The sequence below is a fragment of the Pseudomonas sp. PI1 genome, assembly GCF_000812405.1.
Lineage (GTDB): Bacteria > Pseudomonadota > Gammaproteobacteria > Pseudomonadales > Pseudomonadaceae > Pseudomonas > Pseudomonas citronellolis.
In genome coordinates, this window is record NZ_JWMC01000078.1 from 112,640 (window position 1) to 167,625 (window position 54,986).

56 protein-coding genes and 2 tRNA genes (2 of these 58 running past the window's edge) are annotated in these 54,986 nt (G+C 64.6%); 11 read left to right on the forward strand and 47 right to left on the reverse strand.

The genetic code is table 11. The annotated features are described in order from the left end of the window. The 37 genes from RN02_RS24545 to RN02_RS24720 all read right to left on the reverse strand — a co-directional run. Positions 1–243, reverse strand: the start of a protein-coding gene (locus tag RN02_RS24545) for a sigma-54-dependent transcriptional regulator (protein ID WP_043317538.1). 1,140 nt of this gene lie to the left of the window's left edge; 243 of the gene's 1,383 nt are visible here — the first part of the coding sequence; the start codon lies at positions 241–243; its stop codon lies beyond the left edge, outside the window. Beyond that, positions 240–2,036, reverse strand: coding sequence for a sensor histidine kinase (locus RN02_RS24550; RefSeq protein ID WP_043317540.1), 1,797 nt, complete (start codon positions 2,034–2,036; stop codon positions 240–242). Before RN02_RS24550 ends, RN02_RS24545 begins: the two co-directional genes overlap by 4 nt. 199 nt (positions 2,037–2,235) lie before the next feature. Next, on the reverse strand, positions 2,236–3,750 hold the full coding sequence (locus RN02_RS33500) for a hypothetical protein (RefSeq protein WP_152623812.1): 1,515 nt from the start codon (positions 3,748–3,750) through the stop codon (positions 2,236–2,238). Between the two features lie 148 nt (positions 3,751–3,898). Then, positions 3,899–5,632, reverse strand: a complete 1,734-nt coding sequence (locus RN02_RS31775; protein ID WP_152623813.1) for a rhamnan synthesis F family protein — start codon at positions 5,630–5,632, stop codon at positions 3,899–3,901. Further along, complete coding sequence (locus RN02_RS24565) at positions 5,598–6,983, reverse strand: glycosyltransferase WbsX family protein (RefSeq protein ID WP_052267842.1); 1,386 nt, start codon at positions 6,981–6,983, stop codon at positions 5,598–5,600. The genes RN02_RS31775 and RN02_RS24565 overlap by 35 nt, the downstream gene beginning before the upstream one ends. A 31-nt stretch (positions 6,984–7,014) precedes the next feature. Then, the gene (locus RN02_RS24570; RefSeq protein ID WP_052267843.1) at positions 7,015–9,342 is read right to left on the reverse strand and encodes a methyltransferase; all 2,328 of its coding nucleotides are present in this window, start codon (positions 9,340–9,342) and stop codon (positions 7,015–7,017) included. After that, a complete protein-coding gene (locus tag RN02_RS24575; RefSeq protein WP_009613875.1) occupies positions 9,329–10,696 on the reverse strand; it encodes an ABC transporter ATP-binding protein in 1,368 nt (455 codons plus the stop codon). Before RN02_RS24575 ends, RN02_RS24570 begins: the two co-directional genes overlap by 14 nt. Continuing rightward, positions 10,686–11,516 (reverse strand): ABC transporter permease, encoded by an 831-nt coding sequence (locus RN02_RS24580; RefSeq protein ID WP_009613874.1) that lies wholly within the window; start codon positions 11,514–11,516, stop codon positions 10,686–10,688. Before RN02_RS24580 ends, RN02_RS24575 begins: the two co-directional genes overlap by 11 nt. Continuing rightward, positions 11,513–12,070: a dTDP-4-dehydrorhamnose 3,5-epimerase gene (rfbC, locus tag RN02_RS24585; RefSeq protein ID WP_043317544.1), complete on the reverse strand. Its 558-nt coding sequence runs from the start codon at positions 12,068–12,070 to the stop codon at positions 11,513–11,515. Before rfbC ends, RN02_RS24580 begins: the two co-directional genes overlap by 4 nt. Then, complete coding sequence (gene rfbA, locus RN02_RS24590) at positions 12,070–12,951, reverse strand: glucose-1-phosphate thymidylyltransferase RfbA (RefSeq protein ID WP_043317546.1); 882 nt, start codon at positions 12,949–12,951, stop codon at positions 12,070–12,072. Before rfbA ends, rfbC begins: the two co-directional genes overlap by 1 nt. Next, positions 12,948–13,856: a dTDP-4-dehydrorhamnose reductase gene (gene rfbD / locus RN02_RS24595; RefSeq protein WP_043317548.1), complete on the reverse strand. Its 909-nt coding sequence runs from the start codon at positions 13,854–13,856 to the stop codon at positions 12,948–12,950. The genes rfbA and rfbD overlap by 4 nt, the downstream gene beginning before the upstream one ends. Next, positions 13,853–14,911: a dTDP-glucose 4,6-dehydratase gene (gene rfbB, locus RN02_RS24600; RefSeq protein WP_043317551.1), complete on the reverse strand. Its 1,059-nt coding sequence runs from the start codon at positions 14,909–14,911 to the stop codon at positions 13,853–13,855. The genes rfbD and rfbB overlap by 4 nt, the downstream gene beginning before the upstream one ends. Positions 14,912–14,915: 4 nt before the next feature. Beyond that, entirely contained in the window at positions 14,916–15,827 is a 912-nt protein-coding gene (locus tag RN02_RS24605; RefSeq protein ID WP_236695224.1) for a glycosyltransferase family 2 protein, read from the reverse strand. A gap of 408 nt (positions 15,828–16,235) precedes the next feature. Further along, positions 16,236–16,311, reverse strand: a tRNA-Thr gene (locus RN02_RS24610). A gap of 71 nt (positions 16,312–16,382) precedes the next feature. Then, positions 16,383–17,921: a DHA2 family efflux MFS transporter permease subunit gene (locus RN02_RS24615; RefSeq protein WP_009613865.1), complete on the reverse strand. Its 1,539-nt coding sequence runs from the start codon at positions 17,919–17,921 to the stop codon at positions 16,383–16,385. Positions 17,922–17,934: 13 nt separating this feature from the next. Then, positions 17,935–19,122 (reverse strand): HlyD family secretion protein, encoded by a 1,188-nt coding sequence (locus RN02_RS24620; protein WP_043317553.1) that lies wholly within the window; start codon positions 19,120–19,122, stop codon positions 17,935–17,937. A gap of 12 nt (positions 19,123–19,134) precedes the next feature. Next, complete coding sequence (locus RN02_RS24625; RefSeq protein ID WP_043317555.1) at positions 19,135–20,613, reverse strand: efflux transporter outer membrane subunit; 1,479 nt, start codon at positions 20,611–20,613, stop codon at positions 19,135–19,137. 3 nt (positions 20,614–20,616) lie between these two features. Next, a complete protein-coding gene (locus RN02_RS24630; protein WP_043317557.1) occupies positions 20,617–21,087 on the reverse strand; it encodes a MarR family winged helix-turn-helix transcriptional regulator in 471 nt (156 codons plus the stop codon). 402 nt (positions 21,088–21,489) lie between these two features. Further along, the gene (locus RN02_RS24635) at positions 21,490–22,701 is read right to left on the reverse strand and encodes a methyltransferase (RefSeq protein WP_043317558.1); all 1,212 of its coding nucleotides are present in this window, start codon (positions 22,699–22,701) and stop codon (positions 21,490–21,492) included. Positions 22,702–22,769: 68 nt separating this feature from the next. Then, positions 22,770–23,462, reverse strand: coding sequence for an ABC transporter permease (locus tag RN02_RS24640; protein WP_009613854.1), 693 nt, complete (start codon positions 23,460–23,462; stop codon positions 22,770–22,772). Further along, positions 23,459–24,154: an ABC transporter permease gene (locus tag RN02_RS24645; RefSeq protein WP_009613853.1), complete on the reverse strand. Its 696-nt coding sequence runs from the start codon at positions 24,152–24,154 to the stop codon at positions 23,459–23,461. The genes RN02_RS24640 and RN02_RS24645 overlap by 4 nt, the downstream gene beginning before the upstream one ends. A 54-nt stretch (positions 24,155–24,208) precedes the next feature. Further along, positions 24,209–24,961 carry an ABC transporter substrate-binding protein gene (locus RN02_RS24650; RefSeq protein WP_043317561.1) on the reverse strand — a complete coding sequence of 251 codons (753 nt, stop codon included), beginning with the start codon at positions 24,959–24,961 and terminating at the stop codon, positions 24,209–24,211. A 14-nt stretch (positions 24,962–24,975) separates the two neighbouring features. Then, the gene (locus tag RN02_RS24655; RefSeq protein ID WP_043268338.1) at positions 24,976–25,749 is read right to left on the reverse strand and encodes an ABC transporter ATP-binding protein; all 774 of its coding nucleotides are present in this window, start codon (positions 25,747–25,749) and stop codon (positions 24,976–24,978) included. A gap of 291 nt (positions 25,750–26,040) precedes the next feature. Next, complete coding sequence (locus tag RN02_RS24660; RefSeq protein WP_043317563.1) at positions 26,041–28,350, reverse strand: LTA synthase family protein; 2,310 nt, start codon at positions 28,348–28,350, stop codon at positions 26,041–26,043. 765 nt (positions 28,351–29,115) lie between these two features. Then, positions 29,116–29,700: a tail assembly protein gene (locus RN02_RS24665; protein ID WP_043317565.1), complete on the reverse strand. Its 585-nt coding sequence runs from the start codon at positions 29,698–29,700 to the stop codon at positions 29,116–29,118. Positions 29,701–30,055: 355 nt separating this feature from the next. Beyond that, on the reverse strand, positions 30,056–31,174 hold the full coding sequence (locus tag RN02_RS24670) for a phage major capsid protein (RefSeq protein WP_043317567.1): 1,119 nt from the start codon (positions 31,172–31,174) through the stop codon (positions 30,056–30,058). Positions 31,175–31,183: 9 nt separating this feature from the next. Then, positions 31,184–31,858, reverse strand: coding sequence for an HK97 family phage prohead protease (locus RN02_RS24675; protein WP_043317569.1), 675 nt, complete (start codon positions 31,856–31,858; stop codon positions 31,184–31,186). Positions 31,859–31,982: 124 nt separating this feature from the next. Then, positions 31,983–32,276 carry a hypothetical protein gene (locus tag RN02_RS24680; RefSeq protein ID WP_043317571.1) on the reverse strand — a complete coding sequence of 98 codons (294 nt, stop codon included), beginning with the start codon at positions 32,274–32,276 and terminating at the stop codon, positions 31,983–31,985. Then, positions 32,276–33,538 (reverse strand): AAA family ATPase, encoded by a 1,263-nt coding sequence (locus tag RN02_RS24685; protein WP_082033883.1) that lies wholly within the window; start codon positions 33,536–33,538, stop codon positions 32,276–32,278. The genes RN02_RS24680 and RN02_RS24685 overlap by 1 nt, the downstream gene beginning before the upstream one ends. After that, a complete protein-coding gene (locus tag RN02_RS24690) occupies positions 33,535–34,410 on the reverse strand; it encodes a toprim domain-containing protein (protein WP_043317574.1) in 876 nt (291 codons plus the stop codon). Before RN02_RS24690 ends, RN02_RS24685 begins: the two co-directional genes overlap by 4 nt. Then, complete coding sequence (locus RN02_RS34035; protein ID WP_052267847.1) at positions 34,403–34,729, reverse strand: hypothetical protein; 327 nt, start codon at positions 34,727–34,729, stop codon at positions 34,403–34,405. Before RN02_RS34035 ends, RN02_RS24690 begins: the two co-directional genes overlap by 8 nt. Positions 34,730–34,734: 5 nt before the next feature. Next, positions 34,735–35,004 carry a hypothetical protein gene (locus RN02_RS24700; RefSeq protein WP_043317576.1) on the reverse strand — a complete coding sequence of 90 codons (270 nt, stop codon included), beginning with the start codon at positions 35,002–35,004 and terminating at the stop codon, positions 34,735–34,737. Then, positions 35,001–35,234, reverse strand: a complete 234-nt coding sequence (locus RN02_RS24705; RefSeq protein ID WP_043317578.1) for a hypothetical protein — start codon at positions 35,232–35,234, stop codon at positions 35,001–35,003. The genes RN02_RS24700 and RN02_RS24705 overlap by 4 nt, the downstream gene beginning before the upstream one ends. After that, on the reverse strand, positions 35,227–35,670 hold the full coding sequence (locus RN02_RS34040) for a hypothetical protein (protein ID WP_082033884.1): 444 nt from the start codon (positions 35,668–35,670) through the stop codon (positions 35,227–35,229). Before RN02_RS34040 ends, RN02_RS24705 begins: the two co-directional genes overlap by 8 nt. Then, positions 35,667–35,891: a helix-turn-helix transcriptional regulator gene (locus tag RN02_RS24710; protein ID WP_043317580.1), complete on the reverse strand. Its 225-nt coding sequence runs from the start codon at positions 35,889–35,891 to the stop codon at positions 35,667–35,669. The genes RN02_RS34040 and RN02_RS24710 overlap by 4 nt, the downstream gene beginning before the upstream one ends. 122 nt (positions 35,892–36,013) lie before the next feature. Beyond that, positions 36,014–36,730, reverse strand: a complete 717-nt coding sequence (locus RN02_RS24715) for a hypothetical protein (RefSeq protein ID WP_043317582.1) — start codon at positions 36,728–36,730, stop codon at positions 36,014–36,016. Then, the gene (locus tag RN02_RS24720; RefSeq protein ID WP_043317584.1) at positions 36,730–37,935 is read right to left on the reverse strand and encodes a tyrosine-type recombinase/integrase; all 1,206 of its coding nucleotides are present in this window, start codon (positions 37,933–37,935) and stop codon (positions 36,730–36,732) included. Before RN02_RS24720 ends, RN02_RS24715 begins: the two co-directional genes overlap by 1 nt. A 108-nt stretch (positions 37,936–38,043) precedes the next feature. Between RN02_RS24720 and RN02_RS33785 the strand changes: the two genes are divergently transcribed. Beyond that, the gene (locus RN02_RS33785) at positions 38,044–38,181 is read left to right on the forward strand and encodes a hypothetical protein (RefSeq protein ID WP_161796261.1); all 138 of its coding nucleotides are present in this window, start codon (positions 38,044–38,046) and stop codon (positions 38,179–38,181) included. 10 nt (positions 38,182–38,191) lie between these two features. Here RN02_RS33785 and RN02_RS24725 read toward each other — a convergent pair. The 6 genes from RN02_RS24725 to RN02_RS24750 form a co-directional block, all read right to left on the reverse strand. Then, positions 38,192–38,267 (reverse strand) — tRNA-Phe (locus RN02_RS24725). Positions 38,268–38,344: 77 nt separating this feature from the next. Then, positions 38,345–38,617, reverse strand: a complete 273-nt coding sequence (locus tag RN02_RS24730) for an oxidative damage protection protein (RefSeq protein ID WP_009613840.1) — start codon at positions 38,615–38,617, stop codon at positions 38,345–38,347. After that, complete coding sequence (mutY, locus tag RN02_RS24735; RefSeq protein ID WP_043317586.1) at positions 38,614–39,681, reverse strand: A/G-specific adenine glycosylase; 1,068 nt, start codon at positions 39,679–39,681, stop codon at positions 38,614–38,616. The genes RN02_RS24730 and mutY overlap by 4 nt, the downstream gene beginning before the upstream one ends. Beyond that, complete coding sequence (locus RN02_RS24740; RefSeq protein ID WP_043317588.1) at positions 39,678–41,915, reverse strand: AsmA family protein; 2,238 nt, start codon at positions 41,913–41,915, stop codon at positions 39,678–39,680. Before RN02_RS24740 ends, mutY begins: the two co-directional genes overlap by 4 nt. Before the next feature lie 62 nt (positions 41,916–41,977). Continuing rightward, positions 41,978–43,078 carry an NAD(P)/FAD-dependent oxidoreductase gene (locus RN02_RS24745; RefSeq protein ID WP_043317590.1) on the reverse strand — a complete coding sequence of 367 codons (1,101 nt, stop codon included), beginning with the start codon at positions 43,076–43,078 and terminating at the stop codon, positions 41,978–41,980. Next, positions 43,075–43,482: an acetyl-CoA sensor PanZ family protein gene (locus RN02_RS24750; protein WP_043317592.1), complete on the reverse strand. Its 408-nt coding sequence runs from the start codon at positions 43,480–43,482 to the stop codon at positions 43,075–43,077. The genes RN02_RS24745 and RN02_RS24750 overlap by 4 nt, the downstream gene beginning before the upstream one ends. Before the next feature lie 151 nt (positions 43,483–43,633). Between RN02_RS24750 and hisB the strand changes: the two genes are divergently transcribed. From hisB to RN02_RS24785, 7 genes are all read left to right on the forward strand, one after another. Continuing rightward, a complete protein-coding gene (gene hisB / locus RN02_RS24755; RefSeq protein WP_043317594.1) occupies positions 43,634–44,227 on the forward strand; it encodes an imidazoleglycerol-phosphate dehydratase HisB in 594 nt (197 codons plus the stop codon). Continuing rightward, positions 44,227–44,865, forward strand: coding sequence for an imidazole glycerol phosphate synthase subunit HisH (gene hisH, locus RN02_RS24760; protein WP_043317596.1), 639 nt, complete (start codon positions 44,227–44,229; stop codon positions 44,863–44,865). The genes hisB and hisH overlap by 1 nt, the downstream gene beginning before the upstream one ends. A 3-nt stretch (positions 44,866–44,868) precedes the next feature. After that, on the forward strand, positions 44,869–45,129 hold the full coding sequence (locus RN02_RS24765; RefSeq protein WP_043268350.1) for a DUF2164 domain-containing protein: 261 nt from the start codon (positions 44,869–44,871) through the stop codon (positions 45,127–45,129). Positions 45,130–45,170: 41 nt separating this feature from the next. Next, a complete protein-coding gene (hisA, locus tag RN02_RS24770; protein WP_009613830.1) occupies positions 45,171–45,914 on the forward strand; it encodes a 1-(5-phosphoribosyl)-5-[(5-phosphoribosylamino)methylideneamino]imidazole-4-carboxamide isomerase in 744 nt (247 codons plus the stop codon). Positions 45,915–46,012: 98 nt separating this feature from the next. After that, positions 46,013–46,783: an imidazole glycerol phosphate synthase subunit HisF gene (hisF, locus tag RN02_RS24775; protein WP_009613829.1), complete on the forward strand. Its 771-nt coding sequence runs from the start codon at positions 46,013–46,015 to the stop codon at positions 46,781–46,783. 183 nt (positions 46,784–46,966) lie between these two features. Further along, entirely contained in the window at positions 46,967–47,713 is a 747-nt protein-coding gene (locus RN02_RS24780) for a substrate-binding periplasmic protein (RefSeq protein WP_043317599.1), read from the forward strand. 148 nt (positions 47,714–47,861) lie between these two features. Further along, positions 47,862–48,620, forward strand: coding sequence for a substrate-binding periplasmic protein (locus tag RN02_RS24785; protein ID WP_043269104.1), 759 nt, complete (start codon positions 47,862–47,864; stop codon positions 48,618–48,620). A 315-nt stretch (positions 48,621–48,935) separates the two neighbouring features. On the opposite strand, the gene RN02_RS24790 is transcribed toward RN02_RS24785, so the two are convergent. The 4 genes from RN02_RS24790 to gpmI all read right to left on the reverse strand — a co-directional run bounded on the left by RN02_RS24790 (position 48,936) and on the right by gpmI (position 53,959). After that, positions 48,936–49,694 carry a divergent polysaccharide deacetylase family protein gene (locus tag RN02_RS24790; RefSeq protein WP_043317601.1) on the reverse strand — a complete coding sequence of 253 codons (759 nt, stop codon included), beginning with the start codon at positions 49,692–49,694 and terminating at the stop codon, positions 48,936–48,938. A 3-nt stretch (positions 49,695–49,697) separates the two neighbouring features. Further along, positions 49,698–51,002 (reverse strand): S41 family peptidase, encoded by a 1,305-nt coding sequence (locus tag RN02_RS24795; protein WP_009613824.1) that lies wholly within the window; start codon positions 51,000–51,002, stop codon positions 49,698–49,700. A 27-nt stretch (positions 51,003–51,029) separates the two neighbouring features. Then, positions 51,030–52,316 (reverse strand): murein hydrolase activator EnvC family protein, encoded by a 1,287-nt coding sequence (locus RN02_RS24800; RefSeq protein ID WP_043317603.1) that lies wholly within the window; start codon positions 52,314–52,316, stop codon positions 51,030–51,032. A 107-nt stretch (positions 52,317–52,423) separates the two neighbouring features. After that, positions 52,424–53,959, reverse strand: coding sequence for a 2,3-bisphosphoglycerate-independent phosphoglycerate mutase (gene gpmI, locus RN02_RS24805; protein ID WP_043317605.1), 1,536 nt, complete (start codon positions 53,957–53,959; stop codon positions 52,424–52,426). 145 nt (positions 53,960–54,104) lie between these two features. Here gpmI and RN02_RS24810 point away from each other — a divergent pair, with 145 nt between their 5' ends. The 3 genes in view from RN02_RS24810 to secB are tightly spaced (at most 40 nt apart) and all read left to right on the forward strand, a layout consistent with a single transcriptional unit that may run on beyond the window. Then, on the forward strand, positions 54,105–54,527 hold the full coding sequence (locus tag RN02_RS24810) for a rhodanese-like domain-containing protein (protein WP_009613821.1): 423 nt from the start codon (positions 54,105–54,107) through the stop codon (positions 54,525–54,527). A gap of 1 nt (position 54,528) precedes the next feature. Next, positions 54,529–54,783 carry a glutaredoxin 3 gene (grxC, locus tag RN02_RS24815; RefSeq protein WP_009613820.1) on the forward strand — a complete coding sequence of 85 codons (255 nt, stop codon included), beginning with the start codon at positions 54,529–54,531 and terminating at the stop codon, positions 54,781–54,783. A gap of 40 nt (positions 54,784–54,823) precedes the next feature. Continuing rightward, positions 54,824–54,986 carry the 5' end (the start) of a protein-export chaperone SecB gene (gene secB / locus RN02_RS24820; RefSeq protein WP_043317607.1) on the forward strand. The gene runs 323 nt beyond the window's last position, so 163 of the gene's 486 nt are visible here — the first part of the coding sequence; the start codon lies at positions 54,824–54,826; its stop codon lies off the right edge, out of view.

Below are 54,986 nucleotides of genomic sequence, written 5' to 3' on the forward strand. Positions count from 1 at the left end.
CTCCGGGTCCTGGGCATGCAACTGTTCCAGCAACTGCAGGCCGTCGACGCCAGGCATGCGGATATCGCTCACCACCACGCCCGGCCAGTCGCGCGCGAGGCTGGCGTCCAGTTCCCGGGCATCGCCCAGGCTGGTGGCGCGGAAGCCGGCGAGGTCGAGGGTCTGGCCCAGTGCCTGGCGCAGGTGGGGGTCATCGTCGATCAGCAGGACCTGGGTATCGGCGGCGAATGCGGCACTGCTCATGCGCGGGTTTCCTCCTGGGGCGTCGGCATCACGCCGGGGACTCCCGGCAACAGGTGCAATTGTACGAGAGCGCCGCCCTCGGGGTGATTGCCCAGTTCCAGGCGGCCGCCGAGGGCGCGTAGCAGGGTGTCGCAGATGGCCAGGCCAAGGCCCAGGCCCTTGGCGCTGGTCTTGGTGGTGAAGAAGGGTTCGCGGGCGTGGGCCAGGGCTTGTTCCGAGAACCCCGGGCCGTTGTCGCGCAGGTACAGGACGATGCCGTCCGGCTTCTGCTCGGCCGTGAGCCAGAGGCGCCGCGGCGGGGCCTTCTCGCTGAGGGCGTCGAGCGCGTTGGAGAGCAGGTTGGCGAGAATCTGCCGCAGGCGCGTTTCCCCGGCCTGCACCCAGATCGGCGCGTCGGGCAGGTCACGCTGCAACTCGACGTTCATCGCCTGGCGCCGGCTGGCCACCAGGGCCAGGGCATCGTTGATCGCCGGTTGCAGGGCTACGTTCTCCGGCGCACGCCGCGCACCGCGGGCATAGGCCTTGAGATGGGCGATGATCGAGGCCATGCGCTCGGTCAGTGAGCTGATCTGATCGAGATTGCCGCGTGCGTCGTCGAGGCGATGGTGGTCGAGCAGCACCCGGGCGTTGTCGGCGTAGCTGCGGATGGCGGCGAGCGGCTGGTTGAGCTCGTGGCTGATGCTCGCCGACATAGTGCCCAGGGCAGTCAGTTTGCCGGCCTGGACCACTTCGTCCTGGGCGTGCATCAACTCGCGTTGGGCCTGCTCGCGGTAGTGTACCTCCTGCTGCAGACGGGCGTTGGCATCTTCCAGTTCCTGGGTGCGCTCCAGTACGCGCATCTCCAGCTGGCGCTTGGCCTGGGCCTCCAAGGCGATGCGCTCGAGATAGTGACGGCGGCTGATGCTCAGCAGGGCCAGCAACAGCAGCAGGGTCATGAGGGTTGCGCCGCCTATCAGCAGCACGCTGCGTACTGGCCTGTCGATCTGCGCCTTCGGCGTGTAGATGCTCACCGTCCAGCCGGTTTCCGGAAGTTCGCGGCTGAGGCTGATCCAGCGTTTCTCATCGATTCGCAGCGGCTTGGGATCGAGCACCGGATAGGGAATGTTCTCGGCGATCTCACGCCGCTTGGCCGGCGACAGCGGACGGCTGGCATGGAAACGCCAGGCGCTGTTGGAGGAAAGGATGACCACGCCATCGCTGTCGGTGACCAGCAGTTGCTCCGGGGTATTGCCCCAGAGCTGTTCCATGTGTTCCAGGTCCAGCTTGACCACCAGCACGCCCAGCAATCTGTCGGGATCCCGGACTTCGCTGGCGAAGTAGTAGCCGCGCCGGTTGGAGGTGGTGCCGAGGCCGAAGAAGCGCGCCGGTTTACCCTGGATCGCGTCCTTGTAATAAGGGCGGAAGGCGAAGTTGCGGCCGACGAAGCTGTCCGGCTGGTCCCAGTTGGAGGCGGCCTGGGTCTGCCCGTCGGGGCGCATCAGGTAGATGACGTCGGCACCGGTGCGCTGACGGATGTCCGCCAGTCTCGCGTTGGCTGCGTCACGGGTCTGGATGTTGTCAGTGTGCTGCAGTGTGGCGCGAAGCGTAGGCAACTCGCTCAGAACCGGCGGCAGGTCCTCATAGCGCCGCAGCGTGCCGAGCAGGTTGCCGACGTAGAGGTCTAGTGTCTGCTGGTTCTGCTCGGCGAGTTGTTCGCTGTAGTAGCGTTCGGCGAGGTGGTGGAGGGGCCAGAGAAGCAGAGTGAGCAGGCAGCCCAAGGCTAATAGAACATTTGCACGGCGTATCGGTGTCATGTGCTTGGCGTGAAATATTTAGTTCCTGGAATAGTAATACCTTCTTTGGTTCACGTCCGCTATGAAACACAAGATTCTGGTGGCGTGATCATAATTGTCTTAGAGACGTTCGGGGGCGAGATATGTGAGGGTCCGTTTTCATAGCTCGGTGGAACTAACTTAAAATGCAGAAGAGCACCTCCACCGAACCAGAGGGATCTCAGGGGCAGCGGATTATGCGGTAGGGGCCGGAGCTGAATATAGGTGGGCCGCATTTCTCGTGCAGTTGAAGGAGACTCTGTTCATTGAGCGCCTGGGCTAACGCCTCGTTGTAAATGATATTTTTTGGCGTTGACCCCATGTTCAGGTATTTTTCAAAGCCGCCCTGGAAGTTTCCAGGATGCCGGGATAGATACTCGATGGAGGCTACATGTGCCCACCAGCTAGTGTACAGGGTCTGGTCAGGGAGATTGCTCTCAATGAAGGTGCTTGTTTCTACGTCGGCTCTACCTTGCAGTCGAGGTCCTGATTCCAAAGTGGTCAGGATCGTATGGGCGGATGCTTGCTGAGCGGCCAATCCTGGCATAGCTATGAGGACTGCAATGCCCAAGGTGGGAATGTAGCGCCATTTAACATCCCCTAGGAGGGGCATTGCTATGGTGCAGCACAGAATCACTACGCCTGTGTAGATGTATCTTGGTGAGCCATTGGAAAGGAATAGCCAGTAAACGAAGTGAATGGTCATTCCGCTATATAAGGTAATGGTTGCTCTCTTCAGGCTTTCATTCCTTCCGAGTACTGTGGCGGCCAGTGCCAGCGTGGACAATATCGCTACTGCCATGAGAGATATGAAAAAGTGTTCTTTAAAGAGCATAGTGCGTTGTATCGTTTGTTGGAAAATGGCAGTTGCGCCAGATGCGCTGCTGCTCTGCTTATGGATAAATGCGAGATGCGACTGCCAATTATCGACGAACCCAAATGGCCCCAGAGTAAAGAATCGGCTTGCTTCGAATAATATTATCGGGATGGTGAAAGCTGCCGAAAAAAACAGAATGGCGGTGATCTTGTCCTTGGTGCTGGAAGTCTCCGGGCTTCTGAATAGGCGGACCAGGAAGAATGGAATCAAGGCCACGATGTACAGAGCAACCATTTCCTTGGTCAGTACGGCCAGAGAAAAGAGCAGGCCGGAGGCTGCAAGTGACCGTGGGCGGAGTTCAGTATTCGACCAAGCGAGCACGCCGGCGATAATGAACAGGCCAGCAGGTACTTCACCCAGCATTGCAGTCCACTGTTCGTTATGTTTTCCCGAAAAGAGAATGGAAAGCCCAAGAAATGCGGTTAGCCATAAGGTTATCTTGTGTGTCTGGCATGTTCTGATCAGGTAGGCGGAGGAAATGGCAAGGATAATTATCTCAAGGGCTAGTTGAGAGAAGCCTGGAGTCCATGGTGTTGCACCAAATATCTTTATGACTATTGCAGTTGGAATAATCGAAGAAGGGCCGGTGCCGAGTGCCGGATCGAACGGTCTCATTGAGAACTCGGGGCCGGTGTAGTTCAAGGAGAATGTATATCCGTTGCCCTCGGCGAGGTTTTTTGCTATCACAGCAAATGAGGCGTCGTCATAACAGCAAACGCCCATGGATAGTATGAGCGGCGCCAGCAGGCTACCAAAAAGAACAAGGATAATCAGGATGGGTATCCAACGGAATGTCGCTGCTCTCTGGGCCTGTGTCATTTTTGAGATTGTTATGTGGTCCGTAGTTTCTTGAAGTTCATAAAGGCGATTTATATTTCACCTCGTGCAGAGTTACAGCGAGTGCCGAAGTGAGGTGCTACTTCTATTTAGCACCTCATCATAGTTGGACGGTGGCCCTTAGGTTGGTTCAGAGAACCGGGACCCGATTTTTCGAGGTTTCAGTCTCGTTGATCTCTCGTCCTGCCAGCTCTAGGCTGCTTGTAATGTAGCCCCGATTCCTGGCCAGCTCGCAAAAAATTCTCTCGATGGCGTGCGCTAACGTTCCGTCCTGCATTCCTGATTCCGGTTCGAATAGCAGTTCGTCATCGTTCAGGCATTTGATTGGCTTGAGAACTGCTGGACTGAACCAGAACATGGAGCCTGCGAAAAAGCCCAGCTGTGCCCGGGATTCCTCTTCCAGAGCGCCGACTGCTCGTAGAAGTCGCTCCACCATTATCTGGTTGGCGCCCCAGAAACTGTCGTGACTCAAGTAGTAATAATGGGGTCCAATGATGCCGATGCATGAGTCTTCGAAGAGGTGAATAGTCCTTCGTACTGTCAATGAGTCTCCTGCCAGGCTGTTATAGAGCCTGTTGCGCCAGGTACTGCCGAGGTCGCTGTACTTACTCTTCTTAGAGTGCAGCTTCAGCACCGCCAGATAGCCGTCGAGCCGTCCACTGCGGTACAGAGCGACGAAGGGGCCGATATCACGGCCGCGATTCTCCGTCACACAGACGGTCACGCTATGTGCTAGCAGGCTGAAACGGTCGAGGATTTCCTTGATGTCACCCTCGAACGGAGTAGTGATGTATAGATCGAAGGGCTCAACGATGTTCTTCAGATAGGAACATATTTCTCCGATCAGGTCGACGTAGTACAGGTGCAGCACCACTGCGATCCTGACGCCCCTGGCCCCTGGACGACCGTAGCTAAGTGTACGAATCACCGGGACTCCCGGTGCGGCTGATTGGAGAGTGGAGAGGCCGGAGCTGTCGGTACTGTAGTGCTTTTTCGAGTGTTCCAGCAGCAATTGAATGCTGCTCCGGGACTCCGTGGTGCAACTGTCGAGAATGCTCTTGGCCTGAATCCGATGAGGATTGTTGCGCAACACTTCGGCTTTGATCAGGCCGAACTCCTGTGCGATCTGTGTCGCACCGAAGTGAGTCCAGTTGACTTCACGGAGGTGGCGCAACGGTTTGAGCCTGACCAAGTCGGAGATGCTGGCGTCGCGCAGTAGAACTCGCATCCAGTTGCAATAGGCTGTCAGCCGTGTCTGCCTATCCGGTTGGAAGAGCGCGCAGGCTTTCAGCTGCATCTCATCGATCAGCCTGGAAAGCCCTAGCTCATAGGCCAGGATGACTTCGAACTTCGAGTTGAGTGGACGAATTCCCTCAAGGAACGCGGCGAAACCTGGCGCGCGGAACATGCGGCGCGACAGCAGCAGCAAGTACGACTGCAGGTGCCAGTGGAATTGACGCGATTCGGTGATGCCAACGACGTCATACTGCGAAGCCTGAGACAGCAGCGCTTGCAGTGTTCGCGAGAAGATGGCGCTGCTACTGATGACGAAGCTCGAGTTCACCAATACCAAGTGCTCGAGCTCTGCATATTGCAATGCATGCTGAACACCAACCCGATAGCTGTAGAAGTCATAACCGAAGTTCGGCCTGAGGATGATCGTGACATTCTTCCCCAGTGAGGATGTTTCAGCAGGCATCAAGTCGCTGGTTGAAACCAGGATGACGGCGTCGAACGTTTGGCTGAGGCAACTGATGACCTGTCGGAAGTTTTCCTCCAGTACGTTGTTGACGTCGAAATGGGCAACGACGGCCACGCTCCTGACCATTTCAGCCCCTGATACGACGAAGTGCGCGGTAGCCAAGCCGGGCGACCTTATAGAGCAGTGGCCATTGGTTGAGGCGCTGTGCCGCAATGTGCGCGGTGGCACTGTGTGGACGTGGCTGGTAATCGTTCAGTTGCTGAGTTATGGCCGATGGCGTGATCTGTGAACTTGGCGAGGTACTCGCCTGGTTACGTGCCTGAATCTGGGCGACCCTTTCAATCTGTACCTTGCGGAGGGTATTCAGGTCGTTCTCCGCTTCGCCGTAGTAGGATGACTTCAGCGTCTGTTCGAGGTATTGCAGGCCCCATTTCTGGTCGGGTTCCAGGTGACAGCCTTCTCCCCACTCGTTCCAGGCATTGATGAAGATGAAATTATCCTCGCTGGAGGGGAGATGCTGGCGGGTATAGGCACGTAGATAACGCAACCATTCGCCATAGGACTCCGGATTGGCGTTGATAATGGTTGTCGGTGTGTTCTGTCGACGTGCAGTATTGTCCCAGCTGGGAATGATGCCGCGGTACAACTTGAATGGCGGTACCTCGCGGTTAAGGCTTTGGGCGATTACCTTGTTGTAGTCGACAATGGAGCCAGCGAACTCTGGATTTCTGATCTCTGGGAACCTGTCCGGCGTACTACCGGGGCCGTTGAACTTGTGGGGCGGGAATTCCACCAGAGCGTCGGCATCCACCTCGGTAGCTGTGGTGATGTCATAGAAATCCACTACAGCAATATGCAGGCCCGGGAAACCATGTGCCTGGGCAAGCTGGCGCCATTTGGCAAAGCTCGCGGAGGGGGCCGGGATATCCTTGGCGCGATAGACGACGAGCAAGGGCTTGCCATCTACGAGGATGTAGCGCTTGTCGTTGAAATAGGGAAGCAGCGATTCGATGAATTTGGCGTCGTCATCTTCCGCATAGTTCTGGGCGAGCAGGACGCTCTTGGTGTCACCGTCCCAGGTTCTGGTCCAGTTCTCATTGGCCCAGCAGAGGCAGAAGTTGATATCGATGTCGGTCTTCAGGAAGTTGTCGACGGGGCGCTCAAGGATTCGGCGTCCGCTGAACCAGTAATGATAGAAGCAGAAGCCGTGCAGACCGTACAGCTTGGCCATTTCCGCCTGCTCGTACATGACGTCTGGGTGATACAGGTCGTAAAAGCCGAGATCGCGGGGGATGTGCGGCTGGTAGTGGCCGTCGAAATTCGGCCGGCCGCGAGCCACGTTGGTCCATTCGGTGAACCCTGGACCCCACCATTCCGAGTTTTCCTTCACCCGATGATACTGTGGCAAGTAGAAGGCGAGCAGTTTCGCCTGGTCCTGCAGCATATCGTTCGCAGTATCGCTATCGCGCCGGGATAGGGCGGCGAAGGAGGGGTCGTTCTTTGCTTCGGTCATTTATCGGCCTTCACGGAATTTCGGATAATCGCTACTTGCTGACGGGACGTGCCCGGACCAGGTTCTTCACACGGGCGACCTTCTGCAGGGCCTTGAAGGTCCGGGACGCCTTGATGGCCTCGTTCTCGCCCAGGACGCGCTGGTAGCGCTCGTTCAGTTCTGCAGCCTGCCGCTCCAGTTGCGCTTTCTGCTGCTCGACGCCGGCCTTCAGGGCCTCTGCCTGGGAGAGCTGGTGTTCCACGGCGCCGATCCGGTGGTTCGCTGCGCGCAGACGATCGACGATCCTTTCCTCGCCCAGCAACTCGATGTCGACATCTATGACTAGGCTGCGCTGCCCCTCTGGGACTGGCAGGGTCATTTGCGGGTCGTCGTTCACTGCGTAATACAGCCACTGGTCCGGCTGTGCGCCGGCGACCTGGTGGATCCCCCAGCTGTACGGCGCCTGGTCTTGCTCCGAAAGGCGCCAGAGGTCTTGGCCGTCCGGGGTCCGGATGTTGACTTCGTGGAGGATGAACCAGCCCGGTTCCGCGACGGGGTCGAAGCGCAACTGGCCGATGTCGTTGTCGGCGGCGTGCAGGTGCAGGCGGACCTGCTGGCGGCCGTCGCGTAGCGCGTGGCGCGCGCTACGGATTTCGTCGAAGCTTTCCGCGCTGGCACAGTAGTAGACGCAGGTCTGCCTCTTCGAGGGCGTGGTCAGCAGCTCGTCGGAACGCCAGATGTCCTGAATGGTTTCGGGCAGTCCCAGTACCGAGCGTACGAAGGCACTCTCCTGCGCCAGGTAGCGCTGGAAGTCTCCCTCACCCAGTGGGACTCCGGCAGCCTCCAGGAGGCGCTCCACCAACTGCTGACGGCTGATCTCCAGTATCCCGTCGGGCGGGGCGAGATTGTTCGCCTGACCGATCAGCAGCAACAGGCCGCGGCACAGAATGTGCCCCAGCTCGACGCCATCTTGGGCGACCCATTCGATATCGAACAGTTGCGGGACGCCTTCGTCGGTCAGCACGATATTGTGCGGTAGCGCATCGATGAAGCGCCCCGGGAGTTGTGCCTTGCTGTGGTTCAGGTGGCTGGCCTCGCCGAGCTGCTCGAGCAGCGTTTCGAGGTGGCGAAGGTAGTCCCGGATCAGGCTGGCGATCTGTTCGATGGTCCAGTCCGGCGCGGCAAGGCGTTCGAAGAAGTCCTGGCTAAGCAGACGGCCGACGCGATAGTCGTCCTCGGCCGGTAGTTCGAAGCGGAAGGGGGCCTCGGCTATGACGTTCGCCTGCTCCGACAGCTTGCGGTAGCGAACCCGGGTCTTGCCGCTCTGCTCCCGTACGAAAGTCGCTTCCTTGCAGAAGGGGGCGTTCCGGTCGGTCGTGTAATGATAGGCGAGAACCTCCTCGTCGACGGCGCCTCGGGCTCCTGGCGAGGCGACCACGATAAACGAGTTGGCCAGATCGATTCCCAGGTCGTTGTCGAATACCGTGGGCCAGGTGCGCTGCAGGTTGAAATGGGTCGAGGCGGGAAGCTGGGGATCGGTCCTAAGGTTCTGCCAGGCCAACGCGGCTGCGTCGAAACCAGGCTCGCGGCTACCGCGTTCGGTGATGATTGAGCGCGGTACCTTGTAGTCGGGGAATGGCGCGAGGAACTCCAGGGTGGAGAATCCGGCCCGGCCGACCAGTTCGGCCAGAGCGTGGCGCCCGAAGGTCTGTGGCTGGCCGGGCCGATATCGACCTTCTATGCCGTACATGGCGACGCCCAGATGATCCTCCGGTGCGCCTGCGAAGTACTTCAGGCCGAGTTGGTTCTCGATGGCGATGAACAGGTGGCCATCGGGCTTCAGCAACTGTCGCACCTTGCTGAGCATGTTCAGGGCCGGCGTGTCGCCGGTGCTGAACATGCTGGCATATTCCAGGACGCCGATCAGAGTGATTGCGTCGAACTGCTCCCCGCAGTGGAAATCGTCGAAGCGCTCGGCCAGCACCGTGATGTTTTCCAGGTCGCGGGTGCGGCTCGCGGCGATAGCCGCTCTTCGGGGGCTGCCTTCCAGGGCGAGAATCTGCCCACCATTCTCTCCGAGGAAGCGGCTGATGGCCCCGCAGCCCGCGCCTATCTCGAGGACTCGTCCTTTGAGCTGGCGCTCGAACGGGCGCAGCACGTTGCCGCGCTGGGAACTCAAGTGATAGATGGTCAGCCAGTCCAGGCACTGATTACGCAGTTCACTGGAGAAGGTCGAGAGGTCATTGGCACTGCCGACGATCCTGGCCAGGCGTTGCTCGGCGGCATCCCCGTCGCTGTAGTCGATCCCCGGGTAATCGGGGCGCGACCAGAGCCGCAGGGACTCGTTGAAGACGTAGCCTAGAGTTTCAAGTTGCAGCATCAACGGGTACCTGAGCGATTTCCATGTTCAGCGCCAGATCCACCAGGCCATAGATGGCGTTGGTCGGGGAGACCACGAGGTGGATCGAGTCATAGCGGCGGTCGTGGGGAATGACGTCCTCACCTTGACGAGAGGCGATGCCCAGGGACAGGAAGTAGTCGCCGCAGGTCAGACGGTTGTGGAACTGCAGCCTGGCGGTCACTACCGTGCCTTCCTCGCCCTGGGCCTGGAACTGTGTACATTCCTGGAGGTAGGAGTTGGTGCCGAAAATGGTTACCCCCTCGGTGGTCTTCACGTTAAAGCCGAGGATCGGGTTGACCACCAGGTGGTTGAAGCGAATGGCGATGTCCAGGGTGATACGTGCACCGGGGTCCACGCTGTGGGAGAACGGCTTGCCGTCGGCCCGGAGATCGAAATCGAGGATGGTGGCGGCACCGTCGCCCCAGCGGTACTCGTGGGGGTTGTAGTGCTGCCGTGTCGAGTATAGGTCCTGATCCAGGCTGACCTGGCTGGGCAAGGCGGCTTCGGTCGGAAGCTCGGCGGCGGCCTCGTCAGGAGCATCGGGCTGCACCGCTTCTGAGCGTTTGTCGCGACCGAAGAGCAGGTCCATGTAGCGGTTCATCACCTTGCGCGGCTCGCCAGCCATGTGAACCTGACTGGAATCCAGCAGAATGGCACGGTTGCAGTGGGTGACGATCTGTTCGCTGGAGTGGCTGACCAACAGGATGCTGGTGCCATTCTCTTTGAGTTGGCGTAGGCGTTCGAAGCATTTGACCTGGAAGCGCGCGTCGCCCACCGAGAGGGCTTCGTCGACGATGAGGATGTCCGGGTCTATCTGAGCCTGGACGGCGAACGCCAGACGAACCGACATGCCGCTGGAGTAGGTCTTGACCGGCTGGTCGATGAACTCACCAATGTCGGCGAAGGCGGCGATGCTGTCGAAACGCTCGTCTACCTCCTCACGGTTCAGGCCCAGCACCGAAGCGTTCAGGTAGACGTTCTCGCGTCCACTGAACTCCGGGTTGAAGCCCGACCCGAGCTCCAGGAGCGCAGCTACCCGGCCGAAGGTCTCGACGTTGCCGCTGGTCGGCATCAGGGTGCCGCAGATGATCTGCAGCAGTGTCGACTTGCCCGAGCCGTTGCGCCCGACTATGCCCACCGTTTCGCCACGCGCTACTTCGAAGCTGACGTCGCGCAGGGCCCAGAACTCGCGTCCGTAGGTTTTCGGCGGCTTGCCGAGCAACCTCTGCAGACGGGGAACCAGCGCCTGTTTCAGGCGATCCTGTGGCTTGCCGTAGATGCTGAAACACTTGCTGATTCCGCTGACGCGGATGGCTACATCGTTAGAGGACATCCGCAAAACCCCTGCGCGTCATCTGGAACCAGGCGTAACCCAGCCAGGCACTCGCGATTGCGGCCATGGTGTAGAGAGCCAGGCCGTGCCAGTTGGGAAGGTGTCCCCAGATCAATACCTCCCGGCTCTGTTCGATGATGAATGTCAGGGGGTTGAGCATCATCATCGGCCGCAGGTGCTCGGGGAGGGCGGTGACCGGGAAGAACACCGGGGAAAGGAACAGCATCACCGTGGTGATAATGCCGATCGTCTGCCCTACGTCGCGCAAATATACGCCCAGGGAGGCCAGCAGCCAGGCCAGGCCCAGCGTGAGGATCGCCAGGGGCATCAGTACCACGGGCAGCAGCACGACCGTCCAGGTGATCTCGTGGGAGAGCAGGAGCTGCGCTGCCAACAGCACCAGCACGCTGATCAGGCAGTGGAAGAGCGCTGCGCCAAGGCTGATGACGGGTAGTATCTCCAGCGGGAACACCACCTTCTTCACGTAGTTCACGTTACCCAGAATCAGGCCAGGAGCGCGATTGAGCACTTCGGCGAACAAGCTATGGACTATGATCCCTGCGAACAGGATCACGGCGAACTGCGCTCTGGTCTCGTTTTCGCCTCCCCCCCAGCGAGCCTTGAACACGACCGAGAACACGAAGGTGTAGACGGTGAGCATGAACAGGGGGTTCAGGAACGACCACAGCAGCCCCATGACGGAGCCCTTGTAGCGTCCGATCACCTCGCGCTGGGTCATCTGAATGATCAGTTGCCAGTTGCCCCAGATGCTGCTGAGCATTGAGCGGGGCGACAGGGGGGCGGCGGCGTGGGGGTTCATGGGTAGTATTCGGCCTTGTCGAACGGATTTCCAACCTGATCCTTGGCCGAGAGCTGCGGCGTGACGCCGCCGAGACGCTCGAGCATCCAGTCCACGCCCACCTCGGTATCGTTCCAGGCCAGGCAGCGCTCATGCTGCGGGGCGTAGTAGTCGGTGGTCTTGTAGAGGAAGTCCGCCGAGTCCGACAGCACCACGAAGCCATGGGCGAAACCTTCCGGTACCCACAGCTGGTGCTTGTTCTCTGCGCTCAGCAGGGCGCCTACCCATTTGCCGAATGTCGGCGAGGAGCGGCGCATGTCGACGGCGACGTCGAAGACTTCGCCGTTGACCACGCGCACCAGTTTCCCCTGGGGATTCTGGAGCTGGTAGTGCAGGCCGCGCAGCACGCCCTTCGAGGAGCGCGAATGGTTGTCCTGGACGAACTTCACCGGGCGGCCGATGGCTTCCTCGAATTGCTGGTGGTTGAAGCTTTCGAAGAAGAACCCGCGGTCGTCGCCGAAGACCTTGGGTTCGATCAGGACCACTTCCGGGATTGCAAGACGGGTAGCTTTCATCAGTAGACGGTCTCGACCAGCAGGCGTTTCAGGTATTGGCCATAGCCATTCTTGGCCAGCGGGACGGCCAGGGTTTCGAGCTGCTCGGCGCTGATCCACTTCTGGCGGAAGGCGATCTCTTCCGGGCAGGCGACCTTCAGGCCCTGGCGGTTTTCCAGGGTGGCGATGAAGTGGCTGGCTTCCAGCAGCGAGTCGTGGGTGCCGGTGTCCAGCCAGGCGTAGCCGCGGCCCATGATCTCCACGGAAAGCTTGCCGGCTTCCAGGTAGGCCTTGTTGACGTCGGTGATCTCCAGTTCGCCACGGGCGGAGGGCTTGATGTTCTTGGCGATGTCGATCACCTGGTTGTCGTAGAAGTACAGGCCGGTCACCGCGTAGCTGGACTTCGGTTTGACCGGCTTTTCCTCGAGGCTGATGGCCTTGCCGTCGGCATTGAACTCGACCACGCCGTAACGTTCCGGATCATGCACGTGGTAGGCGAACACGCTGGCGCCGGAGGTGCGCTGCATGGCGCTGACCAGCAGTTCCTGGAAGTCGTGGCCGTGGTAGATATTGTCGCCCAGCACCAGGGCGCAGAGGTCGTTGCCGATGAACTCCTCGCCGATCAGGAACGCCTGGGCCAGGCCATCCGGGGACGGTTGCACGGCGTACTGCAGGTTCAGGCCCCACTGGCTGCCGTCGCCGAGCAGTTGCTCGAAGCGCGGGGTGTCCTGCGGGGTGGAGATGATCAGGATGTCGCGGATGCCCGCCAGCATCAGGGTGCTGAGCGGGTAGTAGATCATCGGCTTGTCGTAGACCGGCAGCAGCTGCTTGGAGATGGCCAGGGTCGCCGGATGCAGGCGGGTGCCGGAACCCCCGGCGAGGATGATGCCTTTGCGTTTCATATTGCTCCCTGGTCTACCAGTTCCCGGATCATGCGTTGGACATGGTACTCCCAGGTGGGCAGTACCAGGCCGAAGGTGCGTTGCAGCTTGTCGTTGGCCAGGCGCGAGTTGGCCGGGCGTTTCGCCGGCAGCGGATATTCGCTGGTGGCGATGGGGGCGATGCGTTCTGGCGTGGCGCGCAGGCCGGCGCCCAGGCGGATGGCTTCGCCGATGACGAATTGGGCATAGCGGTGCCAACTGGTCTCGCCGCTGGCGACCAGATGATAGGTACCGCTGACGCGTTCGCGCAGGCCGGCATCATGGGCCAGGCGCAGCAGCGCCAGAGCGGTGACGTCGGCGATCAGTTCGGCGCTGGTCGGTGCGCCCACCTGGTCGGCGATGACGCGCAGTTCGTCGCGCTCCTTGGCCAGGCGCAGCATGGTCTTGGCGAAGTTCGCCCCGCGCGCGGCATAGACCCAGCTGGTGCGGAAGATCAGGTGGCGGCAGCCGCTCTCGCGGATGGCAAGCTCGCCTTCCAGCTTGGTCTGGCCATAGACGCCCAGGGGGCCGGTGACGGCGTCTTCCTCGAAGGGCGCGTCGCCGCTGCCGTCGAAGACGTAGTCGGTGGAGTAGTGCACCAGCCAGGCATCGACTTCCCGCGTAGCCTGGGCCAGGGTCGCGACTGCCTCGGCATTGATCCGGCGGGCGGCGTCGACGTCGCTTTCGGCCTTGTCCACCGCGGTGTAGGCGCCGGCATTGACGATCACGTCGGGACGTTCTTCGGCGACCAGCCGGGCCAGCCCCGCGAGGTCGCTCAGGTCGGCCCGTTGCCGGTCACAGACCACCAGTTGCGCCAGGGGCGCGAGGGCACGCTGGAGTTCCCAGCCGACCTGGCCGTTGGCGCCGAGTAGAAGAATCTTGTTCATGCGTACTGCTTACCTACCCATTCACGGTATGCGCCGCTGGTGACGTTGTTCACCCAGGCCTGGTTGTCCAGGTACCAGCGCACGGTCTTGTGGATGCCGGTCTCGAAGGTTTCCGCCGGTTTCCAGCCCAGCTCGCGTTCGAGGCGGGTGGCGTCGATGGCGTAGCGGCGATCATGACCGGGGCGATCTTTGACGAAGGTGATCTGCTCGCGGTAGCTCCGTCCGTCGGTCCGCGGCTGCTCCTGGTCGAGGATGTCGCACAGGGTATGGACCACGTCGATATTGGCTTTCTCGTTCCAGCCGCCGACGTTATAGGTCTCGCCCAGTTGGCCGGCTTCCAGCACGCGGCGGATGGCGGCGCAGTGGTCCTTTACGTACAGCCAGTCGCGGACCTGCTGGCCGTCGCCGTAGATCGGCAGCGGCTTGCCGGCGAGGGCGTTGTGGATGACCAGCGGGATCAGCTTCTCGGGGAAGTGATAGGGGCCGTAGTTGTTCGAGCAGTTGGTGGTCAGCACCGGCAGCCCGTAGGTGTGGTGGTAGGCGCGGACCAGGTGGTCGGATGCGGCCTTGGAGGCCGAGTAGGGGCTGTTCGGCTCGTACTTGTTGCTTTCTCGGAAGGCCGGGTCATTCGGGCCCAGCGAGCCGTAGACCTCGTCGGTGGAGACGTGGAGGAAGCGGAAGGCGGCTTTGGGCTCGTCGCCAAGGCCGTTCCAGTAGGCGCGCACCGCTTCCAGCAGGCGGAAGGTGCCGACGATATTGGTCTGGATGAAGTCTTCCGGGCCGTGGATGGAGCGGTCGACGTGGGATTCAGCGGCGAAGTTCAGTATGGCGCGGGGTTGGTGCTCGGCCAGCAGGCGGGAGACCAGTTCGCCATCGCCGATGTCACCGTGCACGAATACGTGCCGCTCGTCGCCGTCCAGGCTGGCCAGGTTCTGGCGGTTGCCGGCGTAGGTCAGCTTGTCGAGGCTGATGACCTTTTCGTCATTGCCTGCCAGCCAGTCGAGAACGAAGTTGGCGCCGATGAAGCCGGCGCTGCCGGTCACGAGGATGGTCATTGTATTAAATCCTATGGAGGATGGCGGCGGCGGTCAGGCCCAGGGTACCCAGTGGAGACTGCCTGTGGACGCCAGATTTTCGGATCAGTTGCAGGCGCTTGGGAAGTGCCGATGCTCGGGCCTGCTCGAATAGCTGCAGGGTCAACTGGTGATCCGGGGTCAGGTGGGGGCGGAAAACCGTCAAGGCGTGCAGGTTGGCATCCATCCATTCACGAAAGGTGCCCTTGAACATCTTGCATACCCGCACGACACGCTCCTGAAGGCTTGCGTTGGAGCCGACAAGGTTTCGGCCATGCTGACGATAATCGACCGTCGGCCGCGGATCGTAGGACACGTGGCCACCACAACCGGTCACCAGCAGGTAGGTCCACCAGTCGTGGGAAATGATGTGTTCGCCCTTCGGCGTCTGTCGCAACAACTCCCGGGTCGATGCATTGAACAGCATGGTGTTGCCGCCCGCGATGCTTTGCACCAGGGCGTTTTCGAAAGTCGGTGGGCGCAGGAACAGGGGCGACAGCCCAATGGGCTTGCCACCGCTGTCGATAAGCTGCGTCCTGGAGCAGAAAAGCGCCGGGCGATCGGCGGGAAGGCCGCGCATCCAATCCAGCCCCATCGCGAGTCGCTCGGGGATCCAGAGGTCATCCTGGTCGCAGAAAGCGAAATAAGGGGCCTGGATTTCTTCCCGGGCCAGCAGGCTCAGGAAGTTCGCCGCGAACCCCTGGCGGGGGCCTTGCACAATGACGAGGCGGTCATCGCCAAGCTGCGCACGGTACTTCGCTAGGATGTCCAATGTCGCATCGCTGGAGCCATCGTCGGAGGCATAGATCGTCCAGTCCTTGTGGGTCTGGGCGATCAGGGAGTCGAGTTGTTCGGCGAGAAAGCGTTCGCCGTTGTACGTCGACAGCAGGATGGCCACCCGCTCGGGCGCGGAAGGCGAACTCTGCCCCTTTGGGGGTGATGCAGAGGGCGAAGAAGTCAACACAGTGCCTCCGGCGAATCCATCCGGTTCTTGCGAATCCGCCATCCATGGGGTACCGGCAGGTGCGGGACAGCTGCCGATCTGGGCGATCTGGTGGAAAAGGCGGCAATTATATGCATCGGACCTGGGGAGTAAACCCGTAAACACACTCTGGCTATTCTAGGCTGCTGGACGGCGGATGGACCTGAGAAGGACGCGAAACTCAGCGGCATCTATAAGGCGTAATTAGATTCCACTCAAGGCAAAAAGTTTCTTCGCCGGTACAACCCCGGAGATAGAGCTTTTCCTTGCGGCAAGAACGACTTGGGCCCACCCGAAGGTGAGCCCAAGTCGTCTTGAGAAAGATGGTGCCGGCACCAGGAGTCGAACCCGGGACCTACTGATTACAAGTCAGTTGCTCTACCAGCTGAGCTATACCGGCAAGGAGGGACGCCATTATAGCCACGCGCCGGGCGGTGTAAACCTCTGATTTTTCAGCCTGTGCCCGTTCGCTCAGTGGCCGCTGGCGGCCGCTCCCGGCTTGGCGCCGAAGGGGGGCTTGGCCAGCCAGATGATGGCCAGCAGGGTCAGGAACAGCCAGCCGAGCAGGGTGAAGTATTCCACCGTGGAGAGCATGTAGGCCTGGCCTTCGACGATGCGGTCGAGCATGGCCGCGCCGTGCTGGTTGGCGCCGCCGAGCAGGTCCAGGGCGTCGCGGGTGGCCGGGTCGTAGGTGCTCAGGCTTTCCGTCAGGTGGGCGTGGTGCAGCGTGGCGCGGCGGTCCCAGATCCAGGTGGTGAGGGAGGCCGCGAAGCTGCCGCCCAGGGTGCGCAGGAAGGTGGCCAGGCCCGAGCCGTCGGCGATCTGGTCCGGCGGCAGGTCGGAGAGCAGGATGCTGAGGATGGGCATGAAGAAGAAGGCCACGCCCAGGCCCATGAGCGTCTGCACCAGGGCGATGTGGTAGTAGTCGACCTCGGTGTTGAAGGCGGCGCGCATGAAGCTGGTGACGGACATCACCAGGAAGGCCAGGCCGGCGAGGATGCGCAGGTCGAAGTTGTTGGCGTAGCGTCCGACCAGCGGCGAGAGGAACACCGGCAGGATGCCGATCGGCGCCGCGGCCAGGCCCGCCCAGGTGGCGGTGTAGCCCATCTGCGTCTGCAGCCACTGCGGCAGCAGCAGGTTCATGCCGAAGAAGCCGGCGTAGCCGCCCACCAGCGCCAGGGTGCCGAAGGTGAAGTTGCGGTGCACGAACAGGCGCAGGTTGACGATCGGGTGCTTGTCGGTCAGTTCCCAGATGACGAAGGCCGCCAGGGCGATGGCCGACACCACGGTGCCGCCGACGATGAAGTTCGACTCGAACCAGTCCAGGTCGTTGCCCTTGTCGAGCACGATCTGCAGGGCGCCCACGCCGAGGACCAGCAGGATCAGCCCCATGTAGTCCATGGGCGCATGCTTGATCACCACCGGGCGTTTCTTCAGTTGCTGGTAGACCACGAAGGCGGCGAACAGGCCGATGGGCACGTTGATGAAGAAGATCCACGGCCAACTGTAGCTGTCGGTGATCCAGCCGCCGAGGATCGGCCCGGCGATGGGCGCCACCACCGTGACCATGGCCAGCAGCGCCAGGGCCATGCCGCGCTTGGCCGGCGGGTAGATGGAGATCAGCAGCGTCTGGGTGATCGGGTACAGCGGCCCGGCGACGAAGCCCTGCAGCGCCCGGAAGCCCACCAGCGTGCCCATCTGCTGGGCCACGCCGCAGAGGAAGGAGGCGATCACGAAGAGGAGGGTGGCGGCGATGAACAGCCGCACCTCGCCGACCTTGCGGCTCAGCCAGCCGGTCAGCGGCAGGGCGATGGCGTTGCTCACCGCGAAGGAGGTGATCACCCAGGTGCCCTGCTCGGCGCTCACCCCGAGGTTGCCGGAGATGGTCGGCAGGGCGACGTTGGCGATGGTGGTGTCCAGCACCTGCATGAAGGTCGCCAGGGACAGGCCGATGGTGGCCATCACCAGGCTGGGCGGGCTGAAGGCGCCGTTGCTGCTGTTCTCGCTCATGATGCTTCCGGACTCAGCGCGCGGCGGTGCTGCGGCTGCGGCCGTCGGCCATGTTGGCGTGGATCAGCTGCTCGATGAGCTGGTCCGCCGAGGCCAGCTGCTGCTGGTAGACGTCGGTGGAGAACAGCGCTTCCTTCGGCGGCTGCTGCGACAGGGCGGGGCCGCTCTGGTCGTGCAGGTCGACGTTGACGTCCATCGACAGACCGATGCGCAGCGGATGCTCGTCCAGTTGCCTGGCGTCGACGCGGATGCGCACGGGCACGCGCTGGACGATCTTGATCCAGTTGCCGGTGGCGTTCTGCGCCGGCAGCAGGGAGAAGGCGCTGCCGGTGCCCACGCCCAGGCTTTCCACGCTGCCCTGGTACTTGACCGAGCTGCCGTAGAGGTCCGAACGGATTTCCACCGGCTGGCCGATGCGCATGTGCTGCAGCTGGGTTTCCTTGAAGTTGGCGTCGATCCACACCTGCTCCAGGGGGATCACCGCCATCAGCGCGGTGCCCGGTTGCACGCGCTGGCCGACCTGCACGGTGCGCTTGGCCACGTAGCCGGTCACCGGCGCGACTATCACCGCGCGGGCGTCGTCCAGGTAGGCCTGGCGCAGCTTGGCGGCGGCCGCCTTGACGTCGGGGTGGGAGGCGACGACGGTGTCGTCCACCAGCGCGCGGTTGGTGTCCAGTTGCTGCTCGGCGCTGGTCAGCGAGCTGCGCGCGGTGTCCAGCGCGTCGCGGGCGTGGGCCAGTTCCTCGCGGGAGATGGCGCCGTCGTCGGCCAGGTGTTGGCGGCGCTTGAAGTCGGCCTCGGCCTTGGCCAGGGCGACCTTCTTCGCGGCGACGTCGGCCTTGTAGCCGTCGACGTTGCTGAACAGCCCGCGCACCTGGCGCACGGTGCGCGCCAGGTTGGCTTCGGCCTGCTGCAGGGCCACGTCGGCGTCGCTGGGGTCGAACTTCACCAGCACCTGGCCCTTGTGCACCAGGTTGCCGTCGTCGGCGCCGATGCTGACCACGGTGCCGGTGATCTGCGGGGTGATCTGCACCACGTTGCCGTTGACGTAGGCATCGTCGGTGTCTTCGTGCCAGCGCCCGTAGAGGAACTCCCAGAGCGCCGCGGCGATGCCGGCGAGGATGACGACGACCAGCAGGATCAGCAGCCAGCGCTTGCGCTGGGGGTTGCCGCCGGTGGTTTCTTGGGTATCGGTGGTCATGGCGGTTGCCTCTTAGTGCACGGCAGCTGCGCCCGCCTGGGCGAGCGGGGCGGAAGACGGGGGAACGGAGTCGGCCTGGAAGCCGCCGCCCAGGGCTTGCACCAGCTGGACGGAGAGGTCGATGCGCTGGGCTTCCAGGTTGGCCAGTTGGCGCTCGGCGAGCAGCAGCTGTTGCTGCACGCTGAGGGCGTCGAGGTAGTTGCCGACGCCTTCGCCATAGCGGCGCATGGCCAGTTCGAAGTTGGACTTGGCGATGTCGCGGGCCTCGCGCTGGTCGACCAGTTGCTGCTCCAGCGAGCGCAGTTGGCTGAGGTCGTCGCTGACCTCGCCCAGGGCGCCGACCAGGGTCTTGTTGTACTGCGCCACGGCCAGATCGTAGTCCGCGTCCTTACCGGCCAGGTTGGCGCGCAGGCGGCCGCCGTCGAACAGCGGCAGGGAGATGGCCGGGGCGACCTGGAAGAAGCGGCTCGGCGCCTCCAGCAGGTCGCTGGTGTGCATGCTGGCCAGGCCGACCATCGCGCCCAGGTTGAGGTTCGGGTAGAACTGCGTCTTCGCCGCCCGGATGTCCTTGCCCGCGGCCTCGACGCGCCAGCGTGCGGCGACTATGTCCGGGCGGCGGCCGAGCAGTTCCGCCGGCAGGTTCGGCGGCAGGCTCAGGGCGTCGGTCTTGAGCGCTTGCGGGCGCTGCAGGTCGAGGCCGCGGTCCGGCCCCTGGCCGAGCAGCACGGCCAGGGCGATGCGGTCGCTGGCGATCTGCTGTTCGGCGGCGGCCAGCTGCTGGCGGGCACTGGCCACCTGGGTTTGCGTCTGCTGCAACTGCACCTTGCTGTCCAGGCCGGCGTCCATGCGCTTGCGGCTGAGCTCGAACAGGCGCTGCGAACGTTCCAGCTCGTCGCGGGACAGGTCGCGCACGGCGAAGGCGTGGCCCAGCTCGCTATAGGCGCGGGCGACGTTGGCCGAGAGGGTGATGGCCGCGGCCTGGCGGTCCACCTCGGCGGCGTTGGCCTGGCCGAGGGCGGCTTCCCAGGCGGCGCGCTGGCCGCCCCAGAGGTCGAAATCGTAGTTGAAGCCCAGGGACAGGTACTTCACCGCCGAATAATGCCCGCCCGTTGGCGCGGGGAGCACGCTGGTGGGCGCGCGGATGCCCGCATAGCTGGCCTTGCCATTGAGCGTAGGCATGCGCTCGGCATCGGCGGCGTTGGCCGCGGCGGCGGCCTGGCGCGCGCGGGCGTCGGCGATCTGCAGGTCCGGTGCGCCTTTCAGGGCCTCGTCGATCAGGCTGTCGAGCTGGGCGTCGCCCAGGCTGCTCCACCAGTTCCGGCGTGGCCAGGCGGCACTGGACAGCGGTGTGCCGTCGAGGCTGCGGCCAGCCTGCAGCGAGGCGCTGTCGAGCGCCTTGCCGTTGGGCGCCAGGCCCGAGGAGCTGACGCAGCCGGCCAGCGCCACGGCGCTGGCCAGCAGGGTAGCGGCGGGTAAGCGGAATGCACGCATGGCCTACTTCTCCTGGGTCGCGCCGGGCGCGACGCCATGGCTGGCGAGGATCTTGTCCAGCAGCCGGGTGAGAGTCAGCAGTTCCTCGGGGCTGAGGCAGCCGACCAGTTCGTTCATCGCCCGCACGGCGATCTGTGGCGCCTGGGCGTTCACCGCCTCGCCGGCGGGGCTGAGCTGCAGGCGCACGCTGCGCCGGTCGTTGGGGCAGGGCTGGCGCAGCAGCAGGTCTTTCTTCGCCAGGCGATCGAGCATGCGCGTCATCGAGCCGCTGTCGATGGACAGCTCGCGGCACAGCTCGCCCGGGGTGTTGGCGCGGTTCTGGCCGATGAAGAACAGCACCTTGAACTGCGCGGCGGTGATGTCCAGGTGGATCAGGTGCTTGTCCAGCAGGCGGTCCTTGAGGATGGCCGCCAGCCCCAGCAACTGGCCGATCGAGCCCCTGAACGGGAAGTCCGTGACGTGGTAGTGATCCATGGCAAGGCTAATAACTGTCTAGGCAGGAAATCTGTTTCGAAATAATACTGCCTAGGCAGCTAATGACAAATAGCGGATTGTTGCAAATGAGCAACAATCCGTTCCTGAAAGCACTATGCGAGCGTTCCGCGAAACAGGATGTGCCCGCTCGGTGTGCGACGCGGCCCCGGCAGCAGTGCTTATGCACAATGCCGGGGCATGGCTTGGCGGCTAGTGCTAAAAAAGCCTCAGCGCTTTTCAGGTTTTTCTTAAGACTATGTTTTTAAAAGAAATTATCTGATCTGTTCAAAATTCGAACAGAGCCGCGCCGGCGGGCCAGCAGCGGGCCGCATGGGCGATTTTCCCGATGTTCTCAACAGAGTTATCCACAGGTTCTGTGGGCTTCTCTCTGGAACGCTCGTACTAGACGTGCTCGGCGAGAATGAGCAGGTTTCGCGGCGTGACCTGGCTGGTGCAGAAGCGCCCCAGGCGTACCCGGTAGCCCTGTTCGACGAGGAACAGCGCGCGGTCGAGTAGCAGCCAGAGTTCCAGCGGGCGGCGGAACAGGCCGCGCACCAGTTCGAGATTGCGCACCTCGGCCAGGCGCCGCCAGCCTTGGGCCTCCAGCGCGCTCCAGTCACGCTCGGCGGGGCGGGGCAGGCCCTTGAGCGCGGCCAGGTCGCGGCAGTAGTCGGCGAAGGGTTTGTGCAGCCAGTCGGTGGGCACCGAGGGCACCGGCAGGTAGCTGTCCTTGCCGCGCAGCTCGCGCTGCAGCAGGTCGAAGGCCAGGCGCCGGGCCATGGAGTTGTCGCGCTGGCGCCGTACCCGGGCACCGGCGGTGACCGTCTCGGCGAGCGGCAGGCGCAGGTCGTCCTGATCCAGCTTCAGGCGGGAAGCGCCCGCGGCTGTGGATAACGGCTGGTAGTGCTCGCTGGCGATGCGGTTGTAGCAGCAGGGCGCCACCGCCAGTTGCCGGCAGCGCTTACTTGCCGCCAGGCGCAGCAACTGGACGTGCAGGTCGCCGCAGGCGTGCAGGGCCACGGCGGTCTGGCCGGGCTGCAGGTAGCGGGCGGCGCCTTCGGCGAGCACGTCCTGCTCGACGTGCATGGCGCGCAGCCCCAGGCGGTCGCTCAGGCGCTGGCCGTCGCTGACCAGCGCGAGGTCGCGCTCCAGGCTCAGCAGCGGCTGTCCGCCATGGGCCAGCAGGCGTCCGAGGTGGCCCTTGCCGGCGCACCAGTCCAGCCACTGCACGGAGGGCGTGGCGAAGTCCAGGCGGCTGGCGAAGGCCTCGATCTGCTGCCATTTGCGCCCGGGCACGTCGACCTGGAACTGCGCCGGCAGCCTGGGCAGCGGATGGGACGGCAGGTCCTCGACTTCGCTCAGCTGCGCGGCGCGGCTCGCCAGTTCCGGGAAGGGCGCCGGGGCGGGCAGGCGTTCGGGCTTGTTGTGCGCGGCGTCGGCCTGCTCCAGGGCGCGCCCGCGCAGCCAGCCGGCCAGCTCCCGGTGCTCGGCTTCCCAGGGCAATTCCAGCAGGGTGAAGGGCTTGGGCCGCCACAACCCCTGGTGGGCAAGCAGGAAGGCGTCCAGGGCCTGGAAGCGCTGGAGCAGGACGTCGTCGGTGAGGCGGTTGGCCACGGCGGTGCGCTGGGAGTGAGTGGCGGGGCGGCGATTATAGCGGCCCCGCCACCTCCGGGAAGCGCCGGTCAGCGCCCCTGCATGGAGTCCACCCGCAGCCAGCGCTCGGCGAGGCGGAACAGGCGGGTGAGGACCAGGGTGATGACCAGGTAGAACACCCCGGCGAGGCAGAAGAACAGCATGGCCTCGTAGGTGCGGGCGATGATGGTGCGAGTCATGCCCATGATGTCGAACAGCGTCACGGTGTAGACCACGGCGCTGGCCTTGAGCATGAGGATCACCTCGTTGCTGTAGGCCGGCAGGGCGATGCGCGCGGCGCGCGGCAGGATGATGTGCAGCAGTGCCTGGCGGCGCGACATGCCCAGGGCCCGCGCGGCTTCCACTTCACCCACCGGGATGGCGTGGATGGCGCCGCGGAGGATCTCGGCGATGTAGGCCGCGGTGTGCAGCGTCATGGTCAGCAGCGCGCACCAGTATGGGTCGCGCAGGTACGGCCAGAGCGGGCCCTGGCGCACCGAGTCGAACTGCGCCAGGCCGTAGTAGACGATGAACAGCTGCAGCAGCAGCGGGGTGCCGCGGAAGAAGAAGATGTAGGTGTAGGGCAGCGCGCGCACGTACCAGTGCCGCGAGGCGCGGGCGATGCCCAGCGGCACGGCCAGGGCCAGGCCGGCGACCACGGCGAAGGCCAGCAGCTCGAGGGTCAGCCCGGCGCCCTGGAGCATCTTCGGCAGCCACTTGAGGATCAGCTCCATGTCGGTCATAGCTCGTTCCTCACGAAACCGCGGCCGGCGCGGCGCTCCAGGAAGTGCAGGGCAGCCATGACGAACACGGTCAGGCCCAGGTAGATCAGCGCGGCGGTCATGTAGAAGGTGAACGGCTCCTTGGTCGCGTTGGAGGCGACCTGGGCCTTGCGCATGATCTCGTCGAGGGTGATCAGCGAGACCAGGGCGGTGTCCTTGAGCAGGATCAGGTACAGGTTGCCCAGGCCCGGCAGGGCCACGCGCCACACCTGCGGCAGGACGATGCGCCAGAAGATCCGCGGGGCGGACAGGCCCAGCGCCTGGCCGGCCTCGCGGTGGCCCTTGGGCACGGCCAGCAGGGCGCCGCGGAAGACTTCGGTGGCGTAGGCGCCGAAGCACAGGCCCAGGGCGCAGGTGCCGGCGGCGAAGGGGCTCAGGGCCAGGTCGGGCTTGCCGAACAGGTCGCCCAGGGCGTTCAGCCCGGCCACGGTGCCGAAATAGATCATCAGCACCCAGAGGGTTTCCGGCACGCCGCGCACCAGGGTGGTGTAGGCGCCGCCGAGCATGCGCAGCAAGGCATTCTTCGAGGTCTTGGCGATGGCGCCGAGCAGCCCGAGGAGCAGGCCGAGGCAGACCGCGGCCAGGGACAGCTTGAGCGTCATCAGGGTGCCGGCCGCCAGCTGCGGGCCGAAACCGTGCAGGTCGAAAATCATGGGGATCGCGCCTGAAGGGGCGCGCCCTGGGTCACAGGGCGCGCCGGGCTGGCATCAGTAGATGCTGAAGGGGAAGTACTTGTCGTTGATCTTCTTGTAGGTGCCGTCGTCGACGATTTCCTTCAGGGCGGCGTTCAGCTTGTCACGCAGCGGGTCGCCCTTGCGCACGGCGATGCCGATCTTGTCGTTGTCGAACACCGGCTGGCCCTTGAACTCGAAGTCCTTGCCGGCGTCGCTCTTGAGCCAGTCGTACTGCACGAACTTGTCGGCCAGCACGCCGTCCAGGCGGCCCGAGGACAGGTCCAGGTAGGCGTTTTCCTGGGTGTCGTAGAGCTTGATGGTGACGGTGTCGGACATGTTGTCCTCAAGCCAGGTGCCGGCGATGGTCGCGCGCTGGGCACCGATCACCTTGCCCTTCAGGTAGCCCTTGTCGGTCTTGAAGTCCACCGACTTGGGCGCCACGAACTGCAGCTTGTTGGTGTAGTAGGGGTTGGTGAAGTCCACCGCCTGCTTGCGCTCGTCGGTGATCGACATGGAGGCGACGATGAAGTCGAACTTCTTGGCGTTCAGCGCCGGGATGATGCCGTCCCAGTCGGAGGTGACCACCTCGCACTCGACCTTCATCTTGGCGCACAAGGCCTTGCCGACGTCGAGGTCGAAGCCGACCACCTGGCCGCTGGCGTCGATGCCGTTGAAGGGCGGGTAGGCGCCTTCGGTGCCGATGCGCAGCTTCTCGGCGGCGACCGCGTGGGCGCCGAAGGCCAGGGTGGCGGCAGCGGCCAGAAGGATCTTCTTATAGTTCTTCATGCAAAGTTGCTCCGTTAGCGGTGGCTGGACATGAACTGCTTGCAGCGCGCGGACTGCGGGTTCCCGAAGACCTGCTCGGGGGAACCCTGTTCCTCGACCAGGCCCTGGTGGAGGAACACCACCTCGCTGGAAACCTGGCGGGCGAAATTCATTTCGTGGGTGACCAGCAGCATGGTGCGGCCTTCTTCGGCCAGCGCGCGGATCACGTTGAGCACTTCCTGGACCATCTCCGGGTCCAGTGCGGAAGTGGGCTCGTCGAACAGTATGACCTTGGGCTGCATGGCCAGGGTGCGGGCAATGGCCGCACGCTGCTGCTGGCCGCCGGAGAGCTGCGCGGGGAAGCTGTGGCGCTTGTCGGCGATGCCGACCTTGGCCAGCAGGGCCTCGGCGATCTCGATGGCTTCGGCGCGGCTCTTGCCCAGCACGCGGCGCGGCGCCTCGATGATGTTGTCGAGGATGCTCATGTGCGGCCAGAGGTTGAAGTTCTGGAAGACGAAGCCCAGTTCGCTGCGCAGGCGGTTGATCTGGCGGTTGTCGGCGGCGACCAGCGCCCCGTCCTTGGCCTTCTTCAGCTTGAGTTCTTCGCCGGCGACGATGATCTGGCCCTGGTGCGGGTTTTCCAGCAGGTTGATGCAGCGCAGGAAGGTCGACTTGCCGGAACCCGAGGAGCCGAGAATGGAGATCACGTCGCCTTCGCGGGCGGTCAGGGAAATGCCCTTGAGCACTTCCAGGTCGCCGTAACGCTTGTGCAGGTTACGGATTTCCAGTGCGGGTATGGCCTCGGCCATTGGGGGCTCCTCTATTGTTGTTCGGATGCTTCGCGGCGCGCCGCGGCAGGGGGTAGGGCCTTCCTGGCGAACGCAACCTATCACGCGACCCGGGGGGCGCCAAGCGTCCGGGGGCCGCGCCGGGCCTGGATGGTGGCATCTTGTCGCATTGCCGCAGTGCCTTGTCGCCTGGGCTGAACACCGGGGGCCCGGAAGCCTGGCGAGGGGGCCGGCGAAACGAGGGGCGCGATAGTGCCAGCTTCGCCGGCGGGGGAAAAGACCGCAGGCCCCGACATTGGTCGGGGCCCGGGTTCACTGGGTGATCTGCGGCTCGGCGGCGTTGCTGTCGCGGCTCTCTTCGTCGAGCTGGTCGAGCTGGCCGGCCATCAGCGCCGGGCGGCCACCGATGCGCGGGCCGGGCAGCACGCTGCCGTCGGCCAGGCGGGTGGGATGCTCGCTGGCATCGATGGCCGATTTGCGCGGCTGCGTCTGCACGTGGAAATCGGTGATCTCGATGATGCCCTTGCCTTCGGCCAGCAGGTGGAAGGAGAAGGCCTTGCGCGCCCGCTCGTTGTCGAAGCCGAAGGTCACCTGCAACGGCTTGTCGCGGGTCAGCAGCGGGAACTCGGGGATCGGCAGGTTCACCGGGCGCTCGAACTCGCGGGTCTTCAGCTGCACCCTGGCGCCGGCCTTGTCCATCTGCAGGGCGCGGATCTTCAGGCTCACGGTGGTGTGGCTGTCGGCCGGGAACTCCAGGTACTGGGCGCCGATCAGGTTGTCGGTGTACTCGTTGGTGACCTGCGGCTTGATGCGGATCTTCTCCTGGGTGGCGAACTGGTATTCGCGGCCCATCGGGTTACCGATCACCGAATGATCCAGGATGCCCGCGCGGGCGGCGACCAGGCGCGCATCGCGGCCGCTGAAGCGGCCGACGAACTGGGCGCTGTCGGCGATGAAGCCGTCGCTCTTGTAGCGCCGGCAGACCTGCTGGAAGTCGCATTCGGTGAAGGTCTGCCTGCCGTCGTGGAAGCGCAGCATACCGTTGGTGAAGGAGACCATCTCGCGGCCCTTGTCGTACTCGCGGAACAGCGAGCGGCCGGAAACGTCCTTCGGCGGAGTGAAGCCGAAGTAGTCGAGGATCGAGGCGTCCATGTCGACGTGGCCGTAGACGCCGCTCTTCACCGGCGGCAGCGCCGCCTGCTCGGGGGCCAGCACCAGGTTCAGGCCCCAGGACGAGGCCAGGCGCACGTTGTCGATGCCGTGGGATTCGTCGGAGGTGACGATCACCAGGGTGTCCTTGAGCACGCCCTGTTTCTCCAGGCCGGCGAGGAAGGCATCGACCGCGTCATCCAGGTAGCCCACCGCGGCCTGGCGCGGGGTGGGGTATTTGGCCAGATATTCCGGGGTGGCCGAGTAGGGCTGGTGGGTGCCGACGGTGAGCAGGGTGAGCATCCACGGCTTCTTGTTCTTGCGCAGCTCGCCGACGTAGTCCAGCGCGCCCTCGAAGAAGGCCTTGTCGTCCATGCCCCAGGCGAACTCCAGGTAGGGCTTCTTCTTGAACCAGTCGCGGCCGAGGGTCTTGTCGAAGCCCATGGCCGGCATCACCTTGTCCTTGGCCATGAAACGCAGGCCGGCGCCCTGCAGGAAGTGGGTGCTGAAGCCGTGCTGGCGCAGCTGCGCCGGCAGGCACTCGGCGGCGCGGCCGGGGTTGGACAGCAGCTCGACGCCCTTGGGCGTGCCGTTGTCCAGCTTGCTGTAGTCGCCGCAGAGCAGGGCATAGAGGCCGCGGATGGTCTGGTGGCTGTGCACCACGTAGTCCGGGGTGGTCATCGAGCGTTCGGCCCAGGCGCTGAGCCTGGGCATCATGGATTCTTCGTAGCTGCTGCTCAGCGCCGCGCGGTTGGTCGCCACGTAGGCGCCGGGGATGCCTTCCATGGTGATGATCAGCACGTTCTTCGCCGTGCCCGGGCCGGACAGCAGCGGGGTGCCGGAGAGGTCGAGCTGGGTCAGTCCGGTGACGTCCGGCGGGGTGTCGCCCTGGTCGCCGGCCAGCCAGTCCTCGGCGGCGAGCTGGCCCTGGCTGGCGACGCCGGCCAGCAGGCGGTGCGGCAGGTTGAACTGTTTCCACACGTCGACGTCGTTGGGGATCACGTACTGCAAGCCGAAGTGGGCGCCCAGCAGGGCCACCGGCACGGCATAGGCGAAGCGCGACAGGCGCTGTTCGCGGCGCCGCCACAGCACGGCGCAGAGCACGATGGCGCCGAGCAGCGCGCCGGCCAGCCACGGGTGGGCGATGCCGCCGCCCTGGGTGGAGTTGCCGACGAAGGTCGGGTCGGCCATGAAGTGCAGGTCGCTGGGATCGGGCATGCGGCCCACGGCGCTGACCAGCTCGGCGTTGCCGATCGTCATCAGCGCCCACAGCAGCATGATCGGCAGGGCTACGAACAGGCGCAGGCGGTGCAGCAACAGGACCAGCAGGCTGCCGGCGGCCAGATCCGAAAGATAGCCATAGAGGTTGCCCCAGCCAAAGGCATGGCGGCTGGCCAGCGGGATCGCCAGGAACAGGATGGCAAGCGTCGCGAGGTTGCCGCGTTGTTGCCACCAGCGTTTTAGAGGATGCACGAGCACTCCCTTTTCAGGCATCGAGGGCCTGAAAGTATCCCATCCCTCGGGCGGAAATCATCCGGAATGTCATCATTCTGAAAAAACGTTGTGCTACGCGCCAGTAGACAACGGAAACCGCGGGAGTTTCGCCGGCCGGGCGACCAGTGGCGGAAGCGCAGCCGTGATCGGCTGAGGGCGGAAATGCAAAAGGCCCCTGGTTCTGGTGTACGCAGGGGCCTTTCGGAGTCTTGGTGCCAGGGACGGAATCGAACTAATCGCTACAGGTAGAGTGATTTCTGGGTTTGGTTGGTTTGACTTCGTGTTGATACCCCCAAATATACCCCCAAAACGAAAAGTACCCCCGCCACTGCACTTTCCGGGCAGTGGGGTGTGCTCAGTTTTGAGCGGACCGGCAGGGGTGCAAAAGTTTTGCAGGCCTCATCAGCGGAAGTCTCCGCCGATCTCTCCATCACACCGGCCGAGATTTCGGCCTATCTCGCCAGGACACCCGCTGAGCTTTCAGCCGATCTTCCAGGCCACCAGTAGTGGATAGGCAAAAGTTTCGTAGTGGGGATGCCGGGAAAACCTCCGGCACGTACGGGAGCCAACACCGGCAGGGCGCCGGTTTTACGAGACTCTCGTAAAACAACGGATATCGTGGTTTTGCCCTGCGGCCATGGGTCTCCACAGATTATGGAGACCCATGGCCTGCGGGGGATGCTGTTCCGGCCTCGCCTGAGGATGAACAGATGGTCCAGACCTGGGCCATCATCTGCCAATCGTTTAGGTCTTGTCTTCGGCGTAGATCGAGGCGCTGATGATCGCGCCGCCCCAGCGCCGTTTGCCGTAGCAGAGCGGAACCGGGTTACCGCTGGCGGTGGTGTTCTTCGCGCTGCCGAAGGCATAGCTGGGTAGGTTCGCGGGGGCGGCCGACTGGCTCAGGCCTTTGGGTTGTGGGCTCATCATCTGAACCACTCCGCCGAGGGCGAGGGCAGCGCCTGGGCCGAACGTGGTACCGCCGTTGAAGAACCCGGCCACGATCAGCGCTACACCAACGACTGTTTGCAGCAGGCCGGCGCGTTTGCTCCCGGTCAGCACGGGGACAATCCGAACCTCACGGGTGCCGCTGGCTCCAAGATCGTCCTGGCCGATGTTCTTGCGGTTGCGGAAGATGGCGAAGCGCATACCCATGTTTTGCAGGCGCTGAATGGCTTCCTTGAAACCCGGCAGCGTATTACGCAAAGCGCTGAACGCCTCCTGCACCGTCCCCGTGTCGAGACGCCGGGGGTGCTTTCTGCCGAACTCGCGGATGAGCGGCCCGGATAACTTGATGATGGTCATCTGGCTGCAGTCAATTGCGGTATCCATTAACGAATCCTCTCAGTAGTTAACATTTGAGTTAACAATCTCGATTCATGGCATATCTCTGGAGCCCAGACTGGGCGGGCTGCGCAGCGATTCTGCGCCAGGGGATGGATGTTAACGGTGTTAACAAAAAAACCTTGGGGGTGGAAAAAATGTGCGAATGGGATCGGAGGCGGTCTAGGTACGCGCGAAGCTCCATATTTGGACCGCCCCCTCCCTCGGGGTTGTTCGGTGCCTGCCGCCAGCTCATTTGGAGTATCGCTTGGTGAGCTGCGCAGGCTGTCGGGGTTGACTCGGGGGCACTCGCCGACTGATCCCCACCAGGCACGCCTTACGGCAGCCCTGGCCGCTTTGCTATTTAGGGCGCGGTCAGATCAACAGAGCGCACGGCATCCTTGGCAAACACCGCGAGGCCGGCGCGCAGCTCAGCCAGCAGCGTCACCAGGTTGGTGACCAGGTTGTCGCGGTCGAAGCGGCTGGCGATAACGGTCGGTTGCATGCGGTCGAGGATGCGCACGTGCGCCGGATCGATGAGCAAGCTCTTCCCTCGGGCGAGGCTTGGGCTTTCCACCACGACGTTCTTCCACAGGGTGGCGTTTGCAGGGTCTTGGGGGCCGCCCAGCAGGTAGAGCCCGTCTGCGCTCTTGCTGGATTGAATGGCGAACCAGTCCATTGGGTTCATCAGCACCACGCTCGGCTTCCATCCCTCGGACTTCATCGCCGCGGCTGCCTCGCCTACTCGATCCGTCGGAGTTGTGGCGATGGTGGGGACGTAGGGGATCGCTTGCGCCAGCAGCCCGAGGATTTTCCCGGTCCCACCAGCGCCGTTGATGATCTCGCCTTCCAGTTTGGACAGCAGGCCGTAGCCCAGGAGATTGGCGATGTAGGAGCTAAGAGATGCTTCATCATCCAATACCTGGACGGATGCGCGGGTCCAGTGCGCAATGGTCTGGACGTTCGTCGACGCCAGTTCCAGGCCGAGGTTCGATTCGGCTTTGAGCTCACCTTCTTTCAGTTGATAGTCGGCATTGTTCTCGAAGCTCTCCAGCTGGGTGAACTCGTAGGTTCCGCCGCTCACCGGGATGGTGGAGAGCACCTCGAGCAACTGGAAGGCCAGGCGCGGGTCGTTCTGAATGCCGGTGCCGCGCTCTGCCTGGACGCTGTATTCGCTATCGCCTGCTTGTCCACGCCCCGAGTTGACCAGCGCTTTGATGCTGATGCCAGGAAGCTCTACACGCCCCGAGTCCTTGGCGCCACCGCGCATGGCCTCCATGCCTTGGGACTTGGTGAAGGTTTGCAGTGCGGAAGTAGTGGTGGCGGGTCGGGCGCCGCGCAGCTTGACGCCCTTCATTTCCAGATCCGACAGACGATCAAGTGCCTCCTCGATCTTGGTTTGGGACTGATCCACCTTGCCAGCCAGGTTCTTCACGACAGCGCCGTGGTCTTCTACTGCCTTGGTCAAAATTTCAATAGACATAGTGTTTCCTCAGAGACCCCGTAGGGTCGCGGTGATGTTCTGCAGGGTGGCCGCAATACGGGCCAGTTCTTCGCTGTTGTCGCCGAGCTCATCTCGAACAAGGCCATTCCAGCCGCCCGCCATAAGCCGCTTGGCTTCGCGAGCAGAAAGCCCCAGCGCATCACGCGCGGCGCGTTCAAAGTCCCGAGGGTTCGGGCAGGTCGGATCGAAGGCGCATTTCACGCTGACGATCCGGGCATTAGGGTTAGCGGCAATGCCCACCAGGGACACTTCCACCAGGTCGATTTCCTTGAGCAGCCGGACGCCATCGCGAATCTCGGCGCCTGCTGCGGGGACGGTGTAACCAATACTCAGCGCCAGGGCGCCATCCTTTGCCAGGGCATGGGCCGCCTTGGCTTGAGGTGCATCCATAGTTAACCGGCCTTCCGCGCGTAGCCCCTGGGCGTCTTCCTGGAGCGAGCTCCAAACGCCAAGTGGGTTGGTCTGGTCGTGTTGCCAGAGCATGGCCGGACGAGTGCCGGCGGCGGAGTGCTTGGCCAAGCTCTTGGAGAAGGCGCCGGGCAATACGATATCGCCGTGGCTGTCAGGTTCTTCGTCGAAGGTCGAGGCGTAGCCGGTGAAGCTTCCAACCGCGCTGTCGGCGGCGAGCTTCAATTGCAAAGGTGCGGTATGGAATGGGCGCATTAGCGATGTCTCCAAGGGTGCAAATGGGTTTTCTCATTTGCCGCTCGAAGCGCATCACGCGCATCTTGACGGGAGCCCAGCACGTCACGCGCTGGGCTGTATGAGAATACAGTAATTTCGGTATTCATGGTGCTACCTCTGCATCAGGCCAGCGCCAGCGGGCGGCCTCCAGCGCTTCGGTATGGGTGATTGGCTCGCCGATCATCGTGCAGAGCGGTTTCCCGTCCTTGGTGATTTGCCAGTGGCAGCGGCGTTCCTGGCCATCGTTGGCCGCCAGTTCGGCGAGCAGCTCCAGGCGATGGGCGCGGACATACTTGCGAACGTCATCGGTGACCATTCCTTTGGGGCCGATGACTACCCGCATTCCGACCTTGCGGACGGTCAGCCCCTGGATGCGGAGAAAGTCGATGGCGGCCATCAGAAACCCTCCTCATCCGGACCAATGTCGTCGCTGCCGGTCTCGACACATGCAGCACCGTCAACTTGCTCATTGCCTGCGAAGGTGCTCACCTTTTCCCGAAGGTGCTCACGGTTTTCCCTGAGCACCTTCGGCTTTTCGTTGAGCATCTTCGGCGGTTGGTGAGCAACTTCGGTGCCCAGTTGCCAGCACCATCCGCTACCCATTCCCTGCTTTTTCGCTTCGGCACCGATTACTTTCTGAGCACGCCGGACTGTGGCCCAGGCATGGCCTGCTCCATCCGCATCCGCCTTGACCTGCTTGGTCGGTACTGGGCCGGCTGCCAGCAGGTCGCGCAGAAAGTCGCAGGCCTCGTCCAGCTCGGAGCGCTCGTTATCGTCACCGGTCGACTCCACATCGCCGAGGATTTCCCGAGCAGTGCCATCGATCTTGTCGCCCCACAGCACGCGCGTGGTTTCGATCGGGCCGTGTTCGCTCTCGATCGTCGCTGGCTCGATGGTGTAGGAGACGCCGCCCTCGTCTACGCTGATGTTCGACTTCGCCCGCGCCAGCACGCGCAGGTCAGAGTCTTCCTGCTTGGCTGCCACCAACACCGTGCGCGCCAGCGCTGAGAACGCCTGCGAGCCAACCACGCGCTCGGCAGGTGAGCCCCCAGCCGTACCCTTGGCGAAGTGAGAGATTCCCACCACGGCGCAGCGGTTGGCCTCGGCAAAGTCCACCACACACTGGAGTGCCCGTCGGACATCGTTGGCCTTGTGCATGTCGCCCTTGATCGCGCTGACGATGGGGTCAAGCATCAGCAGCGAGACGCCACCAATCTGCTTGGCGGCTTCCGTCAATAGGTCGATATCCGTGGCGGGGTCGAAAGGCTCCACCTCACCTTGTGGGCCAATGCGACCCTGCAGGATGTGCACCCGGTGAAGGTTCGCCCCTGCGGCTGCCAGGCGCGGAACGATGGTGTCCGCGGGATCATCTTCACTGGACCAGATGATTGCGTTGCCGGCTTCCGCACAGCGCTCACCGTCGGGCCAGCGGCCCGCACTGGTGAGGGTGGCGATAAGGCCAATGAGCAGCGTGGTTTTACCCGTACCACCAGCGCCGGCCAGAATGTGCAGCTTCCCCTTGGCCAACCAGCCAGGCCATAGCCAGCGGATGGCGACAGGCTTGATTGAGGCGGCGCTGACGGCATTGGCGCGCCAGGCCGGCGACTTGCTCGCGGGCGCCACAGGCGGGGTCATAATGATGGCTGTCGAGTCGCTCATTGAGCCGCCCTCCAGCAGTGCAGGTCGTTGAAGTCGGTCAGGTGGGGCGGAGCATCGGCAGGCCAGGCCGGGAAGGTGACCAAGGCGCCAGAGGCTAGAGCGGCAGCCGTTGCAGCGGCGCGCCCAGGGTTGCCCGGCGTCTGCCGGTCGTCATCACCGGCAATCACCAGCTCCACCAGGTCGCCGTACTTGGCACGCAGCGCCAGCGCTACCGGCTTCAAGTTGCCGGCATTCATCGCGCAGGCGACGGGGCTACCGGTGCTCTCGTGAAGACTGGCGCCAGTGGCCCAGCCCTCGACCAGATACAGGCGCCGGCCGGGAAAAATGCTGCCCAGGGTGGAGTAACAGCCACTGACTCGGCCGCCTCGCAGGAAGCGCTTGCGGCCGTCGGCGCCGATGCGTTGCAGGTTGGCCATCACGCCGCCCAGATACAGCGGCACCAGCAGTTCGTCCCGGTGCTGGCGCAGGCCGTAGGAGCGAACCTGCTTGGCGATCAGGTAGGGATGGCCGGGGTCAGCGCGTCGTGCGCTATTCCACCAGCGGTGGGAAAGATCGGCGGCCTGTTGCTGGCGCTGGTGCTGCTCGGCCTCACGCTCGCGCCGACATTGCTCAATCCGCTGGCGTACCTGCTCGGCCTCGATGGTGGTCAGCTCGCCCTTGCTGCTCCAGTTGTGTGCTTCACCGGTCTTCCAGCTACCGAACGCGCCAGCGGCCAGCACATCGGCGAACAGCACATACCAGCCGTTGCGGGAGCCCTGGCGGTCACCGGGAACGTAGAAGCGATGAATCTCGCCGTCTGCCAGCGGTAGCCAGTCGAGCCGCCCGAACACACCTTGCAGGCTTTCGCGGAAGTGGATTGCGCAATCACTCATGGCGGCGCCCTCCCTTGGTCAGCATCACTGACAGAAGCTCTCGGGAGCGCTTGCAGGCATCCACCAGTTCCAGAGTCAGTGGCGAAGCTTCCGGCTCATGCCAATGGATCTCCCGCGCCCTGGCGTTGCGGTAGGTGCCACGCAGCAGATCGGAAGACGTCCGAGCCTCGTCGTAGGTGAAGAACGGCCCGTCCACCATGAGGCTTTGGCCGTTGCGGGTGGCCCGGACCTCGTAGAACACGGCCAGCCCGGGCACCTTTTGACTTTTCTGTAGGCAAGCCGATCCCGTCGGCGCAGAGGCACCGTTTTTGATGGTCATAGTGTTTACTCCGGGAGGGTTTCTGCAGCGTCGAGCTGGTTTTGCAGCTCAGTGGCTCGGCAGTCGGTGTAGTTGGCTAGATCGTCTGCCAGGTACTGGGCCAGGCCAGCGAGGTCCATCGCACGCCTAGCGCGAGCCTCCAGCATGGCCTCGCCGTACTCCAGCTCCCCCTGAATGGCGCATGCCAGCGCGGCGAGCCATTTGGCGTGACACTGGTCGTAGCGGATCTGCTCGATGGCGTCATCGGCGATGTGTGCGAGTTCGGGCCTGCTCATTGCGCACCCCCTTCCCTTACCAGCTCGGCAGCCGTACACAGGTCATAACCCGCGCCCTTGATGTAAATCGCCATGACGGCGACTGCGTTGGCCAGGCCAGTGATCTGCCGGTAGTCAAGGTGGTGCTCACTACCGTCGGCGCCGAGAAGGTCTGACAGCGTTTCCAGTTCCAGCCCGGCACAAGTCAGGTTGCTGCCGATGGAGTCGGCGAGTTGGATGACGTTACGCATGGGCCACCTCCTGAGCTTCCAGGGCGCGAGCACGGGACATAGCTTCGTTGTAGCGGCGAAGGCGAACGGAGAGGCTGGAATTGCTGCGGAGGGCCGCTTGAGCACGGGCGCGCCAGGCGGCGGCATGTGATGCGGACGGATTGCGGGTAGTCATGGGTGAAGCTCCAAGTTTGATGTGGAGCTGCCACCGCTCGCGGCCAAGCGAGTTAGGGAGGCAGCTGTACGCGGGTTGGCCGACCGGGAACTTGGCACCCGGCACACCCGAAGGTGTCCCACGCACAGCCACCATGACACAGAACTGCGGGCACAAAAAAAGCGCCTGCTGCTGGTTGGGGCGCTTATGCGCCAAGTTGTGCGACCGGCCAAGGTCGGCCACGGGATTGACCGTGACGGGCAAACCATAGCGCCGGCAGAGGATCAGTGCAAGAGCCTTCATGCGGACACCTTGTCGCGCTGGGCTACCAGGTTGTCACACCACGCAATTACCTCGGCCTCGATCCAGACTACGGACTTCGGGCCAAGGGTGACTTGGGCGGGGAAGGTGCCGGCAGTGATACGGCGGTAGATCTCGGAGCACGACAGGCCGGTGATTTCTTCGACGGCCTGGCGCTTGATGAAGCGGCGAACGGGTTGGGTATTGCCGGTTGTGCTTGCCATCGTCTGCGCCTCCTTGGGCGTTCTTGGTAACGATGGCTTGATGGTCGTCCGACCGGTGCTGCTAAAAAATTGGGTATCCGTTACAGCAAAGGGGGTTAGCGCAACGGAAATCCCATTATCCGTTACGGATGCGGTGATTTCTTCGCACGGCCGCCGCGCCTGGCGTACTCCGGGGCAACTGGCTTGATCCAGTCCTTCACCGTTTCCGGTAGCTCAGGGAGATCAACTGGTCCGAACTCCTGCGCCAGCTGCCGATATACCAGGTCTGCCATGGCGCTGATGCGGATCTCATGCGGGTGATCGGCCTCCCACTTCTGGGCGGCGATCTCTCGTGCTCTGTCGATCAGGCGTTGAACGGCTCGCGCCTTCGACTTCAAGCCCTTCATCTTCGATTTTTGCTGGTCGGCGATGGCGTAAACCATGTCGATGCGGGAACCAAGAGCGGCGAGCAGCAGCATGCTCAGGCCGTGGCGTAGGGCAAAATCCCTGTCCTCATCGCCTTCCACGGCCTCTGAGAAGCGTAGGAAAGCCTTCCTGATCAATCCTGCATCCTCTTCGCTCCCGCTGCGGAAGAGCAACGCTGCGGCATCCTGGAGACTCTCCATGCTGGAAAGCGCCACATCGCCGTCGGCTGGTGTGAAGATCAGGTCAAACACTTGGTTGAAGAGCGGATCGAACTGACGTCTGGCAGGGGTGTTCTCCTCGTCCTCAATCTCCTCAGGTGAGCGGTTCTGCCGCTCATTGATCTGACCCTGAATGCTCTGCGCCGCAGCGCTGATACGGGCCTGCTCTTCTGGGGACAGCTCGTCCCACTTCTTGAATGCCAGCTTATCGACCATCACGCGCTCCTGATGGCTGCGACGTTGGCGCTAGCGCGCAGGGCGTCAATAGAGTCGGCCCAGGCTTGCATCATTCCTCGACGCTGCTCTAGGTAGGTGGCGTGGTTGTAGGTGTCCCGAATTTCGTCCGCGTCACCATGTGCCAACTGGCGTTCAATCCAGTCGCGGTTATAGCCGCGGCCGTTCAGTTCGGTGCTGAGCAGGTGGCGAAAGCCGTGCCCAGTTTGGCGCGCCTCGTAACCCATCAGGCGCAGCGCCTTGTTGATGGTGTTCTCGCTCATCGGGCGCTCGGCGTTCTGCTGGCCAGGGAAAAGCAGGGTGTAGCCGCCGGTTATCTCGTGGAGTTGGCGCAGGATCGCCACGGCTTGGCGGGGCAGGGGTACTACATGCGAGCGGCGTGCCTTCATGCGCTCTTTAGGGATTGTCCAAGTGGCCGCCTCGAGGTCGAACTCGCTCCAGGGCGCAGCGCGCAGTTCACCAGGTCGAACCGCCGTCAGTATCAGCAATCGGATAGCCGACCGGGTGAAGGTATGTAGTTTTGCGGCCTCCAGCCTTTCCAGCAGCTCGGGCAGCTCCGCGAACGGAACATGTGGATGGTGGCGGGCGGCTTTTGCTGGCGCCGCAATGACGTCCAGGTCAGTGGCGGGGTTGCTCTCCACCACGCCCCGCGCCAGGCCATAGCGGAAAATCTGGTGCAACCATTGGCGGATCTTGCCGGCGGCGTTCAGGGTGCCGCGCGCTTCCACCTTACGCACCAGGTCCACCAGATCGGGCCGGGTGATGCTGGCGACAGCGCGTGAGCCAATGCCGGGGATTAGATCGTTCTCGAGGTACAGCCTGGCCTTGTAGGCGGTGCTCTCCGCCCAGCGAGGGGCGTTGTAGGCATACCACTCCCGCGCCAGCTTCTCGAAGGTCAGCTCTTCGGCCTTGCGCGCTTGCTTGGCGGCTTTCTTCTGCTCGCCCGGGTCAGCACCTTGTGCAAGCTGCTGACGGGCTTCGTCGCGCTGCTGACGGGCCTGCTGGAGGGTGACCGCTGGGTAGGCGCCGAACGACAGTCCCTTTTCCTTCCCGTCCACCCTGTATTTGAGGCGCCACAGCTTTGATCCGTTGGGATTGATCAGCAGGTACAGACCTTGGGTGTCGCTGAGCTTGTAGGGCTTGTCCTTGGGCTTAGCGACCTTGATGGCGCTGTCAGTCAACGGCATAGCTGCTTCCCTCCAGATTTGCTGGTAGGCAGGAACGGTTGGAAGCGTTGGGGTATTGCTGAAAGCGCCGTGGTGTCTAGGTTTGCGCTCATTCTGGGGGCGTTATCCATGACCGAACTGGTGATTCCACCAGATATACCCCCAATCTTTTGGGCATACAAGGGAACGACCGGGAACGCTGGACAACAAAAAACCGGCTCAAAGGCCGGTTTTCTGGGGCTTTCGGGTGGTTTTGGGGCCACCTGAAAATTATTAGTGGTGCCCAGGGACGGAATCGAACCGCCGACACGGGGATTTTCAATCCCCTGCTCTACCAACTGAGCTACCTGGGCAACGTGGCGCGCATTAAAAGGGTTTTCCGAAGGGGTGTCAAGCGTGTCGCGAAAAAATTTTCAGTTAATACCGGAGCTTACGCGCTCGGCGGGACGTAGCCGTCGGCCTGGGCGTATTCCTCGCCGGAGAGGAACTTGTCCATCTCGCCCTGGAGGAATTTGCGGTCCTCGGCGTTCATCATGTTCAGCCGGCGCTCGTTGATCAGCATGGTCTGGTGCTTCTGCCACTCGTCCCAGGCCTGCTTCGACACGTGCTCGTAGATGTCCTGGCCCTTGGCGCCGGGGTAGGGCGGGCGATCGAGGCCGGGCAGCTGTTCTTTGTACTTGCGGCACATCACCATTCGGCTCATGTCATCTCTCCTGCATTCAACGCGTCGGCTGCCCGCTTGAGCAGCTTCTTGACCGGGGCCGCGAGACCGAGCCGCGGCGGGGTGGCCAGGTTATACCAGAGCCAGTCGCCCTCGGCCACGCCGCCGGCTGCGTCTTCCACGCGCACCAGCCAGGGCTCGATGGCCAGCTGGAAGTGGCTGAAGGTATGGGTCAGGCCGGGCAGTTCGTGGCGCTGCCCCAGGCGCAGGGCGTGCTGCGCGGCGAGCGGGTCGAGCTGGGCGAGGTCGTCCAGTTCCGGGAAGCTCCACAGGCCGCCCCACAGGCCGGTGGACGGGCGGCGGTAGAGCAGGATGGCGCCTTCGCGGTTGGCCAGGATCGGCATCAGCGTGCGCCGCTGCGGCAGCTCTTTGCGCGGCTTGGGCACCGGGTAGGCGCTTTCGCGGCCGAGCAGGTGGGCGCGGCAGCCTTCGCTCAGTGGGCACAGCAGGCAGCTGGGCTTGCTGCGGGTGCAGAGGGTGGCGCCCAGGTCCATCATCGCCTGGGTGTAGTGGTTGACCCGCGCGTACGGGGTGAAGCGTTCCGCCGCTTCCCACAGCTGTTTCGCCACCCGGGGCTCGCCCGGGTAGCCGTCGCAAGCCAGGTAGCGGGCCAGCACGCGCTTGACGTTGCCGTCGAGGATGGGCGCGCGCAGGCCCATGGAGATGCTGGCGATGGCCCCGGCGGTGGAGCGGCCGATGCCGGGCAGCTCGGTGAGCTGCTCGACGTCGCGGGGGAATTCGCCGCCGTGGCGCTCCATCACCAGCTTCGCGGTCTTCTGCAGGTTGCGCGCGCGGGTGTAGTAGCCCAGCCCGGTCCACAGGTGCAGGACTTCGTCCTCGGGCGCGGCGGCCAGGTCGGCGACCGTGGGCAGCGCCGCCATGAAGCGGTCGAAGTAGCCCAGCACGGTGCTCACCTGGGTCTGCTGCAGCATGATTTCCGACACCCACACCCGGTAGGGGTTGATGTCGCGCTGCCAGGGCAGGTCATGGCGGCCGTGGCGGTCGTACCAGTCGAGGACCGCGGTATTGAAGCGTTCGGGGGTCATTTCTTCTTCAGCAGGTTCTTCAGGGCGTCCTTCAGGTCGGGGCTGACCTTGTCGCCGAATTTCTCTTCGAGTTTTTCGTTCAGGCGCTGCCCGGCCAGTTGCCCGGCGATGCGGCCGATGCCTTCCTGGTCCAGGCGGCAGGCCTTGGCGCCCAGTTCCAGCGGGCCGCGGCAGCGCAGCGGCCATTCGATGCCGACGTAGCGCTTGTTCACCTCGCAGGCCGGGTCGGGCATGTCGCTCTTGTCGCCTTCGATGATCACGCCGACGCGGTAGTCCATGCCCAGTACGCGCAGGTCGAGGTCGCCGTCGCCCTTCACCGTCAGGCCGGGCACCGCGACGCGCAGGTCGGGGTTGCTGGCCACGCCGTTGTGGAAGGTCAGGCTGCCGTTGAGCTCGCGGAAGGGCGTGTCCTTGCCGCCGTGTTCGGCGCTCAGGCTCTTCCGGTTGAGGGTGGCGATGCCGCGGCACAGCTGCTCTTCGAGGTTGGCGTTGAGCAGCACGCCCTTGCTCAGCTTGAAGTTGGCCTTGCCGTTGAGGTTGTCGATCCAGGCCTTCTGGCTGTTGCCCTGGGTGGTGATGTCCGCGTCCAGGTTCAGCAGGCCGGTGACCGGCGGCTTCTGGCCCTGGGCCTGGAGGAGTTTTTCCACCGGCACGCCTTCGATGTGCTTCTGCGCCGCCAGCAGCGCCACGTCCTGGCGCACGTCGAGGCTGGCCTTGGCGTTGAAGCGGCCGTCGTAGAGTTCGCCGCGCATGTCGTCGAGGCTGAACTGGCCGTTCTGCCCGCGTAGCTTGAGCACGGCGTTCTCGATCGGCAGCTTGTCGAGGGTGAGCTGGCCGAGGTTCAGGTTGAGGTCCAGGTCCAGCGTGCGCAGCTTGGCCAGCGGCAGCAGCGGCGCGTCGCTCCAGGCCTGCTGGGTGGGGGCGTTGGGCAGCGGGCTGTCGCCCTTGCCGGTGGCGCTGGCGACGGTGGCGTCGACTTCCGCCTTGCGGCTGGCGCTGGCCGCCTCGGCGCCTTTGGCGGCCTTGGCCGGCAGGTAGCGGTCGAGGTTCAGCTTGTCGCCGCTGAGCTGGGCGCGCACGGCCTGCTTGGCGATGTCGGCCAGGCCCAGGCTGCCGCTGAAGCTGCTGTCGTCGAGCTTGAGCTGGATGTCGCTGAGGTTGACGGCGTTGCGGCTGCCGTCCAGGCGCGCGGCCAGTTCCAGCTTGGTCAGGGTGTTGCCGTCGGCCATCTCCGGCAGCTTCTGGCCGAGGCCTTCGAGGAATTCGCGCAGGTTGAACGGGGCGATGGACAGGCCGCCGGTGAACTGCGGCTCCTTGTCGAGGTTGCGCGCCTTCAGCTCGCCAAGGGCGCGCAGCTGGTTGATCGACAGTTTCAGGCCGTTCCATTCGGCGACCTGCGCGGCCTGGTCGAGCAGCAGCTGGCCCTGGGCGGAGAAGGTCGCGGTGCGGCCCTGCAACTGGTCGCCGGCCAGTTCGCCGGAGAGCTTGGCGTCTTCCAGCTGGTAGCGCTTGAGCGCGCGGTCGAAGCGCAGGTTGCCGGTCAGCTCGGTCTTGGCGCGGGTCACCGGCTGGTTGGTGCCCAGGTAGGCGTTGAGCTTGAAGGGGATGCTGCTGCCTTCGCGGATGGCGCCGGTGTTCAGGTCCAGGCCTTCGACGGTGTACTGCTTGCCGCTCTGCTCGTCGCTGTAGTCGATGCGCGCGCCGCTGACGTTGAGGCTGTCGATGTCCAGCTTCATCGGCGTGGAAGCGGTTTCGGCCGGCGCCTTGGGCGCCTCGGCGGGCGCGCTGGCCTGGCCGGCCGGCGCGGCGGGGGTGGCGCCGGCGGGCTGGGCCGGCTTGCCGATGTCTTCCCAGTTGCCCTTGCCGGCCTTGTCGCGGTTCAGCGTGAGGGTCAGGCCCTGCACGCGGATGTCGCTCATCTGCACCTCGCGGCGCAGCAGCGGCAGCACCCGCACCGACAGGCCGAGCAGCTGCAGGTCGGCGAACGGCTTGTCCGGGCTGCGCACACTGGCCACGCTGGTGTCGTGCAGCTCCAGGCCGAGCCAGGGGAACAGGCTCCAGCCGATGTCGCCGCGCAGGTCCAGCTCCAGGTTGGCCTTGTCGCGGGCGAGCTGGCGGATCTCGTCCTTGTAGTCGTTGGGGTCGAAGAAATGGGTGAGGATGAAGCCGGCGGCGACTACCAGTAGCAGCAGGGCGAGGACGGCTATGCCCAGGATCTTGCCGAACGCTTTCATGGACGGGTCCTTGTTCTGGCGGCGGGTGAATTGGCGGGAGTATATCAATGCGCCCGCCCGCTTCAGCAGGCGGCGGCGACGCGTTCGGCGATGGCCAGGCTGGCGGTGAGCCCCGGCGACTCGATCCCGAACAGGTTGACCAGGCCCGGTAGGCCGTGGTCCACGGCGGTTTGGATGACGAAGTCGGAGGCGGGTTCCCCGGCGCCGCTCAGTTTAGGACGAATCCCGGCATAGCCGGCCTGCAGACGTTCGGCGTCCAGGCCCGGGAAGTAGCGGCGGATGGCCTGGGCGAAGGGCTCGCGCAGCGCTTCGTCGACCAGATAGTCGATGCTTTCCAGGTAACGCACGTCCGGGCCGAAGCGCAGCTGGCCGCCGAGGTCGAGGGTGGCGTGCACGCCCAGGCCGGCGGTGTTGGCCTCGGGCATCGGGTAGATCAGGTGGCTGAACGGCGAGCGACCGCCGTAGGTGAAGTAGCGGCCCTGGCACAGGTGCAGCGGCGGCACGCCTTCCAGGCCTTCGGTGCGGGCGGCCAGTTGCTGGGCGAACAGGCCGCCGGCGTTGACCACCTGTTCGGCCCGGATGCTGAACGGCTCGCCGACGCTGACGCCTTCGGCGATCCAGCCGTCGGCGGCGCGGCGCAGGCGGTCGATGCGGGTGTCCAGCACCAGTTGCGCGCCCTGGATTTGCGCGGCGTGCTGCAGCGACAGCATGTAGGCATGGCTGTCGATGATCCCGGTGCTCGGCGAGAGCAGGGCGGCCACGCCGCGCACCGCCGGCTCCAGCGCGTGCAGCTGGGCAGAGTCCAGCGGCTGCAGGTCATGTACGCCGCTGGCTTGGGCATTGGCGGCGAGGGCTTCCAGCTTGCCCAGTTCGACGTCTTCCACGGCCACCAGCAGCTTGCCGATGCGGCTGTGCGGCACGTCGTGGCTGGCGCACCAGGCGTACAGGCGCTCGCGGCCTTCCAGGCAGAGTTCGGCCTTGAGCGAGCCGGGCGGGTAGTAGAGGCCGGCGTGGATGACCTCGGAGTTGCGGCTGGAGGTGTGGCTGCCGATCAGCCGCTCGGCTTCGACGATCAGCACGCTGCGCCCAGCGGCGGCCAGGCGCGCGGCGCAGGCCAGACCGACCGCGCCGGCGCCTATGACCAGGATGTCGATGTCGTTCACGGTGCCTCCGCGGTTTCCAGGGCCAGGCCCAGGTGCGCGGCCAGCTCGGCCGCTTCCGCCTGCCCGGCCGGGGCCAGCAGGCGCAGCGGGCAGCCGGCGAGCACCGCCTGGCGCTGGGCTTCCTCCAGCAGCCGGCGGGCCACGCCGCGGCCGCGGGTGACGCGGCGCACGCACAGGCGCGAGAGGCGCCAGGCCTCGGCATCGCGCTGCAGCCAGGCGGCGCCCAGCAGGCGGTCGTTGAAGCGCCCGGTCAGCAGCGTGCCCGCGGCCAGCGCGGCGTCCACCAGGGCCTCGCCATCGGCGAAGGGCGCGAGCAGCCAGGCCGGCGCCTCGGCGTAGAGCCGGGCCAGGTCCTGGCGGTCCTGGGCGGAGGGCTGGGCAAGGTGTTCGACGATCACGGGCATGGCGGCATCCTCGGCGGGGACGCGCAGTTTACGGACAAGCGGCGCCCCGCGGCCAGCGCCGCCGACCGTCGCCCGTAGCCCTGCGGGGCCCGCCGCGCCTATAATGCGGGCCCTCTTATAATCAAGTGCAGTGTTAGCTGTGGAGCTGGTGATGGCCGAACGCAAGGCAACCGTCGCGCGCGACACCCTGGAAACCCAGATCAAGGTGTCCATCGACCTGGACGGCACGGGCAAGGCCCGCTTCGATACCGGGGTACCCTTCCTCGAGCACATGATGGACCAGATCGCCCGCCATGGCCTGATCGACCTGGACATCGAGTGCAAGGGCGACCTGCACATCGACGACCACCACACCGTCGAAGACATCGGCATCACTCTCGGCCAGGCCATGGCCCGCGCCATCGGCGATAAGAAGGGCATCCGCCGCTACGGCCATGCCTACGTGCCGCTGGACGAGGCGCTGTCGCGCGTGGTGATCGACTTCTCCGGCCGCCCCGGCCTGCAGATGCACGTGCCCTTCACCCGCGCCAGCGTCGGCGGCTTCGACGTCGACCTGTTCATGGAGTTCTTCCAGGGCTTCGTCAACCACGCCCAGGTGACCCTGCACATCGACAACCTGCGCGGGCACAACACCCACCACCAGATCGAGACGGTGTTCAAGGCCTTCGGCCGCGCCCTGCGCATGGCCATCGAGCTGGACGAGCGCATGGCTGGGCAGATGCCGTCGACCAAGGGGTGCCTGTAATGCAGACGGTCGCCGTCATCGACTACGGCATGGGCAACCTGCACTCGGTGTCCAAGGCGCTGGAGCGCGTGGGCGCCGGCCGCGTGCTGGTGACCAGCGACGCCGCGGTGATCCGCGAGGCCGACCGCGTGGTGTTCCCCGGCGTGGGCGCCATCCGCGACTGCATGGCCGAGATCAGGCGCCTGGGCTTCGACGAACTGGTGCGTGAAGTCAGCCAGGACCGCCCCTTCCTCGGCATCTGCGTCGGCATGCAGGCGCTGCTGGAGCACAGCGAGGAGAACGACGGCGTCGACTGCATCGGCCTGTTCCCCGGCCAGGTGCGTTTCTTCGGCAAGGACCTGTACGAGGACGGCGAGCACCTGAAGGTGCCGCACATGGGCTGGAACCAGGTCAAACAGAGTCTCGACCACCCGCTGTGGCACGAAATCCCCGACGAAGCGCGCTTCTACTTCGTGCACAGCTACTACATCGAGGCGGGCAACCCGCGCCAGGTCGCCGGCCGCGGCCACTATGGCCGCGACTTCGCCGCCGCGCTGGCCGAGGGCCCGCGCTTCGCCGTGCAGTTCCACCCGGAGAAGAGCCACACCCACGGCCTGCAGCTGCTGCAGAACTTCGCCGCCTGGGACGGTCGCTGGTAAGCCATGGCCCGGCAGAAGGACAAGCCGGCGATCCTCGAACTCGATGGCGCCCAGCGCCAGAGCGCGGCGCGGGCCATCCAGCGCTTCCTGGAAGAGCGCTTCGAGCTGGACCTGGGCGGCTTCGAGGCCGAGGAAGTGCTGGACTTCTTCATGCGCGAGTTCGGCCCGCTGTTCTACAACAAGGCGATTCTCGATGTGCAGGCGCACCTGAAAGACAGGTTCGAAAGCATCGAAAGCGACTTGTGGGCGCTCGAGAAGAGCTGACCCGACCCCATTCACGACTTGGATTCGAGCAGGTTCAACCGATGCTGATCATCCCCGCAATCGATCTGAAGGACGGCGCCTGCGTGCGCCTGCGCCAGGGCCTGATGGAAGACGCCACCGTCTTCTCCGACGACCCGGTGGCCATGGCCGCCAAATGGGTGGACGGTGGCTGCCGCCGCCTGCACCTGGTGGACCTCAACGGCGCCTTCGAAGGCAAGCCGGTGAACGGCGAGGTGGTCACCGCCATCGCCAAGCGCTACCCGAACCTGCCGATCCAGATCGGCGGCGGCATCCGCTCGCTGGAGACCATCGAGCACTACGTGCGCGCCGGCGTCAGCTACGTGATCATCGGCACCAAGGCGGTGAAGCAGCCGGAATTCGTCGGCGAAGCCTGCCGCGCCTTCCCCGGCAAGGTGATCGTCGGCCTGGACGCGAAGGACGGCTTCGTCGCCACCGACGGCTGGGCCGAGGTCAGCGAAGTGCAGGTGATCGACCTGGCCAAGCGCTTCGAGGCCGACGGCGTCTCCGCCATCGTCTACACCGACATCTCCAAGGACGGCATGATGCAGGGCTGCAACGTCGAAGCCACCGCCGCCCTGGCCAACGCCACGCGCATCCCGGTGATCGCCTCCGGTGGCATCCACAACCTGGGCGACATCCAGAAACTGCTGGACGCGCGCACCCCGGGCATCATCGGCGCCATCACCGGCCGGGCGATCTACGAGGGCACCCTCGATGTCGCCGAGGCCCAGGCGCTTTGCGATCGGCAGGCAAAAGACGAATAAAAGCGCTGGAGGCTGAAGGCTGGACGTGACCGAGTCGCTTTTTCGTTCAGCCTCCAGCCTTCAGCCTCCCGCGAATTTCAAGATTGGGAGACACCAGAATGGCCCTCGCTAAGCGCATCATCCCCTGCCTCGACGTGGACAACGGCCGCGTGGTCAAGGGCGTCAAGTTCGAGAACATCCGCGACGCCGGCGACCCGGTGGAGATCGCCCGCCGCTACGACGAGCAGGGCGCCGACGAGATCACCTTCCTCGACATCACCGCCAGCGTCGACGGCCGCGACACCACGCTACACACCGTCGAGCGCATGGCCAGCCAGGTGTTCATCCCGCTGACCGTCGGCGGCGGCGTGCGCACCGTGCAGGACATCCGCAACCTGCTCAACGCCGGCGCGGACAAGGTCTCGATCAACACCGCCGCGGTGTTCACCCCGGAGTTCGTCGGCGAAGCCGCCGCGCGCTTCGGCTCGCAGTGCATCGTGGTCGCCATCGACGCCAAGAAGGTTTCGGCGCCGGGCGAAACCCCGCGCTGGGAAATCTTCACCCACGGCGGGCGCAAGCCCACCGGGCTGGACGCGGTGGAGTGGGCGAAAAAGATGGAAGGCCTGGGCGCCGGCGAAATCCTCCTGACCAGCATGGACCAGGACGGCGTGAAGAGCGGCTACGACCTGGGCGTGACCCGCGCCATCAGCGAGGCGGTGAACGTGCCGGTGATCGCTTCCGGCGGCGTCGGCAACCTGGAGCACCTGGCGGCCGGCATCCTCGAAGGCAAGGCCGACGCGGTGCTGGCGGCGAGCATCTTCCACTTCGGCGAGTACAGCGTGCCGGAGGCCAAGGCCTACCTGGCCAGCCGCGGCATCGTGGTGCGCTGAAGGGCGCGCCGCACTGCCGGGGTGCAGCTTGCGACAGGGCCCGGCCCGCTCATGGCGGCCGGGCCTTGTGCTTTCTGGCGATGTTTCCTACAGGGCGTGACGCGGTCTGAAAGATGCAAGGCCGAATGATGGCAAACTTGCGGTAAGCTCTGCGCCTTCGCTTACAACCAGGAATGTTCTGCGATGCTGAAACGCCTCCTGCTGGCCACCTCTCTGCTGTTGGCTGGCACAGTGCATGCGGAAATCTCTCCGGACTACAGCATGGTCCTGCTGACGGAGAACTTCCCGCCCTACAACATGGCCATCAACGGCAAGAACTTCGCCCAGGAAGACAACATCGACGGCATCGCCGTGGACATCGTCCGCGAGATGTACAAGCGCGCCGGCATCAAGTACAGCATGACCCTGCGCTTCCCCTGGGAACGCATCTACAAGCTGGCGCTGGAGAAGCCGGATTACGGCGTCTTCGTCACCGCCCGGCTGCCGGAGCGGGAAAGCGCCTTCAAGTGGGTCGGCCCCATCGGCCCGGACGACTGGGTGCTGCTGGCCCGCGGCGACAGTCCCATCGCCCTGAAGAGCCTGGACGAGGCGAAGAAGTACCGGGTGGGCGCCTACAAGGGCGACGCCATGGCCGAGTACCTCGCCGATCACGGCTTCGAGCCGGTGCTGGCGCTGCGTGATCAGGAGAACGCCGGCAAGCTGCAGAAGGGCGAGATCGACCTCTGGGCCAGTGGCGACCCGGCCGGGCGCTACCTGGCCAAGCAGGTCGGCGTCAGCGGCCTGAAGACGGTGCTGCGCTTCAACAGCGACCAGCTGTATCTGGCGCTGAACAAGGAAACCCCCGACGAAGTGGTGCAGAAGCTGCAGGCCGCGCTGGACAAGATGCGCGCCGAAGGCTTCGTCGACGATGTACTGAACAGCTACCTGTGATCCGCCGGCGCCGCTCGAGGGGAGCGGCGCCGCGCTGCGTTGCCGGCCACGGCCGGAGCTGTGCCAGGGATGGTGTACAGGACGGGAATCGCGTCCTCGATGCAGGGATGCCGCTAGCCATAACGATAACCAAGCGAGCGGTATGACCATGCTGAAACTCAAGACCTGCGGGCTGTTCATCGGCCTGCTGCTGGGGGCCGCCACGGCCCGCGCCGACCTGCCCGCCGACTACAAGGTGGTGCTGCTGACGGAGAACTTCCCGCCGTTCAACATGGCGGTGGACGACAAGAACTTCGCCCGCGACGAAGGCATCGACGGCATCAGCGCGGACATCGTCCGCGAGATGTTCAAGCGCGCCGGCATCGGCTACACCCTCAGCCTGCGCTTCCCCTGGGACCGGCTGTACAAGCTGACCCTGGACCGCGCCGGCTACGGCCTGTTCTCCACCACCTACACCCCCGAGCGGGTGCCGCTGTTCAAGTGGGTCGGCCCGCTGGCGAAGACCGGCTGGGTGGTGCTGGCCCCGCCGGGCAGCAAGATCACTGCGCTGAAGGACGTCAAGGAGGCCGGCAAGTACAAGCTCGGCGCCTACAAGAATGACGCCGTCAGCCAGGCGCTGGAGAGCCAGGGCATCCCGGTGATCAACGCCCTGCGCGACCAGGAGAACGTGAAGAAGCTGATGACCGGGCAGATCGACCTCTGGGCCACCACCGACCCGGTGGGCCGCTACCTGGCCAAGCAGGAGGGCGTCAGCGGTCTGCAGACGGTGCTGCGCTTCAACGAGGCGCAGCTGTACCTGGCGCTGAACAAGGACACCCCGGACGAGGTGGTCGAGCGCCTGCAGAAGGCTCTGGACCAGATGCGCGCCGAGGGGTATGTGGACGAGGTTACCAACAATTACCTCTGAGGCCGGATCGCGGACAGAGTCCGCTCCTGCGCCCGCCCTACGGTTCTGAGGATGCACGATTGTAGGAGCGGGCCCTGCCCGCGATTCGCGCGCAGGGCGCGCTCCTACAGGTGGGTTCGGAACTGTTCTATTGGGTTCCCGCGTTCGCGGGAACCCAGAAAACCGCCTAGAAGCAACAGGCCGCACCGGCGTGCTCTTCGTAGGAGCGAGCCATGCTCGCCTGCAACGGCCGGTGCTCGGTCGGGCACGGCGATGGGTATCGCTTCGCTCAACCCATCCTACGAAAAGCGCTGAGGCGCGGCCGGCGAGCGGGGTTCAGCGGTACACGCCATCCTTGCCATGCGCCGCCATGGCGCGGTTGCCGCGTTCGGCGATCAGCAGGTCGGGCTTCACCAGTTCGATGCCCGCCGCCTTCAGCTTCGGCAGCTCGCGCAGCAGCACCCGCAGGGTGGCCGGGTGCGGGTGGCCGATCAGCAGCGCCGAGCCCTGCTTGCGCGCCAGGGCCACGCCGCTCTGCAGCTGGCGGGCGATGCTGTCTTCATCCGGCTGGTCGTCGAGGAAGACATCGCGGGACAGGCTGGCCAGGCCGCGCTTCTGTGCTTCGGCGGCGGCCACTGTGGCGGCGCTGGTGCGGCTATCGAGGAAGAACAGGTGGCGTTCCTGCAGGGTGCCCATCAGCAGGTCCATGCCGGCGCGGTCGGCGGTCATGCGGCTGCCTTCGTGGTTGTTCACGCCTTGCACGTAGGGCACCGCGGCCAGCGCCGCGTCCAGGCGGCGGGAGAGTTCCGCATGCGGCAGGTCGGGGCGCCAGGCGTAGGGGCCGCCGGCCGGGTCCATCGGCAGGTGCAGGATCAGGGTACGCCCGCGCTGGTGGGCTTCGCGGGCCAGTTCGGCGGCGTGCGGGGTGTCCGGCATGATCGCCAGGGCTACCGCCGGCGGTAGTTCGAACACCTGGCGGTCGCGCGCCAGGTTCTGCCCGAGGTCGTCGATCACCACGCTCAGCAGCGGCCTGGCCTGCGCCTGGCCGAGCAGGGCGGCCAGGCACAGGCCGAACAGCAGCCGTGCCCGGCGCACCGGTCAGTTGCCGCGGCTGACGCTGAGCCCCTTCAGCAGGCTGAGGGCCTGGCTCAGCTGGAAGTCGCTGTCCTGCGGGGCGGCCTGGGGCGCCTTGCCCGACTGCGTCGGACGGTCCTTGCCGCCGTTGCCGTTGGCCAGGTGGCCCTGCAGGTCGGCTTCCTTGAAGCCTTCGAAGTCGCTCTGCTCGCGGGTCACCTTGGCGCGTTCCACCTCGATGTCCGGGACTATGCCCTGGGCCTGGATGGAGCGGCCGTTGGGGGTGTAGTAGAGCGCGGTGGTCAGCTTCAGGGCGCGGTCGTTGTTCAGCGGCAGCACGGTCTGCACCGAGCCCTTGCCGAAGCTGTCGGTGCCCATGAGGATGGCGCGTTTCTGGTCCTGCAGGGCGCCGGAGACGATTTCCGCCGCCGAGGCGGTGCCGCCGTTGATCAGCACCACCAGCTGCACGCCCTCGCTGGGGTCGGCCGGGTCGGCGGAGAAGCGCAGTTCGGAGTTGGGGATGCGGCCCTTGGTGTAGACGATCAGGCCCTTGGTGAGGAAGGCGTCGGCCACTTCCACCGCGGACTGCAGCACGCCGCCGGGGTTGTTGCGCAGGTCCAGGACCAGGCCCTTGAGCTTGCCCTTGTTGTCCTTCTTCAGCTGCGCCAGGGCCTTGACCACCTCGTCGCCGGTGTTGACCTGGAACTGGGTGATGCGCAGGTAGCCGTAGTTCGGCTCCAGCAGCTGGGTCTTGACGCTCTTGACCTTGATGATGGCGCGCTTGAGGCTGACGTCGAACGGCCGGCCGCCGCCGCGCACTATGGTCAGGGTGATGGACGAGCCGGGCTTGCCGCGCATGCTGTCCACCGCCTCGTTCATCGACTGGCCCTTGGTCGGCTTGCCGTCGATCTGCACGATCAGGTCGCCGGGCTGGATGCCGGCCGCGGCCGCCGGGGTGTCGTCGATCGGCGAGACCACCTTGATGAAGCCGTCCTCGGTGCCCACCTCGATGCCCAGGCCGCCGAACTCGCCGCTGGTGCTTTCCTGCAGCTCGGCGAATTCTTCCGGGTCCAGGTAGGCCGAATGCGGGTCGAGGTTGCTGAGCATGCCCTTGATGGCGTTCTCCAGCAGGGTCTTGTCGTCCACCGGCTCGACGTAGGCGGCCTTCACCCGGTCCAGGACCTCGGCGAAGGTCCGCAGTTCGTCCAGCGGCAGCGGCGCCTCCTTGCCGCTGGCCGCGGCTGGCGCGGCGGGCGGTGTCTCGGCGGCCTGGGCCGCCCCGATACCGAGCAGCAGGGCCAGGGTGATGAGACGGAAGCGATGCGACATGTTTGGCTCCTAAGGCGTGTCCGCCGCTTATCCTTGCGTGCGACACCAGGTAGTGGGGTCCGTCGGGCGGCCCTGATGACGAATGGCGAAATACACCGCCGGAGTCTCCTGCCCGCCGCTGGTGCCGACGGTAGCGATGGGATCCCCGGCCTTGACCGTGTCCCCGGCGCCTTTCAGCAGACTCTGATTATGACCATAAAGGCTCAGGTATCCACCACCGTGGTCGAGGATAACCAGTAGCCCGGCGCCGCGCAGCCAGTCGGCGAACACTACCCTGCCGCCATGCACGGCGCGTACCGTGGCGCCTGCGCTGGCGCCGATCAGCACGCCGTCCCAGGTGGCGCGCGGGTCGTCGCCGCGCGGGCTGCCGAAGCGTGCCAGGATGCGCCCGTTGACCGGCCAGGGCAGCTTGCCGCGGGTGGCGTCGAAGGCGCCGCCGAAGCCGGCGCCGCTGGATACCAGCGGGCCGCTGTAGTCCGCGCGGGGCTTGGGCTTCACGCTGCCGCCGCCGCTGGCCATCTCGCGTTCGCGGCGGGCGCGCTCGCGTTCGGCGGCCAGGGCGCGCTGGCGCGCTTCCTCGGCTTCGCGGGCCTGGCGGGCGAGGGTTTCCTCGATGGTCTTGAGCACCTTGTTCAGCTCGGCCTGGGCCTGCTGGCGGTCCTGCAGCTTGCGGTTGCTGTCGCTGTAGTCGCTGTTGAGCTTGGCCAGGGCTTCCTGGCGCTGCTTGCGCACTTCGGCCAGTTCCTGGCGGCGGGCCTCGAGGTCCTGCTGCTGGGCCAGTTGCTGGCTCTTCTGCGTGGTGATGTCGCGCTCGACGTTCTCCAGCTGGCGCAGGGTCTCGTTGAAGGCGTTGAGCTGTTCCAGGCGCGCGCGGTTGATGTACTCGTAGTAGGTGAGGGTGCGGCTGAACTTCTCGGGATGTTCCTGGTTCAGCAGCAGCTTGAGGTATTCCTCGCGGCCGCTCTGGTACGCGGCGCGGGCCTGGATGCCGATCAGCCGCTGCTGTTCAAGGCGCGCGCCCTGGAGTTTTTTTTTCTCCTCGTCCAGGCGCTGGAGCTCCTTTTCGCTCTTCTCCAGCTCCTCCTGCAGCGCCTTGACCTGCTTCTCCAGGTCGCCCATCTGGGTTTCGGTGGACTTGAGCTGCTTCTGCACCCCGGATTTCTCTTCCTGGATGCCGCTGAGGGTCTTCTTCAGCTCGGCGATGTCTTTCTGCGTCCGCTCGATCTGCTTCTGGGTGTCGGCGCGTTCGTCGGCGACGACCGCCAGCGGGCTCAGCAGGCAGATCAGCAGCAGGGAGGATAGGGCGCGATGCATGGGGTGGCGGGCACCTGGAGGCGGAATCGGCCTAGTATGCATAAAAAAATCGTTACAAGCCGCAAGCGGCGAGTGAAAAGCATCACGCCGCCTGCAGCTCGCGAGGGTCACTCCAGGGTGACGATGGATTTGCCGGTCATCTCGGCCGGCACCGGCAGGCCCATCAGCGTCAGCATGGTCGGCGCCACGTCGGCCAGCACGCCGCCTTCGCGGATGCTCAGCTTGCGCTTGCCGACGTAGATGAAGGGCACCGGCTCGCAGGTGTGCGCGGTGTGCGCCTGGCCGGTGCTCTCGTCTTCCATCTGCTCGACGTTGCCGTGGTCGGCGGTGATCAGGGCTTCGCCGCCGACCTTGTCCAGCGCCGCGGCGATGCGCCCGACGCAGGCGTCCAGGCATTCCACGGCCTTGACCGCGGCCTCGAACACGCCGGTGTGGCCGACCATGTCGCCGTTGGCGTAGTTGACCACGATGACGTCGTAGCGCTGGTTTTCGATGGCGTCGACGATCCTGTCGGTGACTTCCGGCGCGCTCATTTCCGGCTGCAGATCGTAGGTGGCGACCTTCGGCGAGGGGATGAGGATGCGTTCTTCGCCCTCGAACGGCTCTTCGCGGCCGCCGGAGAAGAAGAAGGTGACGTGGGCGTACTTCTCGGTCTCGGCGATGCGCAGCTGGGTCTTGCCGTTCTTCGCCAGGTATTCGCCGAGGACGTTGTCCAGCGACTCGGGCTTGAACGCGCTGGGCGCCGGGATGTTCGCCGAGTACTGGGTGAGCATCACGTACTCGGCCAGGTGCAGCTCGCGCTGGCGCGGGAATTCCTTGAAGCCCGGCTCGACGAAGGCGCGCGACAGTTCGCGGGCGCGGTCGGCGCGGAAGTTCATGAACACCACGGCGTCGCCATCCTCCACGCGCACCTGTTCGCCGATGCGCGTGGCCTTGACGAACTCGTCGCTCTCGCCGCGCTCGTAGGCGGCGTGCAGCGCGGCCACGGCGTCGTCGGCGGTGAATTCGGCGGCGCCTTCGGTGATCAGGTTGTAGGCGGCTTCGACGCGGTCCCAGCGGTTGTCGCGGTCCATGGCGAAGTAGCGGCCGATGATGCTGGCGGTGCGGCCCTTGCCGATGCGGGCGAAGGCCTCGTCGACCAGCTTCAGCGACGGCTCGGCGCTCTTGGGCGGGGTGTCGCGGCCGTCGAGGAAGGCGTGCAGGTAGATTTTCTGCGCGCCACGCCGGGCGGCCAGTTCGGCCATGGCGACCAGGTGGTCCTGGTGGCTGTGCACGCCGCCATCGGACAGCAGGCCGAGGATGTGCACGGCCTTGCCGGCGCCCACCGCCTTGTCCACCGCGCCGGTCAGCACCGGGTTGTCGAAGAACTCGCCGTCGCGGATGGCCTTGGTCACGCGGGTGAAGTCCTGGTAGACGACGCGCCCGGCGCCGAGGTTCATGTGGCCGACCTCGGAGTTGCCCATCTGCCCGTCCGGCAGGCCCACGTCCATGCCCGAGCCGGAGATCAGGCCGTGCGGCTGGGTGGCCAGCAGGCGGTCGAGATTCGGCTTCTTCGCGGCGAAGATGGCGTTGTACTCGGGGCTGTCGCTATGGCCGAAGCCGTCCAGGATGATCAGGACCAGGGGTTTGGGCGATGCTGTCATAGGTGCGGCTCTTTCCAAAACGGGGGTCAGAAAAGGATCGGCATTTTACCGTCTGGGTGCGACGGGCGCCATGATTGGCAGGGTTCAGCCGTCAGGAGGGCGCGTGTATACTGGCCGGCATTTTTACCTGTGGATGCCTTGCGCCATGTCGTCGTTCCTTCCCCGTCTGATCGAATTCGCCACCCATCACTACCTGCTGGTCGGCGCCCTGGTGGTGCTCCTGGTCCTGCTCGCACTGCACGAGCTGAACAAGGCCGGCCGCGCGCTGTCGACCCGCGAGCTGACCGCGCTGGTCAATGCCGAGCAGGGTGTCGTACTGGACATCCGCCCGAGCAAGGAGTTCTCCGGCGGCCACATCTCCGGCTCGCTGAACATCCCGGCGGACAAGCTGAACAGCCGCATGAGCGAGTTGGACAAGCACAAGGCCAAGACCATCATCGTGGTCGACGCCATGGGCCAGCACGCGGGCACCTGGTGCGGCGTGCTGAAGAAGGCCGGCTACAACGTGGCCAAGCTGGGCGGTGGCATCGGCAGCTGGCGCGGCGACAACCTGCCCCTGGTGAAGTGAGATGCAGGCGGTTCTGATATACACCACGGCCTGGTGCCCCTACTGTATCCGCGCCAAGGCGCTGCTGGACAAGAAGGGCGTGGCCTACGAGGAGATCGGCGTGGACGGCAAGCCCGACCTGCGCGCCGAAATGAGCCGCAAGGCCGGCCGTACCTCGGTACCGCAAATCTGGATCGGCAGCACCCACGTCGGCGGCTGCGACGATCTGTACGCGCTGGAGCGCGCGGGCAAGCTGGATGCGCTGCTGTCGGCGTGATCCCCTTATTACTGCAAACGAGCCATAAGAAGGTCCTGAAATGACTGAGCAAGCTAGCAACGGCGCCAACGAGCAAGAAAACGGCCCGCAGTTCTCCCTGCAGCGCATCTACATCCGCGACCTGTCCTTCGAAGCGCCGAAGGCTCCGGAAATCTTCCGCCAGGAATGGCAGCCGGCGATCAGCATGGACCTGAACACCCGCC

Coding starts and splice junctions, on each gene's coding strand:
- RN02_RS24685 (WP_082033883.1), bottom strand. CDS start 33,538: ATGAGCGACTCGACAGCCATCATTATGACCCCGCCTGTGGCGCCCGCG.
- RN02_RS34040 (WP_082033884.1), bottom strand. CDS start 35,670: ATGAAGGCTCTTGCACTGATCCTCTGCCGGCGCTATGGTTTGCCCGTC.
- hisB (WP_043317594.1), top strand. CDS start 43,634: ATGGCCGAACGCAAGGCAACCGTCGCGCGCGACACCCTGGAAACCCAG.
- RN02_RS24795 (WP_009613824.1), bottom strand. CDS start 51,002: ATGTCGCATCGCTTCCGTCTCATCACCCTGGCCCTGCTGCTCGGTATC.
- rfbC (WP_043317544.1), bottom strand. CDS start 12,070: ATGAAAGCTACCCGTCTTGCAATCCCGGAAGTGGTCCTGATCGAACCC.
- RN02_RS24655 (WP_043268338.1), bottom strand. CDS start 25,749: ATGGCCGAGGCCATACCCGCACTGGAAATCCGTAACCTGCACAAGCGT.
- RN02_RS24550 (WP_043317540.1), bottom strand. CDS start 2,036: ATGACACCGATACGCCGTGCAAATGTTCTATTAGCCTTGGGCTGCCTG.
- RN02_RS24720 (WP_043317584.1), bottom strand. CDS start 37,935: ATGCCGTTGACTGACAGCGCCATCAAGGTCGCTAAGCCCAAGGACAAG.
- grxC (WP_009613820.1), top strand. CDS start 54,529: ATGCAGGCGGTTCTGATATACACCACGGCCTGGTGCCCCTACTGTATC.
- RN02_RS24710 (WP_043317580.1), bottom strand. CDS start 35,891: ATGGCAAGCACAACCGGCAATACCCAACCCGTTCGCCGCTTCATCAAG.
- RN02_RS24620 (WP_043317553.1), bottom strand. CDS start 19,122: ATGACCACCGATACCCAAGAAACCACCGGCGGCAACCCCCAGCGCAAG.
- RN02_RS24575 (WP_009613875.1), bottom strand. CDS start 10,696: ATGTCCTCTAACGATGTAGCCATCCGCGTCAGCGGAATCAGCAAGTGT.
- RN02_RS33785 (WP_161796261.1), top strand. CDS start 38,044: ATGACCGAACTGGTGATTCCACCAGATATACCCCCAATCTTTTGGGCA.
- RN02_RS24675 (WP_043317569.1), bottom strand. CDS start 31,858: ATGCGCCCATTCCATACCGCACCTTTGCAATTGAAGCTCGCCGCCGAC.
- RN02_RS24650 (WP_043317561.1), bottom strand. CDS start 24,961: ATGAAGAACTATAAGAAGATCCTTCTGGCCGCTGCCGCCACCCTGGCC.
- RN02_RS24715 (WP_043317582.1), bottom strand. CDS start 36,730: ATGGTCGATAAGCTGGCATTCAAGAAGTGGGACGAGCTGTCCCCAGAA.
- RN02_RS24765 (WP_043268350.1), top strand. CDS start 44,869: ATGGCCCGGCAGAAGGACAAGCCGGCGATCCTCGAACTCGATGGCGCC.
- RN02_RS24670 (WP_043317567.1), bottom strand. CDS start 31,174: ATGTCTATTGAAATTTTGACCAAGGCAGTAGAAGACCACGGCGCTGTC.
- RN02_RS24810 (WP_009613821.1), top strand. CDS start 54,105: ATGTCGTCGTTCCTTCCCCGTCTGATCGAATTCGCCACCCATCACTAC.
- gpmI (WP_043317605.1), bottom strand. CDS start 53,959: ATGACAGCATCGCCCAAACCCCTGGTCCTGATCATCCTGGACGGCTTC.
- RN02_RS24700 (WP_043317576.1), bottom strand. CDS start 35,004: ATGAGCAGGCCCGAACTCGCACACATCGCCGATGACGCCATCGAGCAG.
- hisF (WP_009613829.1), top strand. CDS start 46,013: ATGGCCCTCGCTAAGCGCATCATCCCCTGCCTCGACGTGGACAACGGC.
- RN02_RS24705 (WP_043317578.1), bottom strand. CDS start 35,234: ATGCGTAACGTCATCCAACTCGCCGACTCCATCGGCAGCAACCTGACT.
- rfbA (WP_043317546.1), bottom strand. CDS start 12,951: ATGAAACGCAAAGGCATCATCCTCGCCGGGGGTTCCGGCACCCGCCTG.
- RN02_RS24690 (WP_043317574.1), bottom strand. CDS start 34,410: ATGAGTGATTGCGCAATCCACTTCCGCGAAAGCCTGCAAGGTGTGTTC.
- RN02_RS24740 (WP_043317588.1), bottom strand. CDS start 41,915: ATGAAAGCGTTCGGCAAGATCCTGGGCATAGCCGTCCTCGCCCTGCTG.
- RN02_RS24625 (WP_043317555.1), bottom strand. CDS start 20,613: ATGCGTGCATTCCGCTTACCCGCCGCTACCCTGCTGGCCAGCGCCGTG.
- RN02_RS33500 (WP_152623812.1), bottom strand. CDS start 3,750: ATGACACAGGCCCAGAGAGCAGCGACATTCCGTTGGATACCCATCCTG.
- RN02_RS24615 (WP_009613865.1), bottom strand. CDS start 17,921: ATGAGCGAGAACAGCAGCAACGGCGCCTTCAGCCCGCCCAGCCTGGTG.
- RN02_RS24780 (WP_043317599.1), top strand. CDS start 46,967: ATGCTGAAACGCCTCCTGCTGGCCACCTCTCTGCTGTTGGCTGGCACA.
- RN02_RS24750 (WP_043317592.1), bottom strand. CDS start 43,482: ATGCCCGTGATCGTCGAACACCTTGCCCAGCCCTCCGCCCAGGACCGC.
- RN02_RS24630 (WP_043317557.1), bottom strand. CDS start 21,087: ATGGATCACTACCACGTCACGGACTTCCCGTTCAGGGGCTCGATCGGC.
- RN02_RS24730 (WP_009613840.1), bottom strand. CDS start 38,617: ATGAGCCGAATGGTGATGTGCCGCAAGTACAAAGAACAGCTGCCCGGC.
- hisA (WP_009613830.1), top strand. CDS start 45,171: ATGCTGATCATCCCCGCAATCGATCTGAAGGACGGCGCCTGCGTGCGC.
- hisH (WP_043317596.1), top strand. CDS start 44,227: ATGCAGACGGTCGCCGTCATCGACTACGGCATGGGCAACCTGCACTCG.
- RN02_RS24565 (WP_052267842.1), bottom strand. CDS start 6,983: ATGACCGAAGCAAAGAACGACCCCTCCTTCGCCGCCCTATCCCGGCGC.
- RN02_RS24570 (WP_052267843.1), bottom strand. CDS start 9,342: ATGCTGCAACTTGAAACTCTAGGCTACGTCTTCAACGAGTCCCTGCGG.
- rfbD (WP_043317548.1), bottom strand. CDS start 13,856: ATGAACAAGATTCTTCTACTCGGCGCCAACGGCCAGGTCGGCTGGGAA.
- RN02_RS24800 (WP_043317603.1), bottom strand. CDS start 52,316: ATGCATCGCGCCCTATCCTCCCTGCTGCTGATCTGCCTGCTGAGCCCG.
- RN02_RS34035 (WP_052267847.1), bottom strand. CDS start 34,729: ATGACCATCAAAAACGGTGCCTCTGCGCCGACGGGATCGGCTTGCCTA.
- RN02_RS24580 (WP_009613874.1), bottom strand. CDS start 11,516: ATGAACCCCCACGCCGCCGCCCCCCTGTCGCCCCGCTCAATGCTCAGC.
- RN02_RS24665 (WP_043317565.1), bottom strand. CDS start 29,700: ATGGATACCGCAATTGACTGCAGCCAGATGACCATCATCAAGTTATCC.
- mutY (WP_043317586.1), bottom strand. CDS start 39,681: ATGACCCCCGAACGCTTCAATACCGCGGTCCTCGACTGGTACGACCGC.
- RN02_RS24785 (WP_043269104.1), top strand. CDS start 47,862: ATGCTGAAACTCAAGACCTGCGGGCTGTTCATCGGCCTGCTGCTGGGG.
- RN02_RS24640 (WP_009613854.1), bottom strand. CDS start 23,462: ATGACCGACATGGAGCTGATCCTCAAGTGGCTGCCGAAGATGCTCCAG.
- RN02_RS24645 (WP_009613853.1), bottom strand. CDS start 24,154: ATGATTTTCGACCTGCACGGTTTCGGCCCGCAGCTGGCGGCCGGCACC.
- rfbB (WP_043317551.1), bottom strand. CDS start 14,911: ATGACCATCCTCGTGACCGGCAGCGCCGGCTTCATCGGCGCCAACTTC.
- RN02_RS24680 (WP_043317571.1), bottom strand. CDS start 32,276: ATGGCCGCCATCGACTTTCTCCGCATCCAGGGGCTGACCGTCCGCAAG.